This window comes from Pseudanabaena sp. CCNP1317 (assembly GCF_034931345.1).
Taxonomy (GTDB): Bacteria; Cyanobacteriota; Cyanobacteriia; order Pseudanabaenales; family Pseudanabaenaceae; genus Pseudanabaena; species Pseudanabaena galeata.
Window position 1 is genome coordinate 1 of sequence record NZ_JAYGIF010000150.1, and the last position, 57671, is coordinate 57671.

Here is a 57671-nt window from a genome sequence, read left to right on the forward strand (position 1 = left end):
GTCATTGGTGCGGTCATGCACAAGCTATTGCGACAGGTCTTTGGTGTTCTCAAGTCTCAGCGTTCTTTCGACCCAAATTTTGTCCAAATTCCCTCTTGACTTTTTGGTACTCAAGACAGTATCTACAAAAATCTAAATTATTGGGGTAGGGGCAATCCCCCCGTGGTTGCCCTGTCGTGCTAGCAGCAAAAGATTCATCATCTGAGTTCCACGTAATATCAGTGATCATAAAAGAAGGGGCGCTTTGCGCCCCCTCTTTTATGAGTTTATTAATGCTTTCATTTCACGAATTGCTCTTTCTAAGCCAACTAATACAGCCCGACTGATGATGCTATGTCCAATATTTAATTCCTCCATTCCAGCAATTTGAGCAACCGCACGGGTGTTCCAATAGGTTAGACCATGCCCTGAGTTGAGCCTCAGTCCTAGCTCGATCGCTAATGCTCCACCTTTAGTTAATACTTCTAACTCCCGTTGAAGTTCTGCTTCATTTTTAGCATTGGCATAAGTACCTGTATGCAGCTCTACTAAATTTGCGCCAGTTCTTGCAGAAGCTTGAATTTGTTCTGTTTCCGCATCGACAAACAAGCTAACAGGGATACCTGCGCCTTGCAATTGATGGACGAATTTACCTAAGCGATCGCATTGCGCTTTCACGTTTAATCCGCCCTCAGTTGTAATTTCTTCGCGACGTTCAGGTACGAGCGTAATATAGTCGGGCTTCACATCAAGAGCGATCGCAACCATTTCGGGAGTAGCCGCCATCTCTAAATTTAGGCGAGTCCGTATAGTTTGCCGCAGCAGACGCACATCTCGCTCTTGGATGTGGCGACGGTCTTCTCGCAAATGTACAGTGATGCCATCAGCACCTGCTAGCTCAGCAATTACGGCCGCAGCCACAGGATCAGGTTCAGCCCCTCGACGAGCTTGGCGAATAGTAGCAATATGGTCGATGTTTACTCCGAGCGTAGGCAAGGTTTTTTCCTCAAAAATTTTAAAAATATGATGTTGCTAAAGATGGCAGGATTTTAAGCTTAGGATGGACAACACTTTGCGCCGTCCATCCTAAGCGCTGAATCACTACCAAAAATATTAATATCTATAGTGAAGCTAAGAGATTGGTACTTCTTCCTTATTTTAGGAACACTCATCTCTTACTTCATATGATACTAGAACAAATTCAAGCCCAGAAAGCAAAAGCAGCGTTTTTCGCCTTTATTTTAGTTTCTCAGCAATTCTCATTATGAAACCGATTTGGGTATTTCCAGCGCCGAAGGCGCTGGAAATACCCAAATCGGTTTTTTAAAAGCCGATTTGTATAATGAGAATTGCTTTTAGAGACTATTTAAGAATTACTTTCTGTGGTCAAAAACTCTAAGAGATCCCCCTCAATCACCCTTAAAAAAGGGGAAGAATTAAATTCTCCCCCCTTTTTAAGGGGGGCTGGGGGGGATCTAGACAATTCTTAAATAGTTTCTTAGTTTCTAGGTTTGCTAGACAAAATCATTCATCTTCGCGTAGGATCATAAACCGCCAAAGAAACCTGAAATCAATGACCTCTGACAAAATGAAGTTGCTGGTCGCAGAAGCTGTTACAGCTCTTGCACCAACTTTTACCCAAATCGATCTCCATGTAAAAAACAATCTCGAACGGGTTTTACAAGCTTTTCGCGATCGCCGTGTGGGAGCGCATCACTTTGCAAGTGTGTCAGGCTATGGACATGGAGATATGGGGCGCGATGTTTTGGATGAGGTTTTCGCGCAAGTAATGGGTGCAGAATCTGCTGCGGTACGCGTGCAGTTTGTTTCAGGAACCCATGCGATCGCCTGTTGTTTATTTGGGATTTTGCGCCCTTTAGATGAACTACTATCGGTTGTGGGTGCGCCATATGACACGCTCGAAGAAGTGATTGGTTATCCCCTCACCTCCGATAGTCAAGGAACAGCCTATGCAGGTTCACTCAAAGATTTTGGCATCACCTATCGCCAAGTGGAACTTACACCCGAAGGAAATGTAAATTGGGAAGCTCTAGCAAAAGCGGTCAAACCTCAGACTCGTATGGTTTTGATTCAGCGCTCTTGTGGCTATGCATGGCGGCAAAGTCTTTCCATTGAAGACATTGAAAAAATTATCAAATTAGTTAAACAACAAAACCCAAATACTGTCTGTTTTGTCGATAACTGCTATGGTGAATTTATTAGCGATCGCGAACCAACGGCTGTTGGAGCCGATATTATCGCAGGCTCTCTAATCAAAAATCCTGGTGGCACGATCGCTACCGCAGGCGGCTATATTGCAGGTAAAGCTGAGTATGTGGAACTAGCAGCCCAAAGGCTCACCGCCCCCGGCATTGGGCGTGAAGGCGGCGCAACTTTTGATCTCAATCGATTGCTTTTTCAAGGGCTATTCCTTGCACCGCAAATGGTTGGAGAAGCAATGAAAAGCAGTCATCTCGCCGCCTATGTGTTTGATCAACTGGGTTACAAAGTCAAGCCACTTCCCTTTGAGCCTCGTCGGGACATCATTCAAGCGATTCAACTTGGAAATCCCCAAACATTAATTGAATTTTGTCGCAATCTTCAGCGATTCTCACCGATTGATTCCTATGTCGATCCCATCCCTGGGGAAATGCCTGGTTATGTCAGTCAGCTAGTTATGGCAGGCGGAACTTTCATCGATGGCAGTACCTTGGAGCTTTCCGCAGATGGCCCCTTACGTGAGCCTTACACAGTATTTCTTCAAGGAGGAACCCATTGGACGCATGTAGCGATCGCCCTTGAAAATTTCCAAATTGATGATTTATAGCAATATAACGCTTTTCAAGCAAGCAATTAGTGATGTTTTGTTTCTCTGCCTTCGGCGGAGAAACAAAACATCACTAACTGCTTATTGTGCTTCTAAATGTTGTATTACTTGCGAGAAGCTTAGAAGCTGGGTCAGGTTCGAGCGGCTCTGAGAATAAATATCCTTGACCGTAGCATTCGTCTAGAGAAGAATCAAATAAAGTTTTTAACATTGTTAATTGCACAGGTGTTTCGACACCTTCAACCACAACACTTTTTCCTAATGTAAAGGCTAATGTCCCAATTGCTTTGACAATTATCCATTCTTCATTGTTAATAAAAGAACGATCTATTTTGAGAATATCAATCGGAAAATCAGTTAGTCGCCTCAGTGATGAATAGCCTGTACCGAAATCATCAATACAAAACTGAATTCCTAAATCCTTTAACTGATGAAGAATTTGTAAAGTGCGATCGCGATCGCCCATGACTGTACTCTCAGTTATTTCTAGCTTGAGACAATGGGGACTGATCTGATATTTATTTAAAATCTCACGGATATATTCCACTAAATTAAACTCTGTCAGTTGTTTTGTCGATACATTTACACTCATTGTCAAATTAGTATAATTAGGTAAAGATTGCTGCCAAATTTGTAATTGCTGACAAGCTTTACTCAGCACCCACCGACCCACTGGATAGATTAAATCTGTTTTTTCGATAAGATCAATAAAATGAATCGGAGAAAGTAAACCTCGCTCTGGATGTTGCCAGCGAAGTAACGCCTCAAAACCAGTGATCAAATCAGTCTTAAAATTAACAATTGGCTGATAAAATAATCTCAAAGCGTGACAGTCAATCGATTCTTTGACCTCTGAGTATAAATCCCAATTAAATCCTGTTAACGTAGAAATCTCTTTTTGTAAACTAATGTTTTGAGTTTCTAGAAGTTTAGTTTGTTCTAAAAGTTGTGCTTGTAATGAGCTTACTCGTAAATGAGTTTCTACCCTTGCTAAAACTTCAATTAAATGAAATGGTTTATTAATAAAATCAATGCCACCAATAGCAAATGCTTCTACTTTCTCTTCTACATTTTCTATGGCACTAATAAAAATAATTGGTATTTGCTGCGTAGTGGGATTGTTTTTTAGATTACTGCAAACTTGATATCCATCCATTTCAGGCATCTTAATATCTAATAAAATCAAGTTTGGTATCCTTTTGTAAGCAAGCTCGATTGCATCAATTCCATTTGTAGCTTCCAAAACCGAATAGCCTTGGTTCGCTAGCATGATTGATAGAATTTGCAAGTTATATCGAGTATCGTCAACAACAAGAATAGTAATATTACTTTTATTCATTAGACATAGAAGATTTAACAAATCAACTATTAATCATATAGCATTTACCCTTTCTGCTATAGCGTTTTACAAATTGCAAAAGTAGCTAGGCATAATTAATCAAAAACCAAAATCCGTAAAGTTGCGCCCCGAAGGGGTACAACTTTACAGGTTTTGGTAATTTATTTTGCACAGGTACTTACTCATTTGCAAAACAAAAAATAATCACAATAAGGGTTAAGTTTTTGCACCTTGTCATAAACAAGATAAAAACTGCTGTAGGGGTAGATTAACACGAGGAAAATAGAGTCGTTGATGAAAGTCTAAGATCTTACAATTATTTATTAAAGTGGGATGTCAAAACTGAGATAGTAAAACTTGGTAATATGTTTTCATTAGCCCATAGCTATTCGCTATATAGCACTCCTAAATGAGTTGTAAGATTTTGAGTGTTGTGAGAGTGCGCCCCTTTTGGGCGCACTCTCACAACCTATTTAGGATTGCTATATTAAAAACTGGTATAAAATAGGTAAGCACGATGCGATGAGAACTTTATGGAGTCCGATCAGTTGTCTGTAGAAGAAAATTTACAGGAAAGTTTACAAGAAAATTTAGATCCATCCCACCAAGGAGAGTCCACTGAAGCGATCGCGGTGTTAGCTAGTGGCGCAGTCAATGAGGTCGATGAATTTATCGATGAGTCTGTAGATGAAAATATTAAGATAGAACCAGCTACGACCGACAAAAACCTTGAGCAAGACCAAGTTGTTGAAGGAAAGGATATGCAGACTGAGGTGTTGATCGCGGCAGCTAGTGCAGAACTTGAACCAGAAACTCAGCCACAAGAAAGTTTAGATACCTCAGAAATATTAACAATCATTAATCAACTAAAGCAAGAAGAGTCTGAACTTAAAGCAGAGTTAGATCGCCTTAAGACTACGAAGTCTAAAGTTTTACAAGACCAGTTAGACGATTTGCAGGCAGGCATTATTCGCTTAGCTCAAGCTGATGTTGCTCGACTCGAATATCAAAAGCAAGAACTACAAGCGGCGATCGCTGTCCTTGAAAAGCGCAAAGAACGTCTTGACAAAGAAATGACTAGTACCTATGCGGGTACATCCCAAGATATCGCGATCCGTGTGCAAGGATTTAAAGACTATCTGGTTGGTAGCTTGCAAGATTTGGTAGCGAGTGCTGAAAAATTGAACCTTGTTGCCCCTTCTGCTCAGCCTGTAGCGGAAACAATCCTACCTAAAGAAAAGCAACCATCCAAAGAAACTGAACCGTTACGACTATCTGAGCAAACTTTTGCAGAGTATAAACAACGGGTTGATCAGCTTTTAGATCGTTATCGCACCCTGCCTGATTACTACGGGCCAGCATGGAAACTCAGACGCACCTTCGAGCAAGTTCATGCCGATCGCGTTTCTAAGTGGTTTTTTGAGCAGTCTGGACGTGGCGCAATCCGCACGATGGGAACGCGCTTACAAAATATTCTGGTCACCTCGGCCGCCATCTCTATATTAAAGGCTGTTTATGGTGAAAAATTGCGGGTACTAGTCCTTGCGACTTCCCCCGAACGCCTCGGCGAATGGCGACGTGGTTTTCAAGATTGCCTAGGCTTGACCAGAGAGCATTTTGGCTCTGACAAAGGTATTGCTCTATTTGAAGATCCTGAACCTTTAGCGACTAAAGGCGATCGCCTTGTCAAAGAAGGACTAAGCCCTTTAGTAGTTATTGACGAGTCCGAAGAACTGATCGCTGTTGATTTGCTAAGATTCCCACTTTTAATTGCTTTTGGCGGCGCACCTGAAGCGAAACCTGCGGCTCCCTCAGCCTATATGAATCGTGATATGAATCGCGATATGAATCGAGATAACAGCCGCGAAAGTCAAAATAATCGTGATTATGTCCGTGAGTCCCCACGAGACAATCCCAGAGATATGGGGCGAGATTACGCTCCTAAAGAACGTGACAATCGTGACTATGGTTCGAGAGACTATTCAAGTCGTAACTATGGCGATCGCGATTCTCGTGATACTGGCTATGGAAATAGTCGTGGGCGCAACAATCAAGATTCTGATTGGGACTGGTAAAAAAATAGGAGCGCCGATGCGCTCCTATTTTTTGGAAATAAAAAAGGGCGCGACGCGCCCTTTTTTTATTTCCTAGCTGGAGTTGCTTGAGGCGTTAGCTGAGGCGTAGCTGATTGCCTAGTGTTTTTGAGAATATACTCAAAAGAAGTACGCGATGGCACAAACTGGAAGCGTTCAACTTCGGGGTTGGGCTTATTGTCCTTGGACACCATCGAGTCTAAGACTTGGAACAGTGAAGCAACTTGGATCTTAGTTGCCTTAGCTACATCGGGTTGATCCTTACTGGCGCGATCGAGCAGGTTTTGGAGGTCAGTTTTATCCAAAAAGAAAGGCACAACTTGCTCTTTCTTGCCATTTTGATCGATGCTCATGGTTAGCAAACCTTGGTTATTGGCTTGACCACCGATCGCAAAGAAAACAGGCACATTCGGAATTTTGTCAGCCGCTACACCTTGCGCGGTCAGAATAGTCCTTGCTGAGTCAATACTTGCCTTAGAAGGAATAAACTGGAAAACGACCTTTTTATCTTTATTTTCACGAATCACTTTGTAGGCATCATTCATCGATCGCACAATGATCTGAGCCTTTTTGCCAATCGCAGGATTCGATTTTTGGACTTGACTGAGCATCATTTGGGCTTCGTCAGGGCCAAGGAAGAAGAACAAAAGCTGGCTGTCATCAGGCTTAGCATTTGGTTGCTGAGGAACTGCACCTAACAGAGGTGAGCCTTTATCATCGGTAATCGTAAAAACAGGAATACTGCCCAATCTCTCCAAAACTTGGGCTTCGGTGAGGGCTTCAGCTTTGAGAGTAAATATGGGACTAACAGCGATCGCCCCTGCGACACCTGCGGTGGCTGCTAGACTAACCAACGACTTGAATACGGACATATTTCTCCTAGCTACAATACTATTTAGGTTTATTTGGAATTTGGTCTGCAAAAACAACTGAGTTGCATGAGCTTTGAAAAGCTAAAAGTCAAAGATAATGATTGTCTGAAAATAACTTTCTGGCAACTTTAACAATATCTCACTTAAAAAGACAACCTTTTTATACCAGTTTCAGACCAGTTTTGTGAGGAAATTGTTACCCTCTAAGACTCGAATATCATAAGTATAGTTCCTGTTAAATAGTTATGCCTAGCGATGTTATGCCACAAGATGAAAACTTTCTCAGTTTTGATGAAATTTTTGAGGAGCTAAATTATCGCCAAGCACAGCGCACATTGCGAGATATTGTGGCAAATCTGGACTTGTCAGAACGAGAGCGACGTGGACTAGAGGAGCCACTCGAAGAGCTTCAGCAAATGTTAGACAAGTTAGAGCGTCAAGTTCTCCAAATAGCAGTCTTTGGCATGGTGGGACGGGGCAAATCGTCGGTACTCAATGCGCTGATGGGTGGGCAAGTTTTCGAGACTGGCCCCTTACATGGTGTAACTACCAGTCGGCAAGCCGCCGAGTGGCAAATATCGCGAGAGGCGATGCAAACTAACGGCGATCGCACCATTCTGAAGGCTTCATTTCAAGGACGGGGTGAGGCAAGAATCGAATTAATTGATACGCCTGGGATTGATGAGGTGGATGGGGAAGGTCGAGCAGAACTAGCCAAACGGATTGCCCAACAAGCGGATTTAATTTTATTTGTCGTTGCAGGTGACATTACTAAGGTTGAGTATGATGCCCTTTCCGAACTTAGGGGCGCTAGTAAACCGATCCTGCTAGTTTTCAACAAAATTGACCAATACCCCCCTGAAGATCGGCTGGCTATTTATGCCAAAATCCGTGATGAGCGAGTAAGAGAGTTATTAACTGAAGATGAAATTGTGATGACGGCGGCTTCGCCGCTTGTGGCAAAAGCGATCCGTCAGCCCGATGGCTCCTTTGAAGCCGAGCTAGTCAATGGCAAGCCCCAAATTGAAGATTTAAAGCTAAAAATTCTGGAAGTACTCGATCGCGAAGGTAAATCTCTGATTGCGCTAAATACGATGATGTTTGCGGATATGGTGCAGGAGAGAGTTGTACAACGCAAAATGTTTGTGCGCGATCGCCAAGCTAATCGCATTATTTGGAATTGTGTGATCACCCAAGCCGTGGCGATCGCGGTTAATCCCTTCACTGTCATTGATGTGATCAGCACTGCGATTATCGATGTGTCGATGATCGTGGCACTATCGAAGCTGTATGGCATAAATATGAGTAATCGCGGCGCAATTTCACTGATGCAAAAAATTGCGATCGGTATGGGTGGCATCAGCGCCAGTGAATTTTTAGCCAACTTTGGTTTAAGCTCTCTCAAGGGCTTGCTGGGTATAGCCGCGCCTGCAACGGGTGGTTTAACTTTGGGTGGTTACGTATCAATTGCGATCGCCCAAGCAGGTGTGGCAGGTTTCTCGACCTATGCCCTAGGGCTAGTCACCAAGGAATATCTTGCCAATGGTGCATCATGGGGCGCGGATGGTCCCAAAGCAGTGGTTAAACGGATCTTAGACACCATTGATGAAGACTCAATCCTAGCCAGAATCAAAGATGAACTCCGCGCCAAAATCGATCTGCGTAGACTGAGAAAAATATAGTATTGAAGATTATGAAACGCACATTTCGTGTTTCATAATCACATTTCCTAAAATCATCGCTACTATGGCAAAGCTAAGTAAAATCCTAATTTTTCCAATCAAATCGCTAGATCCGATCGCTTTAAATAAAGTCGAGATATCTCAAGGTGGGGCATTAAAAGGCGATCGCGAATTTGCGATGTTTGATAAAAGCGGAAAATATATCAATGCCAAGCGCTATCCCAAAATTCATTTAATTAGGGCTAGGTACGAATTAGGCGATCGGCTAGTACATCTCCAAATCCAAGAGCAACTAGAGCTATTCACTTTCCACTTAGATCGCGATCAAACTGCGCTTACTGATTGGCTAAGTGCATTTTTTGAGCAGCCTGTAGAAATTCGACAAAATAACATTAATGGGTTTCCCGATGATCCTGAAGCGTGGGGTGCAACTGTAATATCTGAATCAACTCTTGCTACTGTGCAGAGTTGGTATGTAAGTCCTCCAATTAGCATTGAGCAAATTCGCGATCGCTTCCGTACCAACTTAGAAATAGCTGATACCGAGGCATTTTGGGAAGATCATTTATTTGGGAAAGCTGGTGAAACAGTTCCATTTAAAATTGGAGATGTTCAGTTTTTTGGGACAAATCCCTGTCAACGTTGTCCAGTCCCTACTCGCGATCCCTTGACTGGTGAAGTTTATCCTGAATTTCAAAGAATTTTCACTCGTCAACGAGAAGCAACTTTACCGATGAATGTAGAGCGATCGCGTTTCAATCATTTCTATCGTCTGGCGCTAAATACACGCATTCCCTTAACAGAATCTGGCAAAGTTCTGAGGATAGGAGATCTAGCTAAGTAGCTCACCATAATTAAACCCTAGAAAGCCGCTCCGCCCGCTACGCGGGCGGGGCAGGGTTTTAGTTTACTTATGCCTAGCTACTTATCTAAGAATAACGTGAGTTCGATATAACCATTTGCGGCGTGCGAAGCACGCCGCAAATGGCGAAAAATGGTAAGAATCGCTTAGCGATTCTTACCATTTTTCGCTTCCGTCGAACTGACGTTAAGAATAACGTGAGTTCGATATAGCCATTTGAGATGTTTTGGTCAAAAGTCAAATCCATTCTGCGTTCGGTTGTTCCGAGAACCACTGAGCAGCTTCATGCGGCGATCACTCTCGCTTTCAATTCTGTTTCCGAATCTGACTTCTTTGGCTGGTTTTACGAATGTGACGCTCGTACCACGCTCATTTGACGCTATACCTGTGAGGGTCGCAAATGGCTAAGAGTTGCCAAAATTTCATCAACGCTCATCCCCATTTGGGAATATCCTGCGATCGCTCGAACAGAGATACGAGTACCTTCAATAATTAGTACTCCTCCTAAGATCGATTTGTTAGCTGTAATGTATGGATAAATTGTTGTACTGAGTGTCATTACTAACTGATGTTACGTAGAACAAAGATCGTCCTAATGTTTTTATGTCATCTTAAAAGAGGATTTGGAGACCAAATCCCTACATATTTGTAAAAGTAGGGGCTTGGTCTCCAAGCCCAAATCTCAGCCTTCCACGTAACATCAGTTACTAATAAACTTTTAAACGTTCTCTTGAGTGAAATCATTGCCTAAAAGCAATCGCTCGGAAAATCTAGAAATTGTCGAAAGCTCGATCGCTTTTTTAGAATCTAAAAAAAATTCGATCGCCTGACTGCGAAGGGCTAATCAAAGAAGGGCAGATAAATGCGAAGAAGTGCAAAGGGTTGAGGCAAAAGAACAAAGAAGGGAGTCATCACCGCAAAGAAAAAGAGCAGACAACCCGAAAACCGTAGCCGTCGCGCTGACCACGCGCATAAATGTCGCTACGACACGCAGACCGACAATACCTAGCATTGTCGTACCACGAACCACCACGCAGCAGCTTTAAAGTTTCGGGGTCTTCATAATTCTTAATATCTTTTATCCAAATCCGTGCTTCTTTCGGCGCTCCTTCATAACTATCATGCCAATCATCAGCGCACCATTCCCATACATTCCCGTGCATATCATATAAACCAAAGGCGTTGGCAGCTTTAAAGCTGCCAACATCTGTTGTCTCTTTTCGATATTCCCCTTTCGGAGCATCACCGTAGGGATGGTTCCCATCGTAGTTGACATAATCGGTTGTAATCGTCTCGCCAAAATGAAACGGCGTAGTCGTTCCCGCCCGACAAGCATATTCCCATTCTGACTCGCTCGGTAGTCTATATTCTCGCTTTGTATGCTTTGATAACCTTCTACAAAACTCCATCGCATCTAGCCACGATACAGTTTCTACTGGACGTTTATCACCTTTAAAGTTAGATGGATCTGGATTTAGTTCTTGATTAATTTGAGGCAGTGTTGCCACAACTCTCCATTGTTCTTGTGTAATCGGATATTTACCCATACAAAAAGTATGCAGAGTTACTTCATGCTGCGGACGCGAATTTGTAACACTATTTAAATCTTGCTCATGATCCGAAGCCCCCATCATAAACTTACCCGCAGGAATCTCTACCATTTCTAATGGAACATTGTACGGTAGAGTTTCGATAAAATATCTAGCCGTCTTGCGTTGACGTGCATAGATTGGGATAGCTTGAACTACGCTCATGTGTCAAGGTAAAAGGTAAAAGGGGGTATTTGATTATTTTACTAGGATTGGCGATCGCGATTAGTTCTAGATTGTAAATGATAGGATTGTTTAAAAGCTAAGTATAAAGATAGCTATGACACTCGCTATACCTCAAAGATCGACTACCACATCTCGCTATGTAACTCGCAAATCCACAGGCGAACCAATCATCATTGGTACAAATACCTCTGTCAGAGCGATCGTGGGCTTATGGAGATTAGGCACATCTCCTGAAGAAATCCCTAACTGCTTGCCACAGCTAACATTGGCACAAGTATTCGACGCTCTAAGCTTCTATCAGGATAATCAAGCAGAAATAAATGAATATATCGATCGCAATCGCGTCCCAGAGCATTTAATTCATCCTGCCGTAAAAGCAGCAATTCAAAACCTGTGAAAATATTCGCCAGCTTATATCTTGACGAAGATATGAATAACATGGTCGCCACACTACTGCGATCGCGTGGTATTGATGCCGTCACAGTTCAAAAGAGCGATATGTTAGGTAAATCCGATCAAGAGCAACTAGCCTATGCTGCTGCTAATGAACGTTGCATTTTGACCCATAACCGAGTTGATTACGAAGATTTACATTTGCAGTATGGGCAAGCCAATCTCACCCATTCAGGAATTATCGTAGTTCCTCAAAAGAGTCCTTATGAAATTGTTAATCGGGTCATGATTTTGCTCGACTCAATGACTGCTGACGAAATTGCCAATCAGTTACTTTATGTTTAAGCGGATTGAGAATAACTATGCACACCCTACTGTTCTTTTAGGCTAGCAATAATTTTCTGGCGTAGATGCCAACTATGCGCATGACCAAGATGGGCAAACCAGCTTTGCATAGATAGATTAAGCTTATCGCGTTCTATAGCTCCTGATTGGCAAGCTTTTTTTAGTACCCGCAAACGTCGCCTTCCTCTACGAAGGTTTTCACTACGCACTCGCAAACGATCGCTTAACACCCGAAAACCCACAAAATTTGTCCCGTACTTTGTCTCGAACAATTGACTTTTAATCGGGTGAATCGTCAAATAGATACTTTCTAGATAGGCTTCAACCTGACATCTCGCATCAGCAAGAATAGCGCGATCGCTATGAAACAATGCAAAGTCATCGACATATCGCAAATAGTTTTTAACTTGTAATTGCTCTTTTACAAATCGGTCAAAACTATAAAGAGAAAAGCGGCGCATAAAGCGCCGCTTTTCTTAGGAATAGATATTACGGACGCAGATGAGGAATCTCTTGCTGCTAGCCAAGCAGGGCAACCACGGGGGGATTGCCCCTACCTGTAATAATTAATTCACGATCCGTAGGGGCTGTGCCCCCGTGCCAGCCCTAAACCTTAGCTATTGCAGGAAGTTCTATCTGCGCCGCCTTTTTTAGGAATACTTTTTGGAAGATAGAGCGACTCTTCGGCTTCCCTACCAAGCTGCCCTATCTAGGGTTATCTTCGGAAATTGTCACCAATATCGCTGGAACAGGTCTGGACTCCCTAGTGTACGCTCGATAAATTCCCATTTATCAATTCTGACCGCAAGGAGTGCTCACCGCAAAACGCACACAACCCGAAAACCGATGTTGTTGTTCTGATTACGCGCATTGTTGTTGTTGCGATACGCAGACCGACAATTCTGAGCATTGTTGTTCCACGAACCACCGCGAAGCAGTTTTGAGCCAATCCCAACCTATGTTCCATAAGTTCTAAGACTTATTAAAAAGGATAGGCTCGTTTACTATGGCACGCTTTGGTATTTGGATTACCTTTTTCAAAATCTAAAAAAAATTTGATCGCCTGACGGCGAAATGCCAACAAAGAAGTGTAAAGAAATATGAAGAAGTGCAAAGGGTTGAGGGCAAAGAACAAAGAAGGGAGTCCTCACCGCAAAACGCACACAACCCGAAAACCGAAGCTGTCGTACTGAACACGCGCAAGGAAGTTGAAGCGAGACGCAGACCGACAATACTGAGCAAAGAAGTCCCACGAACCACCGCGAAGCAGCTTGCTCGCTTCGGGCGCTTCATAATTCTTATTATCTTTTATCCAAACACTTCCATCTTTTGGCGCTCCTTTATAACTTTCGTGCCAATCATCAGCACACCATTCCCACACATTGCCATGCATATCGTATAAACCAAAGGCGTTCGGCTGCTTTTGCCCGACGGGATGGGTTTGACTATCAGAATTTTCACCATACCAAGCATACTCACCCAACTCAGCAGCATTATCACCGAAGGAATAAGCTGTAGTCGTTCCCGCCCGACAAGCATATTCCCACTCTGCTTCACTTGGTAGCCTATATTCACGCTTCGTATGCTTTGATAGCCGCCGACAAAATTCCATCGCATCCAGCCACGATACTCGCTCCACTGGACGATCTTCACCTTTGAAGTTAGATGGATCTGGTTCAAGATCTGTTTTAACTTTTGGCAGCGTTGCCACAAACCGCCATTGAGCCTGAGTAATCGGATATATGCCTATCATAAAATCTGGAACGCTAACCTTATGTTGTGGACGCTCATCATCATTACTATCTTTCTCAGCTTTTGGCGCTCCCATCATAAAGCTTCCCGTAGGGATTGGCTCCATTTCTAATTTAAGAATTTGGATGGAAATCTCATCAAACTCATGCGTTAGCCATTCAATAGGCGGCGGCGACACTTTTCTTGTAGCAAGAGTGATCAAGTTCTCAGCGCTAACCTCCTGCCGTACCTCTATTTCATCCGTCTCCAAAACCGTCATGGGCATCCCAAATCGATTAGTCAGCGTAATCCGAACCTTGCCACTTTTACCAAAACTATTCGGCTCAGGAGTCAGCAAAAACCTCGCAGGGCTATAGGTTCCACCATAGCGATGCACGATCGCCACAGGCTCACCCAAAAATTCCACCCGAAAGAGCGTACCCGCATTAATAATGAATCGCACTGGCACTTCTTCGATATCGGGATAAGCCCAAGTATCACCATACTGCAAAGGTTTGAGATCTACCGTCAATAAAAAAGCAGTCCCAATTTTCGCAAGACGTGGATATTGCAAGATCGGCTCAACTGTGAGTTCAGAAGCAATAACAGTACTCATGATTGACCACCTCCAGTAATTTTCACCACATCATCAGGGTTGCCATAATAAACATAGGAAAAAATCTGCTCTGCTTGACGCTTCTGCAAATCATTGCCAGTAAAGTAACGCTTATAATTTGCACGAAGCCCTTGCAAAAAGAGAGCAGGACTAATGCCATTATCACTGCTTGCACATTCGATGAATTTCTTATTGACCGCTTTAGCTAATTTTGCTTCGACTTCTCCCATCGTCCCCAAATAACCAGAAGCTATTTGAGACAAAGCTTTAGCTGCAATTCCAAAAGGACGTTTATCTTGCCATAGTAACTGAGCAGAACGGGGAGAATTTACAAATAAAAACAACGGACGATCTTGCAAGCATTTTTCTAAGTCATCAAATCTTACTTGATTTAAATGTTTGGTTAGCTCCTGTTCGCAATGCAATAGGGCGATCGCTACAGGTTGCCGATCGTGTTTGCGAAGAGCTTCGCGCCAATCATTGAGGCGATCGTGTAAATCATTGCAGTTCGCCCCAAATGGATGTTCGTAAGGAACCAATCGACCTTGATAGGTTCTTGATAGCTCCAAATCCAGCAAAATTGGCTTACCCCAAGATTTTTGCTCAACCCAGCGCACCACTTTAGCATTCTCCGCCAGAAATTCATTACTGTCTAATTGAATTGATTCCCAAGAAATCTGCTGGCTAGTTCTATCAACAATCGCCAAGTTAAAGCGATCGTTAAAATAAGACTTTACACCGCGCAACCAATTAAGAATGTCATCAATACAATTTCTTGCAAAATCCCATAAATCCAAAGGCATACTGGGTGCTGAAATCGAGCAGTTTAGAGATTCGTGAGGTGAAACTCCCTGTATTAACCATTCTGCTTCGCCATTAGGAATAACGTAAAGAATAGCTGCATTACTAGCACAGGAGATATTGGCAGTCAGGTTTACAGTTTTTGGCGGAGTGATGGAATCAACTAAAGAACAAACATTTACCTCTAACCGTGACGCATAGGGCATAAAATCAGCTTGACCTTCTTTAAAATCTAATCGCAAAGAACCTATCCCTTTACTTCCTTGTCTCACCTTAATTTGGAACTCCTCTCTCCAAGTTTGATAATCAGCAACTTGAAAAGAAATTATGCGATTATCTAAGATTTCAAAATCATTGCCCATAAAAGAAAGATCTAGCTGCTTTTTGATTTTTATAGGTTTTTGCATGAGTTTTGTTTTTTCGGCAGGATTTAGACTTACTGAAAGACTTACAGAATAAACCTTACCTGCTTCAATATCAGCATCTTCGATAATTTGACTACCATCCAAATCCTTTAACACCATGAAAAAATAGAAATCGCGATCGGCAAGATGAAGATTGGTAATCTGCGTATTATCACGAATTTCTGAACCTTCTCCTGCTGCTATGCTCTGCACCGAAAGCACTTCATCAGTTTTGCGAACAATGTGACTCAACTCCGCACTGGTTCTTTTAGCTACACCAGCATCGGAAGCCTGTGAAAAAACTTTATCCCTTAAATCTTCAATCATTCCCATCCCTCCCCTAGCGAAATCGGTTCTAAGACTTCTTTAGTATCAATCTCTGGCAATGATGGAGCCTTAATTTCCACTTTCTCCACCACTGCCCCCATTGCCTCAGCCAAATCAGCAACCCTAGCGGCATAAAACATCGGCTGCGGGTCAAGCAGAACGATCTCTAATCGGGGAATCTCTGCCAAAACCTTAGCAGCTTTCAAAGCATCCTCAATCCCCTCAGAGGAAACGCGATGATTTAGCACCCCATCCAAACTCGCTTGCAAAGGAATATTACCGCGTCCATCCGACAGCACCACCAAGCGCACCCGCACCACCTGATTGCGCCCATGTTGCAAAGACGCTCTAGCCGTCCTTGCTGCCAAGTCCAACCCATGAGCCAGAGGAGTCGCCGCCCCTGCTTCCCCCTCCAGAGCTTGAAACACCTCTAGCGAAAGTAAATTTCTTGCCTGCACCAAATGCGATCGCAGAGACTCACTCGCTCCCTTTGCACCAATGCGAATAATACTGATACTCGCCCGATTCACATAAGCCCAGTCTCGCAAATGTGGCAAAAGCGCATCTTGCCAGAGCCGATCTTGCAAACAAGTAAAATCGATCGCACAAATAAGCTGATATTGCGGCACAGGAATACGGCGATAGCTCCGCAAATCCGATAACCAAATCCGAAAATGGCGAGGCTCATTCTTAAAGCGCGGTAAATTATGGCGATAGTTTTGGAACTTTGCCGCCTCGAAAATAGTACCAAACAGCGAAATATCTTCTAAGGTCGCGGCTGGTTGCGTCCCAATCGGATGTCCAAAACCAGAACGAGGCGATCGCGCAGAAGAGATCGGGATTTTTAACGGCTCTAGCTCTCGCATCGCAGGGGCATCATCTTCAAGGTACGGATTATCTAAAATTTCAGGTTCAGGTTCCACCGCAGGAAAAATTGTTTCTACATCTGGCTTCACGACTGACTGAATTTTCTCATCCTCGACAACATCAGCACTATTTTGTCGATCGGGTTGGGGATTTACTTTTGTTTTCTCTGGAATCGGTTCTATGGGTACAACAACTGGCGCGATTGGCAATGATAAATTCTGACTAAGCCCTAGTATTTTTGCAGCGCGATCGACGATCACAAGAGAAACTTCTGTTTCATTTTCTAAACTCGCCAAACCCCTTGCTAGTCTTGACAAGGCAAACAAACGCCGCATTCCTAAAGGTACTTTTTGGGTGAAATATGCCTGTATCCTAGCGATCGCCTCATCAGTCATCGTAGCCATAAATCGATTAGCAATTACTTCCCTTGATCGCTCTGCTAATTGCAAAACAGTTGGCGACAAAGCCTCTAAATTAGTCTCAAGGCGATCGATATTTGCAAATCGTTCTAGGGGGCTAAGTTCATCAAAATATTTAAAATTAGGCGATTTGCACCGTAGGGCAAAGCGATCCAATAAGTGCGGCGACAATTCTCCAAGGCGATCGCTTTGACAACCTGCAATACACCAAAATCGCGGCTGCCAAGTATGGTCAATACCGTCCCGTTGCAAACTAGCCCATTCACTATCCAACAAACTCACGCAAGCCCGCATCGCCGACAAACTCAGACGGGTGAGATCGGGAATAACCACTAGCAAAGGATTACTGCCATGCTCGACTAGCTTACTCGGTTGCCAAATAATCTGAGAACTTTGGCGATCGAGCGATTTTGTGGGCGATTCTGCGGTAAATTTTGTGGGCAATGCCCACCCTACGCCAAAATGTCCCCATAGATTTTCTTCTGTCGTTGCCGAATTTAGGGTTAATGCCTGTGCTGGAGATTGATAGGCGATCGTGAGTATTTGCTTCCAGCGATCGGCAAATCTAAGCAAGTCCTTTTCAGTCGCATCAAAAACCAGCAAACCCTGTAACGAAGACTCAATCGCCGCTACAGTCAATAGTTTGTAGAAATCCTCTTCCTGTGGTGACTGAATCATTTTTTCCATAATGATCCTAGTTCTTAGATATCTTCAGTTCTTCTTTAACCCTCTGCTCTCGTTCTTCATCCCAAGCCAACGTCCCGCCCCGCTGACGATGCTGCAAGGCAAACTTTGCCACTTTTAAAACATCTTCGGCGGTAGCAGATTTTTTCCCTTTTAAAGAAGCATGAGCGATCGCCGCCAAAGCCATGATGTAGTCAGCCCGATGTCCCTCAGTATTAAATGCTTTAGTTTTCAGATCGTAATTTATTACAGAGCTACTGCGTAAGTCCTATCTATTCCAATTCCTCTAAACGCTCCGCGATCACATTCAATTCAGCTATCCCTCGAACTAAGCGACCGCGCAAAGCATCGTCAAGCTTAGGATTTTGCAAGGCAGCTTCTTAGATTGCTTCTAAACACTCGCCTTAACCGTAGCCAACTTTTGCCAGATCTTGATCTTGATTTGTTAGTGCGCTGTGTCCAGATGCCATCACGATTAGAAGCAATGAAAGCTTTTCGCAACGGATTACACCATGAGTGATGGAGATATTGCTATATTTATAGCGATCGCTTGATTAGAGAATAAATGTTTAAGTTTGCTCACAAACTTGCTGGCTTAGCAATTTATACAGGGCTATGTCTAGGAATCACTAGCACCATAACGCCCACCACATCACCCGCATTAGCTGAAGATAGCAGCCTTGGTATTGTCATGCGGCGCGGACATTTGCGGGTGGGCATCGATGCAGCGATCGGTGGTCCCTACATGTTTTGGAATGCCAAAACCCAATTTTATGATGGCTTTGAGCTAGAAATTATTCAAGAAATTGCCGCAAGACTAAATATTGAGCCACGTCCCATTAATATCCCTTGGGCAAATCAACCTGAAAATTTAGCTTCGCGGCAGGTAGATATCCTGCTCAGTGCAAGGGAAGAAGGAGCCTTAGAAACAGGCGACACCAAAGGCAAATTTATTGAAACTGTGCCTTATTATCGTAATACTCAACGTTTGCTAATCCGATCCGATGGGACACAAATCAAATCCTTGCGCGATATGATCGGCAAGCGCGTTGGGGTTGTCGCAAATAGTGGAGGCGCAGCGATCGCCGAAACCTATAATAAAAACAGAGGCAACGCCATTCGCCTGTTTTCATCACGGGATCTTGATCGGATGGTGATCCAACTACGCGATCGCCAACTTGATGCAATGATCCTTGATGAACCTGTGGCAGTATGGCAAGTACGCAACAATCCCAACTTTACAATTGTTGGGGAACCGTTAATTCCAATCCGTCTTGTGGCGATCGTCAACAAAGATGATGTCTCGCTCAAAAAAGCCATCGATAAGGCTTTAACAGAGATGCGTCAAGAGGGTAAACTCGAACAGATACTTAAGAGGTGGAACCTGTGGGAAAGCCAGAAAACTTTAAAATCAACAAAGGTCTTGCCAGTTACGGTATTAGCGATCATTACGCCATACTCGGTTTACCAATGACCACTGATGCCGCACAAATTCGCAAAAAATTTCTCAAACTAGCGAAGATTTTGCATCCTGATGTATTTGGGAGAACTCCCGAGGAGAAAGAGACTGCTACCAAATATTTCTCAAAGATGGTCAGTCCAGCCTATCAATTGCTCAACCACGATCGCGAACGCGGTGAATATTTAGCAACTTTGAGAATGTTTGCCCAAAACAAAAAACAAAAGGAAGAAGTACCTACCCTCAGTTCCGAAATTGCTCAAAAACTGTATCGGATTCCCCACGAAATCACTTACAAGCAATATGTCGAGCAGATTTCACCCAAGCAATATGAAACCCTTGACTCGATCATGGAGTATACCGCTACTCTCAGCGAGTTAAATCTCGTATATTTATTTACCCAAACCAGTCTTGGCTTTACGTCAGGCAGCAGTAGTGCCGCCGCATCACCTGTCGTCAGTCAGAGTGCTAACGCCGAGGCAACTCCTGCGGCTAAACCTGCCCAGTCACCTGCACTGCGTAATCTGAATATGGCGGAGCTATTTATCAGTAAGAAACAATGGACTGATGCCCTCAAAGAACTGCTCAGTGCCGAAAAAATCGATCCCAATAATGCCAAAGTCTATGCGCTCAAGGGCTTAGTGCAGATGAATCAAAATGCGGCGGCGATCGCTAAGTCAAGCTTTCAAAAAGCACTCAAACTTGATCCCAAAGAACCAACGGCTCTCAAATACATTAATCAGGTAACCGCAGCTACAAAACCACCAGAAAAACCACCAGAGAAGAAAGGCGGGCTATTTGGCTGGGGCAAAAAATAGCTGACAAATTTCTCGCTAAAGGTAGTAGTTATTAGTCGTTTCAATTATAGCGAGGCAGCAAAGTTGGATTTCCGCAAATTAAAATACTACCGACATAATTCCCTGATTTTAGTTATTAGCGGCGATCGCCAACTTTTAGCGACGATCGCCGAAGTTCTAACAACTGAAAAATATAATTTCATTACGGAAACCAGTGGTGAGAAAGCATGGGAAATAATTCTAGAAAAGAAACCCGCATTTGTCATTGCTGATTGGACAATCCCAGATGTCTCAGGTTTAGCACTTTGTCATCGCGTCAAGGAAAATCTTGAACATCCCGAATTACAGACAACTTACTTTGTCTTGATCGTCGAAGTTTCCAATGCTCAACAACGTCAAATTGCTTTAGATACTGGTGTCGATGAATTTCTCAATAATCCTGTGGATCACTCTGAACTAAAGGCGAGATTGCGGACAGGACTCCGCCTCACGGCTTTGACCCAATCTCTAACTTGGACAAATCAAAGATTGCTAGCTCAAAATGACTTACTGGATGCTCTAAGCTTGTCTGATCCTCTAACCAAGGTCTTAAGTGAGCAAGCCTTTGCGGGGATAAGGCAAAATATAATGTCGCAGTTTAGAGGATTTGGAACTTACAAAAGTTACAGTTATCTAAGTGTGTTGATTATTGATATTGATCGCTTAAACTCCATTGTTCAGTCCTACGGTGAGAGAATTAGGGACGAGGCAATCAAAGCGATCGCAGGACGATTAAGTCATAGTTGCGCGGCAAATAGTTTGATTTATCGGCATGGGGATGAGTTTGCCTGTGTTACTCCTCACCATGATACGGAGAGCGCCACCCAACTTTCTCTCAATCTTCTTTCTAGTATTCGTAGTCATCCGATCGCCGTTTCTTCGGGCTTATTATTTCCACTGACCATTAGTATTGGTGGGGTAGTAGCATCTCTAGAAAATCAGAATCAGCAGATGCATGATATCAATTTTGATGAACTAGTTGCCTTAGCCTCACACTCATTACTACAAGCCCAAAAATCTGGTGGCGATCGAAACTATATTGAAATATCTGGCTAATATTTTATGCGTATAGCAATGTAAGTTTTGCTTAGGACATAAAACCAAAAAGATGAGTGGCGGCGCGAAGCGCCGCCACTCATCTTTTTGGTTTTGATTTGTTCTATCTATCTCTTGCGTAGCTATATCAGCCGACACTTGTGTTTGGACGCAATCAAAACCCAAGAAGAGAATGGCGGCGCTTCGCGCCGCCATTCTCTTCTTGGGTTTTAACTTGGCGACAGCTATAGATCGCCGAATCAGGGCTATGAACGCAATTCTTTTACATCCGATCCAAAGCAGAGGCAATTCATGAATTGCCTCTGCTTTAATCTTTATGCCGTGAAGCCTTGATTTGATCGATAAAAAATTCTTCGAGTGTTTGGCGGGCTAGCTCGATCGCGATCGCCTTTGCCCCGATACTCGCAATATAAGTCAAAAATTCTGGTAGATCCTTCGCTAATTGACCATGCCAAGTATCATTCTGGAAGATTAAATGCTCTAACCAAGGTCTCAGCTCTTCCTCAGAACCACCGCGCCCACTGACCTGATAGGACTGCTCTGTACCCAGTAACTCGTTTAAAGTCCCCATCGCCACTAGTTCGCCTTTATTGAGGATGCCAATGCGATCGCAGATTAACTCCACATCAGACAAAATATGGCTGTTAAAAAATACGGTTTTGCCCTGATTTTTGAGCATCAAAATAATTTCACGCACTTGATAGCGACCAACAGGATCAAGCCCAGACATTGGCTCATCGAGAAACACAATTTCGGGATCATTGATCAGAGCTTGGGCGACCCCAATCCGCTGCACCATACCTTTAGAATATTGGCGCAATTGCTTTTTCCTTGCTACAGACTGCGATAGTCCTACCAGATCCAGCAAATCAGCAATACGTTGACGACGTAGAGACGGTGCAACTCCAAATAGGCTACCAATAAAATCAAGAAGTTCCCAGCCTGTCAAATAGTCGTAATAGTAAGCATTTTCAGGTAAATAGCCGATGGATTGCTTAGCGGCGCGATCACCGAGGGGATACCCTAAAATTTCACCAGTTCCCGATGTGGGCTTGACAATACCCAATAAAATCTTTAATAAAGTGGTTTTACCTGCCCCATTAGGACCAAGTACACCAAAGGTTTCGCCTTGACGAATGGTTAATGAAAAATCCTGTAAAGAACTAATTTTTTGATTTAACCAAAAGCCAGTACGATAAGTTTTGCTCAAGCCGTCCGCGACAATAGCGTTGCTTTGAATAATCTGTTTCTGGGATTCATTAGACAATACTTCTACCATGGCTACCGATCTAAAGCTGCAAAGTTCATGCTTTAAAACACTATTTTAACGTCAGTTCGGGCTAATTTTAAAATGGGGATAATCTTGATGTTTACGACTTAAATTCAGATTTGTAACCCTAAATGATTTACAGCAATTGCCGATTAAATAAACCAAGAAAAACCTTGAAAGCACTGCTTCGCAAGTATTTCAAGGTTTTTCTTGGTTTGGGTTAAGCGTAAAGCGCCGTAGGATTGCTAGATAATACCAATTCACGAAAGTATAGCCACGCTTTCGTGAATTAAAAACCAAACTCAGTAAGGGTTTTCAAAACACAAAATGGCTACGCAATTTTGTGTTTTGGTATAAGTGGATGGGCTTAGTTTGCTAATTATGCATATAGCGATCCTAAATGATTTGTAAGATTTAGAGGGTTGTGAGAGTGCGCCCCTTCGGGGCGCACTCTCACAACCCATAGTAGGATTGCTATAGATGTTTAAGCTAAATTTGAGGATAAAGATAAAAATCGTTACCTGACTACTAGAGATGTATTAATCGATAACCTATACAATGTAATGAAACAAGGCTAGATAGCGCCCCGCTATGAGTAATATTTTTTTGCTGCCACCAAACCTAGACAAGAAGGAGCGTTTTGCTGCTTCTTGGGAATATTTGCTAGAAAATATTCAAGATTTAGGTCAGGATTTCGTTGACTTTTTAACACAGCGATCGGGCAAGCCAAGTTCAACCTTTGTTAAAGCCGTTAGCCATCCTTCTTTTACGTCAGACATCCAACCTGACATAGTTTTAGAATGTCAAGATTTTGATATTTTCTGCGATCATCGTTTAGAGAGTGAGTTAAACAAGCTTTCTCTAGAAGCATTATTCGTTTTGGCGAAATCTCAGACTAAACAGACTTACATAGCAATAATTAGTAATAGTTATTGTCTAATCGAGCCTGAAATTTTAGCCAGTAATTCGGCAAAACAGTATTATCTCAAGCCCCATGATCAAGTTAATTCATCCATGCCATATTTTTGTTGGCAAGATGTGTATGCTTTGGTAGCTCAGAGGCAAGATCGGCTTGCCCATGAATTCTCGGAGTATATGCATTTCATGGATATGCAACCTTGGCAGCATAGTCAATGGGGCGAGCTATTTCTAAATCCTGATGTTGCAAAAACATTTAGTCAACAATGGGCGCAAACAATCCATTATTTCCAAGATATGAAGATTGAGGCAAAACTGAGTGGGTACAGCGCCTTAGAGGTCACGTATCCTTTACCTTGGTTGCAATTGCTATATATCTATGCAGCTCGATCTGTCAGTCATAGCGATCTACAGTCTGTAAGCCCTTATCTTGTAGCAACAATTTGGATTAAGGGGGATGCGAAAACTCAGATTCAGGCTTTTCATGGCATCTCCGATCGCTTTACGATACCAGACAATAATCATATTATGGTCGAGATTAGAGCGAGTTTAGCTGATGGTTTATGGATGATCAAAACTGGTAGCCGCCCAAAATTGGCTGCAACGTATTACACGTCGATAGATCGTCTTGTTGCATCAGATTCTAAGCAAATGCAGCAAAATCTGTTGGCTTTTACTAAGGCGGTATTTACCCATGCTCAAAGCATAGAAGGCCTTTAGATTTCTATGCTTTGAGCAAATAAGCGATGGTTAGCGCCTGCGGCGCTAACCATTACACAAAAGATAAGTGGCGGCGCTTTGCGCCGCCACTTATCTTTTGTGTAATGGTTTATTTGGAGCCTTGGGTGACTTCTACGTAGATATTTTCAAGGCGGACGGGTTGACGCATAATTGAGTCAATTGTGATGCCTTCAAAACATTCCAAAATTTCTTTTAGTTCCATGACCTTAGGTAGCCAAAACGCTAAATCTCGACCATAGTAGCGATAGGCAAAACCCAACTCGATCGCCCTAGCGATCGCCAAATCTTCAGTAGGTGTACAAATGATCGCAATTTCCTTAGCTGGGACATGTTGACGCAGTTCTTCGAGACTCCCTTCCGCCAGCAAACTTCCTTGTTTGATAATGCCAATTCGCTGACAAAGGCGTTCGGCTTCGTCGAGCATATGGGTAGTCAATAAAATGGCAGTATCTTGACTTTTAAGTTTGCGAATCAATTCCCAAACTTCATAACGAGCTTCAATATCTAGTCCTGTGGTCGGCTCATCAAGTACCACTAATTGCGGCTGATGCACAAGGGCGATCGCCATGCTCAGACGGCGCTGCATTCCGCCACTAAGAGTGTCAGCAATACTTTTAGCGCGATCGCCTAGTCCCACTAGTTCTAAGCAGTACTGAGCTTGCTTGCGACAAGCTTCATTGCTCAGTCCATAAAGCTGCCCAAAAAAACGCAAATTTTCTTCGCAGGTTAAGCTCTTATAAAAAATATTTTCTTGAGGAGCCACGCCAATCAGCGATCGCGTTGCACCTGATGCATGTAGACCATTCATTGTGACAAGTCCAAAATCAGCTTGAATCAAACCACATAAAATACTAATCGTAGTGGTTTTACCAGCACCATTTGGACCTAGTAAACCATAGACTTCGCCTGCTTGAATAGCAAAACTTAAGTCCTGTAAAACTTGCTTCTTCCCATAAGATTTACAGATTTTGCGAACTTCTAGCACAGAATATCTATCTCTTTAAAGTAATGCTTAAAGTATAGCAATGTAAATTTTGCTTAAGACATAAAATCTCAAAGAGTAATGGTGGCACTTTGCGCCGCCATTACTCTTTTGATTTTAGTACTGCAATATGCTGTACTCGCCCTGAGGAAGTAGCAATGTGGACTCTATTTGACTCTTAACTAGGGGGCTGACATATTCAGCATTATTCAAGCATTCGATCAAAAGCTTATTGGCATCATGGTATGTCCGCAATACTTTGAGTTGATTGTCGCTGAACTGCCACTCTTGCGAACTTTTACGGTGCTGAACAATCAAGTTACGTAATTTTTTAGACCAATCTAGCCCCTTAGACTGCCACCACTTGGCAAAAGCTTCTCGATTTTTAGAAGGATCGGGAAACTTCTGACGCAAAAACTGCAATCCTCTTTGTAGATCTGGCTCAAGTATGCAAGCCAACTCTAAAACAGGATGGTTAGCAAAATATAAAGCCAAGTCTAAATTGAGTGCCAAATTAATTGTGTAATCGATATCCACCTCTGTTTCCATTGTGTTATCGTTGCCTAAAGCCTTGCTGCGAGCGCGTTCTAAGGATCGAGAATGAGCAATATCTAAGGCGCGGGCGCGATCTAGCGATCGCGTATTTTCTAAATCAATATCTAAATATAAAGCCCGAATCGTCACGGCTTTGTAAGGGGTTTGGATCTGAATTGACTGTTGGTTAACCCATGTCAAGAATGACTGCAATTGCGGATCTTGGCTCACCAAGTCATCAATTTTGCGTTTCATCATCTTCAACATGCGATCAGCTTGCTGGGAAATACTAACGGTCATTACGATTACACCATGCCAACGCTTGAGATATATACGTTCGAGCAGATATTTTTGAGCATCACTTGGCGTACTATTGGCTATACGATAGGCGGCAAGATAATCATGTAACGTGGTATGAGCAAGTGAGTAAATTCCTTTGGCACATTCAACAAATATGCTATGTTGCCACTTGAAAAGCTGAAAAACCTGATCGTAATTAATCGCTAACTTGGATAAGTTGTGACTAGCTGCAATACAGTCCTGAAAGTCTTCCTCAAGTTGGTTGTTTTGCCATACATAACCGTGGCGATCAAGCGACACGATCGCCACATAGGAAAGTAGGTCTAGTTTTTGAGAAGTTGATAATACTTGATTGGGGTAACTAGTCAAGCACTTAGTCTGCTCCCATTTGGTTAATAGTAAATTTAGGGTTTCTTGATAAAAGTTAGGTTTAAGATACTCATAATTACTAAAGACAGAACAAAGATGAGTTAGTAATAGAGGATTACTGGCTATTTCCGCTAAAGGTTGATTTGTGGAAAGCAATTGTTGGAACTTTTCATTTTTCTTCGGCTTGTCAGAGCAAGTAGTTTGAAACCATTTACTGGCAAATGTGGTAATTTGTGATTCTTCAAAAGGTGCTATTCCCACTGTCGAAAATGACTCTAGGATATGACTATAAATTGGATTGCGCGTGGCAACTACTAGGCGATTCTTGGGATAGCGATCGCTAAATCTCAAGATTTTTCGAGCAATTTCTGCTCGATGCGTCTCTGGTAGGTCATCTAACTCATCACAAAGCAGTAAAAAACGCCCTTGATTTACTAATCGATCTAAAACTTGGTGATCTAAAAATTCATCGGACAATCCATAGTTAATCAATTGTTGCTTTAACCATAGAAGTGGATCGCCAAGATCTTGCAGTGAAACAAGCGATCGCAGGGGCAGAAATAGCGGTACATATCTAGGTAAGACATTACCTGTGATACAAGCCATTGCCCAATATTTTAGTAATGTCGTTTTCCCTGAGCCTAAACCACCAACCAACAAGATTAGTTTAGATTCTTCTAGAGCCTGATTTGATGGAATTGTGGGTGGACAAAGTTTATTTAAATAAAAGCGATCATATTGTTCAGGAGATACATTAGCAAAAGCTTCATTAAGATCAAGCTGCTGACTACTTGGCAAGGTAGTAAAAACATTAATCTCTGTATATAAATTATGCAAACAAATTGGAGTATTAATATCAATAATCCTGAAGCGATCGCATTGGCGAATCAAAGCAGAAGAAATATTTTTGCGAATTGACTGAAATGATTTATCTACCCCAGCTTCTGCAAGTAGAGAGGAACTATCACCTGTATTTTGAGAGATTTTATCTACACTTATATTGTTGTTTGAGTTTGTAGCTGATATAGCATTATCAACTAAATTACTATTAGTAGATACATTTGTACTAGAGTTTGAAATGTGTGAATCATCTTGATTTTCTATCGATAAATCCTGAACGGAGTTTATAGAAATATTTAGCTTTTCACAAACTAAATCATAGGTGTTGCGATCAACTATTTCTCCATTTAAGAAATTCTCGACTAGTTGCACTGCCAAACTAAGCTCACTGGCTAACTGTAAAGGCGTATATCCTCTAAGGGTGAGTTCATCTTGTGCTTTGCTAAGGATATCTGAAGATGCTCTTAGCATTAAGGCTACAACCATATTTTTTTATCCCTATTTTGCCAATTTTATCAAAAACTTGCTTTAATCAATTCTATTAGCTGTGGGTACTTTGCAACCGCAGTTTCATTACTAAACTATTATCTAATTACGAGAAGTCTAACCCTGTGAGTTTGTTAACATTAGCGATTGATGTAGGTGGAAGTAGTATCAAAGCGATCATCTTGCAAGATGATCGTACTCCAATATCAAAGCGATCGCTTATTTATACTCCACATCCTGCTACTCCTGATATCATCGTGGCGACCTTAATCGACTTAATTGCTGAGCAGGGGAAATATGATCGTATTTCCATTGGATTTCCTAGCGTTGTCGAACATGGGGTAACAAGGGGCGCAATTAATTTACATCCTGACTGGGATGGATTCCCTTTGGAGGAAGTACTCCGATGTCAATTGGGTAAACCGATCAGAATCGCTAATGATGCTGATGTACAGGGATGTGGGGCAATCACAGGTAAAGGTGTAGAATTAGTAATTACTCTAGGTACTGGATTTGGATCATCACTATTTCTCAATGGTAAGCTATTGCCAAATCTAGAACTAGGGCAACATATTTTTGTTGGTCGTGAAACCTATGAAGATCTTTTAGGACAAGCGGCTCTGGAGAAAATTGGTGTGGATTTGTGGAATATCAGATTGCTAGAGGTGATCGCTTCCCTTTATAAGTTATTTAACTATGACCAGCTTTATATTGGCGGCGGCAATGCTCGCTTAGTTACTTTACAATTCCCCCCAAATTTGTCGGACAAAGTAGCGATCGTGTCTAATGATTTGGGATTGATTGGTGGGCTTGCTTTGTGGCAATCCTAGCATCTCAGGAAATTTGTCGTGCAATAAGCCTCTATAGCAATGTAAGTTCGACGAAAGCAGAAAATGGTAAGAATCGCATAGCGATTCTTACCATTTTCTGCCATTTGCGGCGTGCGAAGCACGCCGCAAATGGCTATATCGAACTCACGTTAGATTACTATGTGGATTGTCTTTAAGCGTAACCGTTAGATTTGGCAAACCTTCAAGTTTCTCCTCAAGCTGTTTTGGTTCAGTCTGAGGTACGAATATTACTAGTCCATCGGGAATACATTTTATTTCTATTGGAGTATGACCAATAATTTCTCCATCCAAAACTACACGTTGGGGAGGATTCGTTTTGATTTTAAAACTCTTGGCTCGCAGGTAGCCGATATCAGGATGATTAACCGCTTCACCACTCAAAGCCGAAGTTAGTAACTCAAAGGAAGCAGCGATCGCCGTAGTTTTAGATTGGGTGGCGACAATCGTCAAATCTAAAAGTCCATCATCAAAAATTACCCCAGCAACCCCCTGAGCCAAAATCGATGTAGGTGGAGCCGCATTGGCGATCGTCAAAGCGGCGGCGGTAACTGTAATTATTTTATCTTCGGTTTCGATTTCTGCATCAAACTGTTGCATCTTACCCAACTGCTCAATTCCAGCCGCGACATAAGCTAATACTCCTAACCAATTTTTAGCTTCTCGACCTGCATGTTTTACGGTTTCTGCTTCAAATCCAATACCTGCTAGTAGCAGCATCGGCAAACCATTACAGATTGCGGCATCAACGATGCGCGTATGTCCAGCCAAAATGCTTTCACAAGCAGGGGCGATCGCAGTTGGTAGTCCTAATGCATTTGCAAAACCATTGGCTGTTCCTCGCGAGATAATCCCCAAGGGAATATTTTTACCAATTAAGGCCTCGGCTACGGCGGAGAGAGTGCCATCACCGCCTGATGCAATCAGAGCAGTCGCTCCAAGTCCTACAGCTTTTTTTGCTAGTGTCGCGGCACTGATATCAGGGGTAGTCATCTGCACATCTAAGGCGATCGCAGGTTCGAGAATTGACTTAATTAAGGCTAAGTCTTGTTCAGGATCGCCTTGACCAGAGACAGGATTAAAAATCAAACACATAGATTCTGGCTTCATTTTCATCAACCTCATTGATCAACCTAAAATCCCAGTAATTCTCATTATAAAAATCGATTTTTTGAAAGTCCGCCGTTGGCGGACTTTCAAAAAATCGATTTTAGTGTTTCCAGCGCCAAAGGCGCTGGAAACACTAAAATCGATTTCATAAATCCTAAGCGATCGCTAGCATTTCACATCAAGAGATACAATCGTTTAGATAGTAGATAAGTAAATGGGCACAATAATTACAAATCCAAACCAGTAAGGTTGCATCCTTGTGGGGTGCTACCTTGCTGGTTTGGGTAATTTAGTCTGCTCGGGGACTTAATGATCGCAAAGTAAAATTTTTTAGCAGTCTATGGCAATAATTATTGATGGCAAAGCCCTTGCAAAAAAAATGCAAAGGGCGATCGCCGAAGAAGTCGCACAACTACATCCAGAGTATGGTCGCCCTCCAGGGCTAGCTGTGCTAATGGTAGGGGATAATCCTGCTAGTGCTGCTTATGTCAAAAACAAAGAAACTGCCTGCCATAAATCAGGAATTGCCTCCTTTGGCAAACATTTTCCTGCAAGCATTACTCAAGCCGAACTAGAGCTAGTTATTGATGAATTAAATGCCGATGATCGCGTCGATGGCATTTTGATTCAGTTGCCTTTACCTGACAAATTCAATGCGATCGCCCTTTTAAATCGCCTTGATCCCGACAAAGATGCCGATGGCTTGCATCCCAATAACTTAGGTAAACTAGCGCGGGGGGAATCAGGCTTGCGGAGTTGCACTCCTGCGGGAGTGATGGAGCTATTAGCCGAAGCCAAAATTGATATTGCTGGCAAAAATGCTGTGGTGATTGGTCGCAGCATTCTGGTAGGTAAACCTGTCGCCCTAATGCTTTTGGAAGAAAACGCTACCGTGACAATCGCCCATTCCCGTACTAAAAATCTTGCCGAAATTACCCGTAAAGCTGACATCTTAATTGCAGCGATCGGTCGTCCTGAATTTGTAACTGCCGAGATGGTCAAGCCAGACGCAGTAATAATTGATGTGGGGATTAACCGCATTACCGACTACGAAGGCAAATCTCGCTTAGTTGGTGATGTGGACTATGCCAGTGTCAGTGGGGTCGCGTCCCACATTACACCAGTCCCCGGAGGTGTTGGTCCCATGACCGTAACCATGCTGCTGCACAATACCTTATGGAGTTACAAAGAAAAGTTTGCTAAATCTAAGAATTGCTGAATGATTGCGCCGCCTACGATGAACCCGATTTTGATGTTTCCAGCGCCTTCGGCGATGGAAACATCAAAATTGGGTTTTAAAAGTCCGCCATTGGCTAACCTAAAAAAACGATTTTTATAATCAGAATTGCTGGCAATCAACAAATTCTTAGGTGAGAGATCGCAAGACATTGCATAATATACATTCTGGGTATAGTGCGAAATTCTGTCCCAATTTTTGACCTTAGTTGTTGTCAAAATTGTCGAAGTTATTGTCGAAATTATTGCTAAGCCATGCCATCATCAACAGTTGCATTCAATTTAGATAAGTATTTACGCGATCTCAAACAAGAGGTTGAGGCGGCTCTTGATGCCTCGATCGCTGTTACCTATCCCGAAAAAATTTACGAATCCATGCGCTACTCGCTGATGGCTGGTGGCAAGCGTTTACGTCCGATTCTTTGCCTTGCCGCTTGCGAATTAATCGGTGGTGAGCGTTCTTGGGCTATGCCTACAGCTTGCGCGATGGAAATGGTACATACCATGTCCTTAATCCATGACGATTTGCCATCAATGGATAATGACGATTTTCGACGTGGCAAGCCGACCAATCACAAAGTTTATGGCGATGATATTGCGATTTTGGCTGGGGATGCCTTACTTGCTTATGCCTTTGAATTTATTGCCGATCAAACTAAAGGTGTACCTGCGGAGAGAGTTTTAAAAGTGATCGCGCATTTAGGTCATGCAGTAGCCGCAACGGGTTTGGTTGGCGGTCAAGTTGTTGATCTAGAATGTGAAGGTAAGATCGATGTTACTGCTGACACGCTCACGTTTATTCATATACATAAGACGGCCGCTTTGCTGGAGTCCTGTGTTATCTGTGGAGCATTATTAGCAGGTGCAAATGATACTGACATTAAACGTCTATCCACCTATGCTAATAATATTGGTTTGGCTTTTCAAATCATTGATGACATCTTAGATATCACTGCTACCTCAGAAGAGCTTGGCAAAACTGCTGGTAAAGATATCGCTGCCCAAAAAGTTACTTACCCTAGTTTGTGGGGTATTGAGACTTCACTACAAAAGGCGCAGGAACTAGTCGAACAGGCTAAAGTCCAACTCGTCAACTATGGTGATGCAGCTCTGCCACTGATGGCTCTTGCTGATTACATCACTTCTCGAAAAAACTAAATTCTAAATTTTCATCCCTATTTTCTCCTAATTCTTGCAATTGATATGAACATACATCCTGTTGGCGAAATCCTCGATAACCAAGTTCTACTAATTGCTTTATGTTCTAGCTTGACAGCTCAACTTCTAAAATTGTTCATTGAGCTAGCCCAATTTGGGAAAATTAGATTCAAGGTGCTATTTGAAACAGGTGGTATGCCTAGCTCTCATTCGGCGCTAGTTTCGGCACTAGCGACAGGGATTGGACGCACCCAAGGATGGGACACCCCACAATTTGCGATCGCGACAGTCTTTGCTTTTATCGTAATGTATGATGCCGCAGGTATCCGACTTGCCGCAGGTAAGCAAGCCAAGGTTCTCAATCAAATCATGGTGGAAGTATTTGAAGAAGAACATGATCCACTCAAGGAGTTATTAGGTCATACTCCAGCTCAGGTCGTCGCTGGTTCTATTTTAGGTATCTTGCTAATGTGGTGGTTCTTATAGAATTGCAATAAAAAAGAAGAGGGCTGCTAAAGCAGCCCTCTTCTTTTTTATTGCAATTCTACACGGCTAGGAATTTCTGAATCACTTCATTGCTTAGCTCTGCTGTTTTACCAGAAGCGACAATACCACCTTTTTGCATGGCATAATACCAATCTGCTTGGCGGACAAAGTGCAAATGCTGCTCCACAAGCAGGATTGAAATCCCAGTGGTTGCCACAATATGTTTAACTGCCGATTCAATTTCTAGAATAATTGATGGCTGAATCCCTTCCGTCGGTTCATCAAGAATTAATAATCTAGGTTGTCCCATCAAAGCACGGGCGATCGCTAATTGCTGTTGTTGACCACCGCTCAGGTCACCACCCATGCGATTGAGCATCGATTTTAAGACTGGGAAAAGCTCGTACACCATATCTAAGAGATTTTGGCGAACCGCAGGAGTAACAGGTCGAGATTCTAAACCAAGTAAGAGATTCTCTTTGACAGTCATACGGGGCATAACTTCCCGCCCTTGAGGCACATAGCCCACACCCATTCTGGCGCGTTGATCGGGCGTGAGTTCAGTAATATCTTTACCAAAAAAAGAAACATCTCCCTGTCTAGGTTTTAGCAAACCCATAATTGTTTTTAACAGCGTTGTCTTACCGACTCCATTACGACCAATTAGACAAACCATTTTGCCCGAAGCCACGCCCATATCAACATTACGCAGAATATGGCTTTCACCATAATAAACATTGAGATTATTAATTCGTAAAATCGGATCGTAAGTATCTTCCATAATTTACCTTTGTTTTAAGTTGGATGTTTATTGGCTATTAGCTGTTAGCTTTTAGCTTTTAGCTATTAAGTTCTTACAGTCATCAATTACTAAAAGCTAATAGCTAATGCTCCTCTTCCTGCTGCCCCAAATAAACCTCAATTACTCGTGGATCGTTCTGCACTTCTTCAAAATTGCCTTCACAAAGAACGCTACCTTGATGCAAGACAGTTACCTTCCGTGCAATTTGACGCACGAACTCCATATCATGCTCAATGACGATAATTGAATGGGATTCTGCCAAAGACATCAAGAGATCACCAGTTTTTTCGGTTTCTTCATCAGTCAAACCTGCAACGGGTTCATCTACTAACAACAAATCTGGAGACTGAGCAATTAACATGCCAATTTCTAGCCATTGTTTTTCACCATGGGAGAGAAACTCTGCTTTCATTCCTGATTTGTGGCTGAGTCCGATGGTTTTCAAAAGATCGTTGACCTTCTGCTTCTCTACCACTGTTGGTGGCTTAAACAATGTGGAAAAGACATTCTTATTAGGATTACTAGCTAACTCTAAGTTCTCCCTTGGTGTGAGATTGAGGTATACACGCGGTGTTTGAAACTTGCGTCCTACTCCCATTCTGGCTATTTTATGCTCAGAAAGCGATCGCGTATTTCTACCTTTAAATTTCACCTGTCCTTCGGTGGGTTTCACTTTGCCCGTGATCACATCTAAGAATGTGGTTTTACCCGCACCATTAGGTCCAATGATTACCCTTAGCTCACCCTGTTCCATATCAAAGTTCAAGTTGTTAATGGCTTTAAAGCCATCAAAACTAACCGTGACATCTTCAATTTCTAGGATTTTCCCTTTCACTTTGTACCTCTGGATCTAACTCAAGACTGGGATATGTAACCGTCGGTCTGCCAAAAAAGATTCTCTTAAATAGCAATACGCCACTAGTGCGACACCAACCAACTAAACCATCGGGCAGTACCATGACGACAATCAAGAACATCGCACCCTGAAAGAATAGCCAAATTTCGGGGAATTGCTCACTCAGTAAGCTCTTAGCAAAGTTGACTAAAATTGTGCCGATTAATGCACCGATCAATGTAGCTCGACCACCCACAGCTACCCAAATTACCATTTCAATGGAAAGAGCAATATCCATTGATTTTGGAGAAATGATTCCAGTTTGAGGAGTGAATAACGCACCGCCAATACCAGCCAAAACTGCTGAAATCGCAAACACTAACACTTTAAATCCAGTGGGATCATAACCAGAGAATCGAGCGCGGTTCTCATCATCTCTTAATGCAATTAATAAGCGCCCAAATCTACCACTAGTTAGCCATCGGCAAAGTGCATAGGCAAGCCCTAAAAAGACTACAGTTAAAATATAGAAGACTCTTTGGGTTTCAGGAGCATTAATATCGTAGCCAAAAATGGTCTTAAAATCAGTCAGTCCATTCGTGCCATTAATCAGTTGCTGCTGACCGTTGAAAAAGTTAAAAAAGATAATCGTGGTGGCTTGAGTAAGAATTGAGAAATACACTCCACGAATGCGATTTCTAAATACTAAGTATCCTAAGACTGCGCCCACAATCGCAGGGATCAGCACGATCGCTAAGACTGTAAATTGGAAAGAGTGAAAAGGTTCCCAAAGAGCAGGAAGTTTATTAATTCCATACAGAGGCATAAACTCAGGCAGCTTTTGGGTGGACTCAGCAGGAAATTGCAGTTTTAAGTGCATTGCAAGGGCGTATCCACCCAAACCAAAAAAGACTCCATGTCCTAAGCTCAAAAGTCCAGTAAATCCCCAGATCAGGTCAATCCCTAGAGCAACGATCGCTAAAGCTAAAAATCGACCTAGCATCGTGATTCTAAAAGCTTGTCCCGTCGCACTAAAAATTGGGGGGATCACAAAAATCAGTATCAAGGCGATCGCTAAGCCGACACCAACTTCAATCCCTAGCGATCGCCAATTTTTCTGAGATATCGATGGAGTTGGAATATTTTGAGAAATATCTTCTATCATGCTCATTTGTCTATTACATACTGATGTTCAGGACACTTACAACTCTACCGATCGCCCCTTTTGAGGGAACATGCCCGCAGGCTTATACTGCAAGAAGGCAACAATCGCTAGGAAAAGTAATACTTTTGCCATGCTGGTAGTACCAAAGAAAGTAAAAAATCCCGCCACAGGACTTTGTGGACCAAACAAAGTGACAAAGGTTTGCGATCCAAATAGATAGCTAGTAATACCGATCGCCATGGCGGCTGCAATACTACCAACAAGCTTACCAACACCGCCAACCACAACCACCATAAAGGTATCAACAATGTAGTTTTGACCAGTATTAGGTCCCACTGAGCCAAGGAAACTAACCGCACAACCCGCAACCCCTGCAAGTCCTGAGCCAAGAGAAAAAGTAAGTGCGTCAACGGTTTTAGTGGGAATTCCTAAACAAGAACTCATTTGGCGGTTTTGCATGACTGCGCGGATGCGTAATCCCCAAGGCGATTTCTCTAAGAACAGATAAATACTAATTACACAAATAATGGTTAAAGCGATAATAAATAAGCGCACATAGGGCAACTGGATTGAGCCAATCTCCATACCGCCACGCAACCACTTCGGAGCAGTTACATCCACGTTTTGCGCTCCAAACCAAGGTTGAGTTACAGCAATCTTATAGATCTGAGCCATTAATACAGATACAGTAACTGAAATGGCTAGAGACAGCGGCAAAAGAATAGCGATCGCCCAGTTACGGATTGATTCCCAATTTGGTCTTTTCTGGAGAATCCAGACCCCAACAAAATACAAAATGCTAAAAACTACTAAACCAGCTAGGATTACCCAATTGATACTACGCACAAATTGTTGAAAAATCAGGCTCACGCCCCACGTTGCCAACAGCGTCTCAAGGGGTCGTCCATAGAGATGGCGAATCACCCCCTTTTCCAAAAGGAAGCCAATCGTTGCGGTCACTAGAAAAGCGGCAATTAATGCGGCAAAAACATAGAAATCTGTCCAAGGTTCTCCCAAATTTTTGAAGCCATTCTGCACTACAAAAGTTGTATAAGCTCCAAACATCATCAGTTCGCCATGAGCCATATTAATTACGCCCATCAAACCAAATACGATTGCCAAACCTAGTGCAGCTAGCAACAAAACAGAACCTGTACTGATGCCGTTAAATACTCCTTGAAGAAGTTGGAGAAGATTCTCTGTCATGTTTCTATCAACATTATTTATCGGTATTTGGTATCGAAATCAATAGTACAAAGTGTAGAGGCAATTCATGAATTGCCTCTACACTTTGTACTTAATGCATAAGTCTTAAAAACCGTTTAAGAATTGTCTAGATCCCTCCCAGCCCCCCTTAAAAAGGGGGGAGAATTTTCTTCTTCCCCCTTTTTAAGGCGGATTGAGGGGGATCTCTTAAGGCTTTTGATCGCAAGAAGTAATTCTTAAATGGTTTCTTAAGCTTCTAAATAATTAAGCAAATAGAAGTTTATGCCTTCTTAAATTTGCCACCTTTAGCTTTATCAGAGTAATCACAGTAATACCCTTTAGTTTCGGTTACAAATTGGTTCCAAGGTAATGGCGCAACTGCTTCCTTAGTCTCATTGACAATCTTGAACTGACCATCGGCGGTAACTTCACCAATACGCACAAACTTAGAAAGGTGATGGCTATTTTCCATCGTCACCTTGCCTTCTGGAGCGTCAAAGGTTTGACCTAGAGCAGCCATTCTTACCGCTTCGAGATCATCAGCTTTACCTGCTTTTTTGACAGCTTGAGCCCAGATATTAACAGCAATATAGCCAGCTTCCATTGGGTCATTGGTAACGCGATCTGCACCATACTTAGCCTTGAATGCTTCTACAAACTTCTTGTTGGCAGGGTTGTCAACGGTCATGAAGTAGTTCCAAGCTGCATAGTGTCCCTTCAGGAATTCAGGTCCGATCGCCTTAACTTCTTCTTCAGCGATACTGACGGACATCGATGGATACTTATCAGCGGTCAAACCCGCACCTTGCATCTGTTTAAAGAAGGCTACGTTACTATCACCATTGAGTGAGTTGTAGATTACGCCACCATTTGGCAAAGCTTGTTTGATTTTGGAAATGATAGGGGTTACTTCTGAGTTACCCAGTGGCAAATAATCTTCACCAACTACCTTGCCACCCAATGCTTCTAATTGAGCCTTGATGATTGTATTAGCAGTACGAGGGAATACATAGTCAGAGCCAACCAAGAAGAATTCTTTACCCTTGTTGTTCAGTAACCATTCTACAGAAGGTTCAATCTGTTGGTTTGGTGCAGCACCAGTGTAGAAGATATTCTTCGAGCATTCTTGTCCTTCGTATTGGACAGGATAGAAGAGTAGATGATCTTTAGATTCAAATACAGGTAGTACAGCTTTACGACTTGCTGAAGTCCAGCAACCGAAAACAACTACAACTTTGTCTTGGTCAATCAATTTCTTAGCTTTTTCAGCAAATGTGGGCCAGTCAGAAGCTCCATCTTCAACGATCGCTTCAATTTGCTGACCCAGTACACCGCCAGCCTTATTAATTTCTTCGATCGCAAGTTGAGTTGAGTCAACTAGACTCTTTTCACTGATCGCCATAGTGCCACTCAAAGAGTGCAAAATCCCGACCTTAATCGTACCACCACTAGCTGCGGGAGTGCCTGTGGCTGTAGGTGATGCATCAGTAGTTGCGGCTGTGGTTGTAGTGGCTGTGGGAGTAGCTGGCGCACAGGCTTTGATTAAACTACTAATTCCAAGGGCAGCAGAGCCATAAACGATAAACTTACGACGATTCATTTGACTGCTCATTAAACTTTAACGCCTCCAAACTATTGAATTTTGTTTAAAAAAATTGACTTAACAATCTAGGATGGAGGTGAAACCTCACTCCTCTCACACTGATCAATCAAAGATGATAGCTTCACAATCCTGATATAGTTAATCTCAATCGGTTGTATCACAGAATACTTTTTTTAACCATTGGTCTTCCCATGATTCATCTCAGATAGCAATTAGCGATTGAACTAAAATATATAGCGATCCTAAATGGTTTGTGAGAGTGCGTCCCGAAGGGGCGGACTCTCACAAACTTGCAAATCTTACAAATCATTTAGGATCGCTACATAAACTTTTTTTGTCAATTTTTTGGCTTCACAGCTTTTTTGCAAAAAAATTGTTTTTTTGTCGGAATTACAACTTTTTAATCTAAACTAACGTCAGTTCGCCGAAAGCTAAAAATGGTAAGAATCGCTAAGCGATTCTTACCATTTTTAGCCATTTGTGGCGTGCGAAGCCCGCCGCAAATGGCTATATCGAACTCACGTTAAACTACAGTGCTTTGCGCTCAAACCCAAACCAAGAAAATTTTTGAAAGCGTTGCTAAGCAACGCTTTCAAAAATTTTCTTGAGGTTCATTTGATCGGTAATTGCTGTAAAATCCAGCTAAACTTATAAAAGAGTTATATTGTCACACTTTCATAAGTTTAGCTAGGCTACTTAATGTCATTAAATCTACATTCTGTTGACAATAAATTCTGTGATTTTGGCTAGTCCATCTTGGGTTTTGAGGTTACTAAATACAAAGGGTTTGTCACCTCGCATCTTTCGAGCATCGCGATCCATCACACCTAGGTCTGCACCAACATAGGGAGCAAGATCAATTTTATTAATCACCAATAAGTCAGACTTTGTAATCCCAGGTCCACCCTTACGAGGAATTTTATCTCCTGCGGCAACGTCAATCACATAAAGCGTTAAGTCTACAAGTTCAGGGCTAAAAGTAGAAGCTAAATTATCACCGCCACTCTCTACAAAAAGTAAATCTAAATCCGTAAAACGAAGTTCTAATTGCTCGATCGCCGCCAGATTCATCGAAGCATCTTCACGAATTGCAGTATGGGGACAGCCGCCTGTCTCCACGCCTACAATACGATCGCGGGATAGAGCTTCACTACGAACCAGAAATTGAGCATCTTCTTGTGTATAAATGTCATTGGTAACAACTGCAATCTGAAAATGCGATCGCATAGATTTACAAAGGCAATCAACAAGGGCGGTTTTGCCAGAACCAACTGGGCCAGCTACTCCGACACGAAATGGTGACATTGGGATTTATCCAGCTTATATATAAGGTAAAGTAGAGACGACGCTTTGCGTCGTCTCTACTTTACTGTAATTTTAGCTAATGCACATTGTTACGCAACGTTTATCAAGAATGGATTTATCGACAGAAACAAAGCAATTGGTTGATCGAAATTCTCTCTTAACACTTGCACTCATTGCTGAAGATAGAACCCGCAGCCGTCATCGATTTACGACTGTTGAAGGGGAAGAGATTAATTTACAACTTCCAAGAGGTACAGCGCTCAGAGAGGGAGACATTCTCGCCGATGAGCATAGTCAAGCGATCGCCATTGTTGTTGCTAAGCCTGAGCCAGTGATTACGATTACTGCAAAGCATCCTCTTGAATTTTTAAGAGCCGCCTATCATTTAGGTAATCGGCACATTTCATTAGAAATTACGGAAACCTATCTGCGTCTATCACCTGATTCAGTTTTAGAAGATATGGTTTTACATATGGGATTAACCGTAACTCATGAAATTCAACCTTTTCAACCAGAGTCTGGAGCTTACCATCACCACCATGATCACTAATCCAGACTCTTGGCAATTATTACGACTATTGCAACTCACTAGCCCTGCTTTACCAGTGGGTGCTTACAGCTATTCTGAAGGAATTGAATATCTTTGCAGCAATGGCACTATTCAAACTGAGTCAGATCTCTGTGATTGGTTACAAAGAGAGATGCATTTTGGATTTGTGACTAACGAAGCTGCGATCGCCCTCCGCGCTTATCAGTCCACACTTTCTGACGATATCATCGCTTTAAACTACTGGAATAATTGGTTGTCAGCAACTAGAGAAACTGAAGAAATTCGTCTCGCCAGTTGGCAAATGGGACAGTCCTTAATGAAGTTATGGCAGCAGCTTCCCGATCATCAAGAAGATCAATTAGAGAGTAAATCAATCCATAAACTTTTACCAACCGCCAAGGATAATATTCACGGAAAAGGCTGTAACTATGCGATCGCCTTTGGAATTGTTGCTGCTAGTATAGGAATTGATGCTAGTAATGCAATAGTTGGTTATATTTATAGCTGGTTATCTAATCTAGTCAGTGCTGCGGTTCGATCTGTGCCATTTGGTCAGACTACAGGGCAACAAATCATATTTAGGCTTAGTCCTGACATTTATAGTAGTTCTCAATTAGCCCTAAACCTCTTAGATAATGAATTGGAATGGTGTGGTTGGGGTACAAGTTTAGCTAGTGCTAACCACGAGACTCAATATTCGCGATTATTTCGTAGCTGATGATCTCGTGAAATTTATTAAAACTGTTGTCAAACAACAATTTTAATAAATCATAAGTGGTTTATTGAGTTAATTATAGTTATTGCCAACTATGTTACAGCCCTTTGCTCTCAGAGCAGTAATTGCGATAGGGCAAAATCTAAGCTCAAACTTAACTGATGCAAGTAATTTACGTTACTTACATTTGGGCTTAATATCCTGATACATTAGGCGACAGCCAGCTATTTGCATTATAAAAATCAGTTTTTTGAAAGCCATCCATCGGCGGGCTTTCAAAAAACTGATTTTAATGTTTCCAGTGCCGAAGGCACTGGAAACATTAAAATCAGTTTCATAATGAGATTTGCTGACAGCCATAGTGTAAGTTTGGCAATTTCTTAAAGCTGTTCTAGAATTGCTAAAGCCAATCGATTAGAAAAGTATGGAAACTGAAAACCCCCAACTAGTTACTACTGAACAACTTTTCTTGGCTAAGATTGAGCACTTGGAGCAAGAAATACAAGTACTGCGAACACAGAATATTATTTTAAGAGAACATTTAGATGCAAAAATTACGCAAGGAGAACAACTAACACAAGCTAATCATCGTCTGCAAACGGAAATAATTGATCGCCAACAGACAGAGACTGCTCTGAGATTACTTTTAGATCGACTTTCCAGTGAAATGAATGATCTCGAAATCATTCTTGATACCACCACATCCCATAGTGACACGATTGAAGCTCTGCTTTACGACCGAGCTTTATCCCTAGCCCGCGAAGTTACTATCGATGGGTTAACCCAGATTGCTAATCGCCGAGCCTTTGACCAAAGATTAGAAATAGAATGGCAACGCTTAGCTAGAGAACATTTGCCATTGTCTTTGTTACTGTGTGACGTAGATTTTTTTAAGCGCTATAACGATCGCTACGGACATCCTGCGGGAGATGATTGTTTACGGACAGTAGCCAAGGCGATCGATGCTTGTATTCGTCGTCCAGCCGATCTTGCTGCTCGTTATGGTGGAGAGGAGTTTGCGGTGATTTTGCCAAATACTCTCAAAGAAGGGGCTACTTTTATTGCTGAAGAAATTTGTCACGCTATTGGTGTGTTACGTATTCCCCACGAAGCCTCTTTTGTCAAAGATCGAGTTTCCGTCAGTATTGGTATATCTACCGCTATGCCCGAAAGAACTGTACATCCAAGAAGCATCATTGAATCGGCGGACAAGGGTTTATATCTAGCTAAAAATCAAGGACGCGATCGCGCTGTATATAGTAGTAACTATTAACCATATCCAAACCCAAATAGTGTGAGGCGGCGCGATGCGCCGCCTCACACTATTTGGGTTTGGATTTTAATTCACGAAAGTGTGACTACATTTTTGTGAATTAAAATCCAAACCCAGTAAGGGTTTTCAAAACACAAAATGGCTACGCCATTTTGTGTTTTGGTATTAGTTTATTTTGAGGCGATCGCCTGTTCGATCTTGACTTCATTTAGACAACTTCCACTTTGCTCAAATTCAGTAATATTGGCAAGTGTGGTTTCAGCAATATTAGCTAAAGCATGACTGGTAAAGAAAGCCTGATGTCCCGTCACAATCACATTGGGGAAAGTTAACAAGCGTTGAAATGTATCATCTTGAATAACTTCATTGGATAAATCTTCAAAAAACAAGTCTGCTTCCTGTTCGTATACATCAATGCCAAGATAGCCAATTGCACCTGATTTCAGCCCATTGATCGCAGCTTGAGTGTCAATCAACCCACCCCGACTAGTATTAATCAGCATTGTGCCAGCTTTCATTTGAGCGATCGCTTCTGTATTAATCAGATGATGTGAGTCAGGTGTCAGGGGACAATGGAGCGAAATAATATCTGACTGGGCAAATAGTTCGGATATTTGCACATAGGTCATTCCCATATCTAAGCAAGCAGAATTCTGATAAGCATCATAGCCAATTAATTTACAACCAAATCCCCGCATAATCTGAGCAAAAATTGCCCCAATCCGACCAGTTCCAATTACACCAACCGTTGCCCCATGCAGATCGAAACCGAGCAATCCTTCGATGGAGAAGTTACCTTCTCTAACGCGGTTATAGGCACGATGGACTTTACGATTAAGCGATAGAATTAATGCCACAGCATGTTCGGCTACTGCATAGGGAGAATAAGCGGGAACACGCACTATCGTTAGTCCTAAATGTGATGCAGCAGTCAAATCCACATGGTTAAACCCTGCCGATCGCAAAGCAATTAATTTTGTACCACCTTGAGCAAGCTTCTCTAACATCTCAGTATCAAGGTAATCATTAATGAAAATGCAGACTGCGGAATATCCTGCGGCTAGGGAAACAGTCTCATGACTGAGATGACATTCAAAAAAAATTATTTCATGTTGGTGCTGTTTATTCGCAGTATTAAACGATTGGCGATCGTAGGACTTAGTATTGAAAAAGGCGGTTTTCATGGATTTCTCGCAAATAAAGTGTTTGAAATTTTGCTGCAAATGACAAAGGCTCGCTTAGCGAGCCTTTGTCATTTGCAATTTAGAGATTAACCACCAACATTGAGAGTCGCCCTTGCAGGATCATAGGGTTCCAATTCCACCTTAACAGGTTTCACCTTCCAGATCTCATCGCAGTATTCTTTGATCGTCCGATCAGAAGAGAACTTACCAGAACGAGCTACATTGAGAATACTCATCGTTGTCCAATGTTCAACATCTTTGTAAGCTTCACTCACCTTAGCCTGACAATCTGAATAGGCTTGATAATCAGCCAACAACATATATTCGTCATGATGTAAGAGTGAGTCAACCAAAGGCTTGAACAAGTCCTTCTCACCTGGGGAGAAATACCCCATAGCTAAGCGATCGAGTACATTGCGAAGCTCTTCATTGCTCTCGTAGTAGTCGCGAGGATTGTAACCTTCATACTTCATCTTCTCGACTTCCGCAGCCGTCAGACCAAAGAGGAAGAAATTATCTTCACCAACTTCTTCACGGATTTCAATATTGGCTCCATCCAAAGTCCCAATTGTCAACGCGCCGTTCATGGTGAACTTCATGTTGCCAGTACCCGACGCTTCTTTACCTGCGGTAGAGATTTGCTCCGACAGGTCAGCGGCGGGGTAAATCAACTGCCCAAGGGAAGCACTGAAGTTAGCAAGGAAGACAACCTTAATCCGTCCATGGACATCAGGATCGCGATTGACGACATCAGCAACAGCATTAATCGCTTTGATAATCAACTTTGCCATGAAATACCCAGGAGCAGCTTTGCCACCAAACACAAAGGTGCGGGGAGTCATCTTGATGTTGGGGTTTTGCTTAATCCTCAGATACAGCCCAATGATGTGCAACAGGTCAAGATGTTGACGTTTGTACTCATGGATGCGCTTCACTTGGATATCAAAAATCGAGTTTACATCAACTTCTACACAATTGTGAGCCATGATGTAATCAGCCAGCTTTTGCTTGTTGGCTTGCTTGACTTGCCGCCAGCGATCGCGAAAATCTTTGTCGTCAATAAAGGTTTCGAGTTTGCGAAGTTCATCAAGATGTTTTAGCCAAGTACCACCGATTTTTTCGGTAATCAATTCTGAGAAGGTTGGATTCGCTAACAATACCCAACGGCGTGGGGTGACACCATTAGTTTTGTTGTTAAATTTCTCTGGCCAAAGTTTATAGAAATCTTTCAAGACATCTTGTTTTAGGAGTTCGGTGTGCAGAGCAGCGACCCCATTGACCGCGTGACTGCCTACAGTTGCAAGATTTGCCATCCGTACTTTCTTTCCGCCACCTTCTTCAATGATCGATAGGCGCAATAGTAACTCATCATCATCAGGGAACCAAGTTTGCACATCTTGCAAGAAACGGTGATTGATTTCGTAGATGATTTCCAAATGACGAGGCAACAAGCTTTCAAATAGAGGCACACCCCATTTTTCGAGTGCTTCAGGCATAAGGGTGTGATTGGTGTAAGCAAAGGTGCTTTGGGTAATCCGCCAAGCCTCATCCCAGAACATATGATGATCATCCACCAACAAACGCATCATTTCGGCAATGCTGATGGCAGGGTGGGTGTCATTTAGCTGAACCGCAGCATGATCAGCGAGGTTATCTAGACGACCATATTTTTTTAGATGACGACGAATGATGTCTTGGAGTGAACAAGAAACGAAGAAGAACTGCTGCTCTAGACGCAACTGACGACCTTGGGGGGTGTTGTCGTTGGGATACAGAACTTTGGAGATAGTCTCTGATTTGATCTTAGTTGCTACTGCGCCATCATAGTCGCCAGAGTTAAAGGCTTGGAAGTTAAAGTCTTCCCCTGCTTCGGCTTTCCACAGACGCAGAGTATTGACGGTATTAGTTTGATAGCCAGGGACGGGAGTATCGTGGGGAATACCTTCAACGGTGAAACTAGGAATCCAACGAGTATGAGGACGACCGCGATCATCGTTGTAGACTTCAGTATGTCCGCCAAATTTAACTTGTACCGTGGATTCGTAGCGCACGACTTCCCAAGGGTTGCCACACTTTAGCCATTTGTCAGGGATTTCTACCTGCCAGCCATGTTGAATTGATTGATTGAAAATCCCAAATTCGTAGCGAATGCCATAGCCCATAGCAGGAATTTCTAAGGTGGCAAGGGAATCAAGGAAGCAAGCCGCTAGACGACCGAGACCACCGTTACCAAGTCCGGGATCGGGTTCTTGCTCTAGTACTTCGGTTAGGTCTAGTCCAGATTCTTTGACGGCTTGTTCGATCGATTCGTACAAATCAAGGTTGATCAGGCTATTACCAAGATGTCGCCCCATCAAAAACTCGGCTGATAGGTAGTAAACGGTCTTGATGTCTTGTTCGTGGTAGACCTTGAGTGTTTGTAGCCAACGTTGCAATAGGCGATCGCGGGTGGTGTACGACAACGCCATGTAGTAATCAGTGAAGTTGGCGAGAATCGCTAGTTTGCCTTGTATGTAGAACAGGTTGTCGGCAAAGGCTCGCTTAAGGGTTTCGATACTTAGACCTGTGCGATCGTCTTCTACCGTAATATTGCTGGTTTGATTAGCAACATTTGTTTGCATAGAATTATTCCTGAATGGTTACTTTGTCTTATTGCCGTTCTGCTGACCCTAAGGCGGAGGGTAATGCCCCTGTCCTATCCAAGCATAAACTTTGAGTTGTTGGTCATTTATTAACTGATAATTTATGTTTGAGAGGCGAAATATTCACGGTTTCCTGACAATAGCTTAAATTTTTATGAAAAATCTACTTCGACAAGCTTTTAGGGATCGTAGTCAATGACTCGACAAGAACTCCTCCCCAATCGTCATTATACCTAGGCACACCCAAGCACAAAATGACAACCCCATTTTGCACAGCGATCGTTCACAACAATTCTCATGATGAAAACGATTTTGGTTCAGCGCCTTCTGCGCTGAACCAAAACTAGTTGTTAAAAGCAAGCCTAGGGTGTGCTTTTAACAACTAGTTTTGGTAATGGGAATTTCTAGATCATTCGCCAAAAATATTTAGGGTTATTATCAGAAAATTTGACATTGTGACCTAATGAAATTATTTCTAAAGACTAAAAAAACAACCAGTATTGCTTGGTGGATTGATAACTTAATTATTGCAGTAAGTTACTTTGTATTGAGTGCATTAGTTTTGCAATTACCGCAGTCACAGCTAGGTTCTCCAGTCTGGCCACCTGCTGGTGTTACCGTTGGAGCTTTATTGGCTAGGGGGCGATCGCGATGGGTAGGAATATTTTTGGGAGCAGCTTTAAATAGTTTTCTGACTTCTAAAGTACCTTTTCCTTTTGCTATTTTTGGCGGGCTTGTACCTGCGATCGGTGCGTTAGTCTCCACCACATTAGTCATATATTTCAACAAGACAAATGATTTATTAGGATACGTTAAACGTTTTGTCATATTTGCTCTTGTAGTCACTTTTAGTGGCACTCTTTTGCAAGCTTTACTAGGAGCTTTAATTGTATTTTGGGCTGGGTTAATTCCTTGGGATATATACTGGAGCGTTACTTGGGGGTGGTGGGTTGGCGATGCGATCGGTGTATTACTATTTGCGCCTCTAATTTGTGCTTGGTGGAACAAGCAATCAAGCATAAAATCCAATGATAATCCCGACAGTAAATTTGACAAAAAAGAACTATTTCTATGTTTATTGATTTTAGCGATAATCTTCCGTTTAGTACTGATAGAAAATCAACCGATTGAGTATTTTTTATTGCCGCCATTACTATGGTCGGCTTTTCGATTTGGTGCAAAAATTACAACTTTAATTGCGATAGTTGTTGCGATGGCTGCGGCTGTAAGTACTGCCTATAAATTTGGGGTTTTCTATAAGGTTTCTCAAGAGAGTAACTCTCTAATATTCTTGCAATTATTTATGGGGGTAATGCTAATTACTACAATTGCTGTCTTAGCCTTAGTTGCTGAGAATAATCGAGCCTCAGAAAAACTACAAGAACAAGTTATTCTCAAAGATAAAGCTTATAATCAGTTAGATCAAGTCAACAAGAATCTAGAAGATATAATTGATGAGCGTACCAAAGAATTAATAAAAGCTAATCAAGAAATTAATTCTCTAAATCAACGATTAACTGTAGAAAATTATCGAATGAGTTCAGAGTTAGCAGTTACTCGAAAGCTACAAGAAATGATCTTACCAAGAAAAAAAGAATTAAATAGTATTAAAGAATTAGATATTGTGGGATTTATGGAGCCTGCCGATGAAGTGGGTGGTGATTATTATGATGTTTTACAGCGCAATGGGCGAATCAAAATCGGGATTGGGGATGTTACAGGACATGGTTTAGAAAGTGGCGTAATCATGATCATGGTACAAACTGCGATCCGTACTTTACTAATTAATGGAGAAGGAAATCCTGTTAAATTTTTATCTACGGTTAATCAAACAATCTATGAAAATCTTCAACGTATGAATTGCGATAAGAGTTTAAGTCTAATTCTTATGGATTATCATGATAATAAGCTCTATATAAGTGGACAACATGAAAGTGTAATTGTAGTTCGGTCAAATGGAGAGATAGAAATTATTGACACAGACTCTCTAGGATTTCCAATTGGTTTAACTGATGAGATTACTGAATTTATATTTGAGTTGGAAATCCAATTAGATTTAGGCGATATAGTTTTGTTATATACTGATGGTATTCCTGAAGCTGAAAACCAAAGCAAACAACATTATGGGCTGAAACGGTTAATTCAAGTAATCAGTGAAGCCCATAAAAAACCTATTGATCAAATCAGAGAAATTGTAATTAACGATGTCCGTGAATTTATCGGCTCTCACAAAGTATATGATGACATTACTTTTATGGTTATGAAGCGTAAAATCTAATCTACAAGTAGCGGCGCAAAGCGCCGCTACTTGTAGATTAGATTTATAGATAACTTTACAAAATAAATTACTAAAACCCGTAAAGTTGCACCCCTTTGGGGCGCAACTTTACGGGTTTTTCTTTGCAATTAAGTAGCTCACCATAATTAAAACCCTAGAAAGCTTTCCCGCCCGCTACGCGGGCGGGAAAGCTTTCTAGGGTTTTAATTATTGCTTAGTTATGAATAATGTTTGTAGCCATAGCCGAAACTCGCGCCGCAATACACTCATCGGCAGCTCCTTACTTTTTTCTAAAAATAGAGAAATTCCTTCTATGACTAGCACTGATGGGAAAGCTTTACTAACAGAGGAGTTAAGGTATTTGCCATCTTCAAATAGGCTAATCTCTAGTTTCCCATTTTTATATCGCCAGATTTCAGGTACAGCCAAAGCTTCATAGGCGCTGATCTGGGTAATTGAAGTTAAGTCCACCTCGATCGCTAAGTCAGGTACAGGATCAATATCTAGATCAAGTCTTTGTTTCCCAATCATCGCTTGGTAGTTTTGAATATAAAAGCAGTCGTCAGGCTCGATCCCCGCTTGCATTTTTTTACTTTTAAAAGTCGTCGATCCCAGTGATTCCCACTCCAAGCCCAATTCATCCAAAATAATTTTGAGGAAATCTCCGATTAAGACTTTTATTCGTTCATGTCCTGCTAGTGGCATCCGAATTTCCAATACTCCTTTGTAATAAGCAATTAGCGAATGACGATGCTCGCCTAAATCTTCGAGAATGTCTTCAAATTCTTGCCAGTTAATATCTTCGAGGGTGACTCTTTGCCCTTGATCTAGCTGAATTTGCGCGATCGCGATTTTGACTGGCATGACAGAAATCTCCAAACCATGAATTTTGAGCGCGTGTAGCGTTTTGCGCTTCCCTCAGTTTAGCAAAAGCCAAGCACCACTAAGCTTTTGCTAAACTGACTCATATAGAAAAATTTTTAGATATTTTTAAAGACATTGATATTTATGCCTAAAATAGCCAGTAATTCGGGTAAAGCAATCGCCCAAAACCCGATCGCTTTAGTCTGGCATCGCCGCGACTTACGTATTGATGACAATCCTGCGCTGAGTGAGGCGATCGCACAAGTAGGCGATCGGGGGATTGTGCTGGGGGTATTTATTTTTGACCCTGATATTCTTGATGATGGAGTGACGGAGGGAAGCAAGGTTGGCTTTATGCTGGGTTGTTTGCGGGAGTTGCAAGCTAACTATCGGCGGTTGGGTAGTGATTTGTTATTCATGCATGGTCAACCTGTTAATTCGATTTGTGAACTAGCCAAGGCAGTTAAGGCGAGTCATGTCTTTTTTAATCAGGATGTTGAACCCTTTGCAATTAAACGCGATCGCGCCGCAACTCAAGCTTTACAAGAATTAGGAATTAAAGTTCAGAGTTTTATAGATATTGGTTTGATTGCTCCCGATGCGATCGCCACGCAAGCGGGTGAACCCTACAAGGTTTACACTCCTTTTTGGCGCAATTGGCAAGCTAAACCAAAGCCTAAAGCCTTTGATGCACCTCAGCAATTAACGGGTTTAGCGAGTTATGAGAATTTACCTGTAATTTCTTTACCAAGTTTGCGCGAACTCAAATTTATCAATGACATCACTTTGCCGAAAGCTGGTGAAGCCGCAGCTATAGAGCTTTTAGAAGCTTTTTGTGATGGCAATGGGATCTTGCGCTATCAAACTGAACGGGATTTTCCTGCCCATGCGGGTACATCGACCCTTAGCCCACATTTGCGGTTTGGGACTGTCGGGATTAGAAGAGTTTGGGAAAAGGCGATCGCCTCTGAGCAACTTGTCCGTAGCGAAGAAGATTCCACAGGGATTACTACATGGAAACAGGAATTAGCATGGCGCGAATTCTATCAGCATGTGCTGTTTTACTTCCCTGAACTCGAAACGGGTGCATATCGTCCGCAGATGCGAAATTTCCCTTGGGATGATGACGAGGAGAAATTTGTGGCTTGGTGTGAGGGGCGCACAGGCTATCCAATTGTCGATGCGGCGATGCGTCAGCTTAATCAAACAGGCTGGATGCATAACCGTTGTCGGATGATCGTTGCTAGCTTCCTAACCAAAGATTTGATTATCAATTGGCAATGGGGCGAACGCTATTTTATGCAGAAATTACTAGATGGCGATCTGGCGGCAAATAATGGCGGTTGGCAATGGAGTGCCTCTAGTGGCATGGACCCAAAACCTTTGCGGATTTTTAATCCTGCCTCGCAAGCACGCAAATACGATCCTGAAGGGGAATATATTTTGCGTTGGTTACCTGAATTACAGGGATTAACGACTGCCGAGCTATTGAGTGGCAATATTCCGCCGCATCAGTGTAAAAAACGCGATTACCCTCTGCCAATTGTTGATCACAGTGTTCAGCAACAAAAATTTAAGCAGATTTATAAAGATTGTAAAATTACTTAACATCTATAGTTTGTGAACACGCTAGAGACCTTTTAATATAAGGCTTCTAGTGTGTTTGTCTTGAGTGGGAATTTATCATATAAGTACTCTCTTCACAATAGTTTTAACTATCCATAACTGATCGTGAGATAGCCTATAGCTATCGTCGCTTGTGTTAAGCCAAAATTAAAATCCAAGAAGAGAATGGCGGCGCGAAGCGCCGCCATTCTCTTCTTGGATTTTATGTACTAATACACTTGGCGATAGCTATATTTACTGAACGTTTAGGTATCTGAGTATGACATTTTCCCAACTTGAGAACTTATCAGAACAGCAGTGGCATCAAATTTCTATAGAGGATGTTGCTAAATATCTGAAAACAGATTTGAATGCGGGATTGCCAGCCGCAGATGTGTCTCAACGTCAGGAAGCCTATGGATTTAATGAACTCAAGGGCAAAAAAGGTAAAAGTGCGATCGCCCGTTTTTTGATGGAATTTAATCAACCTCTGATTTATATTCTACTATTTGCGGGGGTGATCACCTTGCTGCTCAAGGATTGGGTCGATGCAGGGGTGATCTTGGGGGTGACGGTGATTAATGCCGTAATTGGATTTATCCAAGAGTCCAAGGCTGAAGATGCGATCGCGGCGCTCGCCAAATCCGTCTCCACTGAAGCCACCGTAATTCGTGATGGACAAAAAGTGCAGATTAATTCCCGCGAATTGGTGATTGGCGATCTTGTATTGCTGTCATCGGGGGATAAAGTGCCTGCGGATTTGCGCTTGGTGACATTGCGCGACTTACAGGTAAGTGAAGCCGCATTAACAGGGGAATCGGTTCCTGTGCAGAAAAATATTGAAACTCTTGCCCCTGAGACAGTTTTAGCCGATCGCTTAAATATGGTTTATGCCACTGGTTTGGTTACTTTTGGGCAGGCTAAAGGGATCGTCGTCGCGATCGCTAATGAAACAGAAACGGGACGTATTTCACAACTGATCGAGCAAAGTACCAATCTCGAAACGCCGCTTACGCGCAAAATCAAGCAATTTAGTAAAAAGCTGTTATACGTCATTTTAGGTTTATCAGCCTTTGCTTTTGTGGTGGTAATCGGCAAAGGTGGAACTTGGACAGAAGGATTTAAAGGTGCTGTAGCTCTGGCTGTGAGCGCAATCCCTGAAGGGCTACCCGCCGTTGTCACCGTTACCCTCGCGATCGGTGTGGGACAGATGGCAAATCGTCATGCCATTATCCGCAAACTCCCTGCCGTGGAAACCCTTGGCAGTACCACCGTGATTTGTTCTGACAAAACAGGCACACTTACCGAAAACCAGATGACAGTGCAGGGAATCTACGCTGGTGAAGTTTCCTATGTTGTTACAGGTGTGGGCTATCAAGCGGAAGGCGTAATTTTAGAAAATGATCAGCCCGTGGAAGTTAGCCAAATTTCTGCCCAAATTCCTGCATTACAGGATTGCTTGCAATGTGGACTATTGTGCAATGACTCCCATTTGCAAGAACAGGATGGACAATTAACGGTGGTGGGCGATCCCACTGAGGCGGCTCTGATTGTTTCGGCAAATAAGGCGGGCTTAACGTTACCAGACCTAGAGCAAACTCAACCCCGTCTAGATACGATCCCCTTTGAGTCGCAGTTTCAATATATGGCGACCTTACATCAACACCGAGAAATTGCTAATTTCCATACGATTTATGTCAAAGGTTCGGCGGAGGCGATCTTGAAAAGAGCTTCCTATCAAGTCGATCGCCATGGTGAACATATTGATTTAAAGCGATCGCAAATTGAACAAGTTGTTGACCAAATGGCATCCCAAGGCTTGCGGGTACTTGCCTTTGCCAAAAAAGAAATTGCCGAACAAATACAAGGAATTAATCACGATGATATCGATAATGATCTAGGTTTCTTAGGACTTCAGGGGATGATCGATCCTCCTCGTACTGAGGCGATCGCTGCCGTGCGAGCCTGTCAGTCCGCAGGAATCCAAGTAAAAATGATCACAGGCGATCATGCTCTCACCGCCGCCGCGATCGCTAAGCAAATGGGACTCAGCCAAGATCAACAAGCGTTAGTATTCACTGGTAAACAACTGGGGGAAATGGATGAACAAGCTTTAGCGAATGCAGTCGAGGCTAGTAACGTATTTGCAAGAGTTGCCCCCGAACAAAAACTACGCCTAGTCGAAGCCTTACAAGCTAAAGGGGAAATCGTCGCTATGACAGGTGATGGTGTAAATGATGCGCCTGCGTTGAAACAAGCAGACATCGGTATTGCCATGGGCATCACTGGTACAGAAGTCGCCAAGGAAGCCGCCGATATGGTTTTGACCGATGATAATTTTGCCTCAATTGAAGCTGCTATCGAAGAAGGGCGAACCGTTTACAGCAACTTGATTAAAACCATTGGCTTTATCTTGCCCGTCAATGGCGGCGAGGCGCTCACGATTTTAGGTGGCATTCTGGCTGCGGCGAATTTGCCAATCCTACCAGTACAGATTCTGTGGGTGAATATGGTCAGTTCCGTGGCTCTCAGTGCCACCCTAGCCTTTGAGCCAAAGGTTAAAGGCATCATGAAGCGATCGCCGATCCGACCTGATCAACCATTACTCACGGGGCAATTACTATGGCGCATCCTGATCATTTCCATCTTTAATCTGATTGCTGTATTTGGCATGTTTGAATGGATTTGGCAAACCACAGAGAATATCAATCTGGCGCGAACGATGGCAGTACAGACCCTCGTTGCATCAGAAAGTTTCTATCTGCTCAGCATCAGCCAAGCTGTGCCATCTCTATTGACTTACCTGAAAGATCGGACTAGCCCTGTCACCTATATTCCTGCGATCGGTATTGTTTGTGTGTTTATCTTGCAAATTTTCTTTAGCCAAATCGCATTTATTAATCCCTTATTTGACACTCAGGCTCTCAGTTTCATCCAAGCATTGATCTGCATCGGTGTAGGGGCTTCTGTGGTTGTCCCTGCTTTATTGCTCAATCGAGTTGCACCCCTCAGATAATTCCCAAAATCTGTAAAGTTGCGCCCCGACGGGGCGCAACTTTACAAACCCAAAGCGCGGTAACGACAAGAGTTGCAAAGTTGAACAAACTGTTCGACTTTAGTTACATCTTTATCCCCAGCAGCACGTTCGACCCCACTGGATACATCTAGACCATTCGGATTTACCAAAGCGATCGCCTCGGCAACATTTTCAGGAGATAAGCCTCCCGCTAACCACCAGTCGCAGTTGGGGCGAAAATCGCGCAAAATCTTCCAATCCAGAGTTTTGCCTGTACCTCCTGCCATATGTGGATCATAAGCATCAAGTAAAATTGCATCCACAACATTACTAAAAAGATGTGCTTGCTCTAAACCAGCTTGATCCTTGACGCGCAATGCTTTAATCAGCTTGATTTTTGGATTAATAGCGCTGAGATGCGATCGCAACTGATCACAAAATTCTGGAGATTCATCTCCATGTAGCTGCACAGCATTCAGTCCAGCTTGCGTAACGGTTTCACAAATTTCACTAAAACTTGCATTGAGAAATACACCAATCAAATCTAGCTCGGCAAATTTGGGGCTATCCTCCCCAATCTCCGAATGAGCAGCGAGTAGACTAGAGGTGATTTGAGCAATTGCAGTTGCACTGATATATCGTGGTGAAGCTCTTACACAAATAAATCCCAGTGCATTTACACCCATTTGAGCGATCGCTTGTGCTTGATCGAGTTTCGTAATCCCACAAATTTTGATATACATACACAAGAACTTAATTCCATGACAGAGTATTCATCCTATCTAAAGTCTATGCAGTCTCATCAAAAACTAGGTCAGAAATTAGGCAAAAAAATCGTGACAACACTTTCCGCAGGATCAGCGATGTTGATGGCGATCGCGATCGCTTGCTGCACCCCAACGCTCCCTGCCAGAGCCGCCCTATTTGATGGACCAGTTGATCGCTTGCCTTCAATCCAGCGTGATTCTCTTCGCAAGGGGCAAACTGTAGTCACAGGCAGTAACGGTAAATATGTAGCGCGTGTATTAATCACCGCCTCAACTGATGCAGTTTGGCGAGTTTTGACCGACTATGCTAATCTCTACAGGTTTATTCCCAACATGACTTCTAGCAAGATCCTTGAAAATCGTGGTAATCGTAAGGTGATCGAGCAGGTAGATTCGCGTCAAGTCTTCTTAGTTTCGATTGTCTCGCGCACTAAACTTGCCATTCAGGAAACTGAGCGCAAACAAATTGATTTTCGACTTGTTGATGGGGATCTTGCCAAAATGGAAGGATATTGGAAAATAGAACCTGTCTCTACCGTGCCACGTCGTCCACCTACTCAAATTCTAATTACTTACACTGTTAATGCTCAGCCCAAGGGTGGTACACCTACTGACGCTTTTTATAGCATTTTCAAAGAAGCGTTAGATGACACCTTGCAAGCCATTAAGCAAGAAGTCGCAAGTAGAAATAGATAATCAAAACAAGACAGAATTTGCATAGCAAATTCTATCTTGTTCTCAAATCATCAATCTCCATAATTAATCACATGATCGAGCCGATTGGATACATATTAGGAACCAAAGATGCTACCCCCCTTGAGTTTTGGGTAGCCGTAAGTGATGGCAAAGTCCTTCGTCTCGATGATGTTGTGCAGGTCAAAACCGATCGCCCCGACAAAAAGGGCATTGTCAACTTTTATGGTGTGGTCGATCATGTGAGAACGATCCATGAAGGAACCCAATTTGATACGGATACATTTCTGGTTACTACTGGCAGTATGCCCGTGAATGTATCCTATGCCGCCCATATCCAAGTCACACGGATTGAGCCTGAAGAATATTTACCGCCACAACCGAGCGATGCTGTTTATTTAGCTGAAGATGAAAATCTCAGATTTGCACTCAATTTCGATGGCATGGAACAGCGCATCTCCGCAGGAATCATGCGAAATGGAAGCCCAGCCTATTTGAACTATGAATTCATTGATGGCACAAAGGGCGCTCATGTCAATATTTCAGGGATTTCAGGGGTCGCAACGAAGACTTCCTTTGCTTTATTTTTACTACATTCTATTTTTAATTCAGCAGCTTTAGGTTCTAAGAGAGCAAATACGAAAGCACTCATTTTTAATGTCAAAGGGGAAGATTTATTTTTCTTAGACAAAGCAAACAATAAAATGAGAGAGGAAGATCGCCATACTTATCATGCCCTCGATTTGCCTGTAGAACCATTTCGGGATGTAAGATTTTGTGTTGCGCCTAAGAAAAACACCCAAGAGATAGAACCGCATCTCGATCAGCGTTCCGATAATATTTCCGCCTATGTGTGGGGGATGCGTGAATTTTGTCGCGATCGCCTGTTTCGTTTCTTATTTGCAGGTGACGACCTAGAGCGTGGGAATATTGGTTTCCTAGCAAGTATTGTGGAAGAGAGACTGGCAAGATTAGCTACGGATAATGACAAATATGATAAGAAGCTAGGATTTATGCCTAGAGCTAGTCTCGATTTGGATGATGCTTATGGGGAAGATGGCAAAGATAAGGTAGAGACATTTCGGGATTTGATTGAATTTCTCGAAGATAAATTAGTGGAGAATCCCGATCAGAAATGGCTAGGGCGTAATGCTCCTGCGACTGCGGAGGCTCTAACCCGTCGTCTATGGGGGATTGCTGATGAAATGGGGCATCTCATTCGAGGCGATCTCCCTGCGGAGGAGTTGCAAAAATACAAGCTCGATCCTCTAGCGGCGGAATATCAGTTAACGATCGCCGATATCAACAAGCTAGGCAGTAAAGCCCAAAAGTTTGTGGTGGGTGTGCTGCTCCAAAAACTCTTCATGGAAAAGGAAAAGCGCGGTCAATATCCCGTTGTGTTTATTGTGCTTGATGAGTTAAATAAATATGCACCCAAGGAAGGTCGCAGTCCCATTAAGGATTTGCTAGTGGAAATCGCCGAACGGGGGCGATCGCTAGGTATTATCTTAATCGGCGCACAACAAACTGCTTCAGAAGTAGAACGTCGTGTGGTCGGACAAGCCGCAGTGCGCGTAGTTGGTCGTCTCGACTCTGCTGAAGTGGAACGCCCTGAATATAACTTCTTGACAGGTGCTTGTCGGAAGCGATCGCTATTACTAAAATCAGGTAGCATGTTTATCCATCAGCCTGAAGTTCCATCACCTTTGCTGGTTGGATTTCCTTTCCCTGCCTATGCAACGAGGTTGCGAGAAGTCCAAATCAATGAGGTTGAAGAGAAAGTTCTAAAGAGTAAAGTGAAGCGACTTTAAGCAATTGCGGTAATCTATTAGAATTTACGCAAATAAACCAAGAACTCAAGTTCTTGGTGAAAAGCTTAAGTCCACTGAAGTGGATTACAGAATAGTATAAAGCAACCTGTTTCAAAGGGTTTGGGCTTTTAGCCAGCACTTGAGTGCAGGGCTACTGACTTCGGGAATTATAGCAACGCAAGAGATAGATACGACAAATCAAAACCAAAAAGATGAGTGGTGGCGCTTCGCGCCGCCACTCATCTTTTTGGTTTTATGTCCTAAGCAAAACTTACATTGCTATAGTATTAATGGAGCGAATTAATCGCCTCATTGAGAGTCTGGCTAGGGCGCATCGCTTGACTAGCCTTATCACAATCAGCGAAATAATAGCCGCCAATATCGACGGATTGACCTTGAACAGCACTCAACTCTTGAATAATTTGGCTTTCCTTATCCGCTAAGATCTTTGCCAACTCAGCAAATTTTGACTGTAGTTCCAAATTCTGATTCTGTTCCGCTAGAGCCTGCGCCCAGTAAAGCGCGATATAAAAATGACTGCCACGATTATCAATGCCACCAATCTTGCGGGAAGGTGATTTATCGTTATTGAGATAGAGACTGTTAGCTTGGTCTAGGGCGATCGCCAAGATCTTCGCGTTCTCATTATTGGTCTTACGTCCGAGGTCTTCGAGGGTAACGGCGATCGCTAAAAATTCTCCGAGCGAATCCC

Annotated in this window: 49 protein-coding genes (1 of these 49 running past the window's edge); 23 read left to right on the forward strand and 26 right to left on the reverse strand. The window is 42.6% G+C overall.

The genetic code is table 11. The annotated features are described in order from the left end of the window. Nucleotides 1-258: 258 nt before the first annotated feature. Nucleotides 259-975, reverse strand: coding sequence for a pyridoxine 5'-phosphate synthase (locus VB775_RS22925; protein ID WP_281008660.1), 717 nt, complete (start codon nucleotides 973-975; stop codon nucleotides 259-261). 577 nt (nucleotides 976-1552) lie between these two features. Here VB775_RS22925 and VB775_RS22930 point away from each other — a divergent pair. Continuing rightward, a complete protein-coding gene (locus VB775_RS22930; RefSeq protein WP_281008661.1) occupies nucleotides 1553-2806 on the forward strand; it encodes an aminotransferase class I/II-fold pyridoxal phosphate-dependent enzyme in 1254 nt (417 codons plus the stop codon). 73 nt (nucleotides 2807-2879) lie between these two features. Here the strand turns inward: VB775_RS22930 and VB775_RS22935 are convergent, their stop codons facing one another. Continuing rightward, nucleotides 2880-4145: an EAL domain-containing protein gene (locus tag VB775_RS22935; RefSeq protein WP_281008662.1), complete on the reverse strand. Its 1266-nt coding sequence runs from the start codon at nucleotides 4143-4145 to the stop codon at nucleotides 2880-2882. 533 nt (nucleotides 4146-4678) lie between these two features. Between VB775_RS22935 and VB775_RS22940 the strand changes: the two genes are divergently transcribed. Next, nucleotides 4679-6220: a DUF3086 domain-containing protein gene (locus VB775_RS22940; RefSeq protein WP_281008663.1), complete on the forward strand. Its 1542-nt coding sequence runs from the start codon at nucleotides 4679-4681 to the stop codon at nucleotides 6218-6220. A gap of 65 nt (nucleotides 6221-6285) precedes the next feature. Here VB775_RS22940 and VB775_RS22945 read toward each other — a convergent pair whose 3' ends face one another. Next, nucleotides 6286-7110 (reverse strand): Tic22 family protein, encoded by an 825-nt coding sequence (locus VB775_RS22945; protein WP_281008664.1) that lies wholly within the window; start codon nucleotides 7108-7110, stop codon nucleotides 6286-6288. Between the two features lie 245 nt (nucleotides 7111-7355). Here VB775_RS22945 and VB775_RS22950 point away from each other — a divergent pair, with 245 nt between their 5' ends. The 3 genes from VB775_RS22950 to VB775_RS22960 all read left to right on the forward strand — a co-directional run bounded on the left by VB775_RS22950 (nucleotide 7356) and on the right by VB775_RS22960 (nucleotide 10031). Further along, on the forward strand, nucleotides 7356-8792 hold the full coding sequence (locus VB775_RS22950; RefSeq protein WP_281008665.1) for a GTP-binding protein: 1437 nt from the start codon (nucleotides 7356-7358) through the stop codon (nucleotides 8790-8792). A gap of 64 nt (nucleotides 8793-8856) precedes the next feature. Beyond that, entirely contained in the window at nucleotides 8857-9636 is a 780-nt protein-coding gene (locus VB775_RS22955; RefSeq protein ID WP_281008666.1) for an MOSC domain-containing protein, read from the forward strand. 239 nt (nucleotides 9637-9875) lie between these two features. Next, entirely contained in the window at nucleotides 9876-10031 is a 156-nt protein-coding gene (locus tag VB775_RS22960) for a hypothetical protein (RefSeq protein ID WP_281008667.1), read from the forward strand. A gap of 2 nt (nucleotides 10032-10033) precedes the next feature. Here the strand turns inward: VB775_RS22960 and VB775_RS22965 are convergent, their stop codons facing one another. Beyond that, nucleotides 10034-10213, reverse strand: coding sequence for a DUF433 domain-containing protein (locus tag VB775_RS22965; RefSeq protein WP_281008668.1), 180 nt, complete (start codon nucleotides 10211-10213; stop codon nucleotides 10034-10036). A gap of 352 nt (nucleotides 10214-10565) precedes the next feature. Next, nucleotides 10566-11408, reverse strand: a complete 843-nt coding sequence (locus tag VB775_RS22970; protein WP_281008669.1) for a formylglycine-generating enzyme family protein — start codon at nucleotides 11406-11408, stop codon at nucleotides 10566-10568. 115 nt (nucleotides 11409-11523) lie between these two features. Here VB775_RS22970 and VB775_RS22975 point away from each other — a divergent pair, with 115 nt between their 5' ends. Both VB775_RS22975 and VB775_RS22980 read left to right on the forward strand, forming a co-directional pair. After that, nucleotides 11524-11826 (forward strand): DUF433 domain-containing protein, encoded by a 303-nt coding sequence (locus tag VB775_RS22975; protein WP_281008670.1) that lies wholly within the window; start codon nucleotides 11524-11526, stop codon nucleotides 11824-11826. Continuing rightward, nucleotides 11823-12167 carry a DUF5615 family PIN-like protein gene (locus tag VB775_RS22980; protein WP_281008671.1) on the forward strand — a complete coding sequence of 115 codons (345 nt, stop codon included), beginning with the start codon at nucleotides 11823-11825 and terminating at the stop codon, nucleotides 12165-12167. The genes VB775_RS22975 and VB775_RS22980 overlap by 4 nt, the downstream gene beginning before the upstream one ends. 26 nt (nucleotides 12168-12193) lie before the next feature. On the opposite strand, the gene VB775_RS22985 is transcribed toward VB775_RS22980, so the two are convergent. The 6 genes from VB775_RS22985 to VB775_RS23005 form a co-directional block, all read right to left on the reverse strand. After that, entirely contained in the window at nucleotides 12194-12628 is a 435-nt protein-coding gene (locus tag VB775_RS22985) for an RNA-directed DNA polymerase (RefSeq protein ID WP_281008672.1), read from the reverse strand. A 354-nt stretch (nucleotides 12629-12982) separates the two neighbouring features. Continuing rightward, on the reverse strand, nucleotides 12983-13117 hold the full coding sequence (locus VB775_RS26620; protein ID WP_407072975.1) for an SUMF1/EgtB/PvdO family nonheme iron enzyme: 135 nt from the start codon (nucleotides 13115-13117) through the stop codon (nucleotides 12983-12985). Nucleotides 13118-13314: 197 nt separating this feature from the next. Beyond that, nucleotides 13315-14514, reverse strand: coding sequence for a formylglycine-generating enzyme family protein (locus VB775_RS22990; RefSeq protein WP_281008673.1), 1200 nt, complete (start codon nucleotides 14512-14514; stop codon nucleotides 13315-13317). Continuing rightward, on the reverse strand, nucleotides 14511-16046 hold the full coding sequence (locus tag VB775_RS22995; protein ID WP_281008674.1) for a hypothetical protein: 1536 nt from the start codon (nucleotides 16044-16046) through the stop codon (nucleotides 14511-14513). The genes VB775_RS22990 and VB775_RS22995 overlap by 4 nt, the downstream gene beginning before the upstream one ends. Beyond that, a complete protein-coding gene (locus tag VB775_RS23000) occupies nucleotides 16043-18019 on the reverse strand; it encodes a hypothetical protein (protein WP_281008675.1) in 1977 nt (658 codons plus the stop codon). The genes VB775_RS22995 and VB775_RS23000 overlap by 4 nt, the downstream gene beginning before the upstream one ends. Before the next feature lie 7 nt (nucleotides 18020-18026). Further along, nucleotides 18027-18263 carry a hypothetical protein gene (locus tag VB775_RS23005; protein WP_323216978.1) on the reverse strand — a complete coding sequence of 79 codons (237 nt, stop codon included), beginning with the start codon at nucleotides 18261-18263 and terminating at the stop codon, nucleotides 18027-18029. 318 nt (nucleotides 18264-18581) lie between these two features. Here VB775_RS23005 and VB775_RS23010 point away from each other — a divergent pair, with 318 nt between their 5' ends. The 3 genes from VB775_RS23010 (at nucleotide 18582) to VB775_RS23020 (ending at nucleotide 21367) form a co-directional block, all read left to right on the forward strand. After that, entirely contained in the window at nucleotides 18582-19490 is a 909-nt protein-coding gene (locus VB775_RS23010) for a substrate-binding periplasmic protein (protein ID WP_281008676.1), read from the forward strand. Beyond that, a complete protein-coding gene (locus VB775_RS23015; protein WP_281008677.1) occupies nucleotides 19403-20293 on the forward strand; it encodes a J domain-containing protein in 891 nt (296 codons plus the stop codon). The genes VB775_RS23010 and VB775_RS23015 overlap by 88 nt, the downstream gene beginning before the upstream one ends. Nucleotides 20294-20356: 63 nt before the next feature. After that, nucleotides 20357-21367 (forward strand): diguanylate cyclase, encoded by a 1011-nt coding sequence (locus VB775_RS23020; protein WP_281008678.1) that lies wholly within the window; start codon nucleotides 20357-20359, stop codon nucleotides 21365-21367. A gap of 307 nt (nucleotides 21368-21674) precedes the next feature. Here the strand turns inward: VB775_RS23020 and VB775_RS23025 are convergent, their stop codons facing one another. Next, nucleotides 21675-22646, reverse strand: coding sequence for an ABC transporter ATP-binding protein (locus VB775_RS23025; protein WP_281008679.1), 972 nt, complete (start codon nucleotides 22644-22646; stop codon nucleotides 21675-21677). Nucleotides 22647-23228: 582 nt separating this feature from the next. On the opposite strand from VB775_RS23025, the gene VB775_RS23030 reads away from it, so the two are divergent. Continuing rightward, the gene (locus VB775_RS23030) at nucleotides 23229-24275 is read left to right on the forward strand and encodes a hypothetical protein (RefSeq protein ID WP_281008680.1); all 1047 of its coding nucleotides are present in this window, start codon (nucleotides 23229-23231) and stop codon (nucleotides 24273-24275) included. Between the two features lie 109 nt (nucleotides 24276-24384). On the opposite strand, the gene VB775_RS23035 is transcribed toward VB775_RS23030, so the two are convergent. Both VB775_RS23035 and VB775_RS23040 read right to left on the reverse strand, forming a co-directional pair. Continuing rightward, the gene (locus VB775_RS23035) at nucleotides 24385-25281 is read right to left on the reverse strand and encodes an ABC transporter ATP-binding protein (RefSeq protein ID WP_281008681.1); all 897 of its coding nucleotides are present in this window, start codon (nucleotides 25279-25281) and stop codon (nucleotides 24385-24387) included. 114 nt (nucleotides 25282-25395) lie between these two features. Next, entirely contained in the window at nucleotides 25396-27807 is a 2412-nt protein-coding gene (locus VB775_RS23040; RefSeq protein WP_281008682.1) for an NACHT domain-containing protein, read from the reverse strand. A 125-nt stretch (nucleotides 27808-27932) separates the two neighbouring features. Here VB775_RS23040 and VB775_RS23045 point away from each other — a divergent pair, with 125 nt between their 5' ends. Then, nucleotides 27933-28637: an ROK family protein gene (locus VB775_RS23045; RefSeq protein ID WP_281008683.1), complete on the forward strand. Its 705-nt coding sequence runs from the start codon at nucleotides 27933-27935 to the stop codon at nucleotides 28635-28637. 144 nt (nucleotides 28638-28781) lie between these two features. Here VB775_RS23045 and VB775_RS23050 read toward each other — a convergent pair whose 3' ends face one another. Further along, the gene (locus tag VB775_RS23050; RefSeq protein WP_281008684.1) at nucleotides 28782-29765 is read right to left on the reverse strand and encodes a YegS/Rv2252/BmrU family lipid kinase; all 984 of its coding nucleotides are present in this window, start codon (nucleotides 29763-29765) and stop codon (nucleotides 28782-28784) included. A gap of 340 nt (nucleotides 29766-30105) precedes the next feature. Between VB775_RS23050 and folD the strand changes: the two genes are divergently transcribed. The 3 genes from folD (at nucleotide 30106) to VB775_RS23065 (ending at nucleotide 32645) form a co-directional block, all read left to right on the forward strand. Beyond that, nucleotides 30106-30984, forward strand: coding sequence for a bifunctional methylenetetrahydrofolate dehydrogenase/methenyltetrahydrofolate cyclohydrolase FolD (gene folD / locus VB775_RS23055; RefSeq protein WP_281008685.1), 879 nt, complete (start codon nucleotides 30106-30108; stop codon nucleotides 30982-30984). 272 nt (nucleotides 30985-31256) lie between these two features. After that, nucleotides 31257-32159 carry a geranylgeranyl diphosphate synthase CrtE gene (crtE, locus tag VB775_RS23060; RefSeq protein WP_281008686.1) on the forward strand — a complete coding sequence of 301 codons (903 nt, stop codon included), beginning with the start codon at nucleotides 31257-31259 and terminating at the stop codon, nucleotides 32157-32159. 45 nt (nucleotides 32160-32204) lie between these two features. After that, nucleotides 32205-32645 carry a divergent PAP2 family protein gene (locus tag VB775_RS23065; RefSeq protein ID WP_281008687.1) on the forward strand — a complete coding sequence of 147 codons (441 nt, stop codon included), beginning with the start codon at nucleotides 32205-32207 and terminating at the stop codon, nucleotides 32643-32645. Between the two features lie 58 nt (nucleotides 32646-32703). Here the strand turns inward: VB775_RS23065 and urtE are convergent, their stop codons facing one another. The 6 genes from urtE to ureG all read right to left on the reverse strand — a co-directional run bounded on the left by urtE (nucleotide 32704) and on the right by ureG (nucleotide 39561). After that, complete coding sequence (gene urtE / locus VB775_RS23070) at nucleotides 32704-33426, reverse strand: urea ABC transporter ATP-binding subunit UrtE (protein WP_281008688.1); 723 nt, start codon at nucleotides 33424-33426, stop codon at nucleotides 32704-32706. A 103-nt stretch (nucleotides 33427-33529) separates the two neighbouring features. Further along, nucleotides 33530-34282: an urea ABC transporter ATP-binding protein UrtD gene (gene urtD / locus VB775_RS23075; RefSeq protein WP_281008689.1), complete on the reverse strand. Its 753-nt coding sequence runs from the start codon at nucleotides 34280-34282 to the stop codon at nucleotides 33530-33532. Continuing rightward, nucleotides 34257-35447 (reverse strand): urea ABC transporter permease subunit UrtC, encoded by a 1191-nt coding sequence (gene urtC, locus VB775_RS23080; RefSeq protein WP_281009384.1) that lies wholly within the window; start codon nucleotides 35445-35447, stop codon nucleotides 34257-34259. Before urtC ends, urtD begins: the two co-directional genes overlap by 26 nt. 36 nt (nucleotides 35448-35483) lie before the next feature. Next, nucleotides 35484-36653, reverse strand: coding sequence for an ABC transporter permease subunit (locus VB775_RS23085; RefSeq protein WP_281008690.1), 1170 nt, complete (start codon nucleotides 36651-36653; stop codon nucleotides 35484-35486). A 280-nt stretch (nucleotides 36654-36933) separates the two neighbouring features. Beyond that, the gene (gene urtA / locus VB775_RS23090) at nucleotides 36934-38265 is read right to left on the reverse strand and encodes an urea ABC transporter substrate-binding protein (RefSeq protein WP_281008691.1); all 1332 of its coding nucleotides are present in this window, start codon (nucleotides 38263-38265) and stop codon (nucleotides 36934-36936) included. 702 nt (nucleotides 38266-38967) lie between these two features. Continuing rightward, nucleotides 38968-39561 carry an urease accessory protein UreG gene (gene ureG / locus VB775_RS23095; protein ID WP_281008692.1) on the reverse strand — a complete coding sequence of 198 codons (594 nt, stop codon included), beginning with the start codon at nucleotides 39559-39561 and terminating at the stop codon, nucleotides 38968-38970. Between the two features lie 79 nt (nucleotides 39562-39640). Here ureG and ureE point away from each other — a divergent pair, with 79 nt between their 5' ends. The 3 genes from ureE to VB775_RS23110 all read left to right on the forward strand — a co-directional run bounded on the left by ureE (nucleotide 39641) and on the right by VB775_RS23110 (nucleotide 42099). Beyond that, nucleotides 39641-40111 carry an urease accessory protein UreE gene (gene ureE / locus VB775_RS23100; RefSeq protein ID WP_281008693.1) on the forward strand — a complete coding sequence of 157 codons (471 nt, stop codon included), beginning with the start codon at nucleotides 39641-39643 and terminating at the stop codon, nucleotides 40109-40111. After that, entirely contained in the window at nucleotides 40053-40829 is a 777-nt protein-coding gene (locus VB775_RS23105; protein WP_281008694.1) for an urease accessory protein UreF, read from the forward strand. Before ureE ends, VB775_RS23105 begins: the two co-directional genes overlap by 59 nt. A 421-nt stretch (nucleotides 40830-41250) precedes the next feature. After that, entirely contained in the window at nucleotides 41251-42099 is an 849-nt protein-coding gene (locus tag VB775_RS23110) for a diguanylate cyclase (protein WP_281008696.1), read from the forward strand. A 170-nt stretch (nucleotides 42100-42269) separates the two neighbouring features. Here the strand turns inward: VB775_RS23110 and VB775_RS23115 are convergent, their stop codons facing one another. Further along, complete coding sequence (locus VB775_RS23115; protein ID WP_281008697.1) at nucleotides 42270-43283, reverse strand: 2-hydroxyacid dehydrogenase; 1014 nt, start codon at nucleotides 43281-43283, stop codon at nucleotides 42270-42272. A gap of 86 nt (nucleotides 43284-43369) precedes the next feature. Further along, a complete protein-coding gene (locus tag VB775_RS23120; protein WP_281008698.1) occupies nucleotides 43370-45904 on the reverse strand; it encodes a glycogen/starch/alpha-glucan phosphorylase in 2535 nt (844 codons plus the stop codon). A 484-nt stretch (nucleotides 45905-46388) separates the two neighbouring features. On the opposite strand from VB775_RS23120, the gene VB775_RS23125 reads away from it, so the two are divergent. Next, the gene (locus VB775_RS23125; RefSeq protein ID WP_281008699.1) at nucleotides 46389-48203 is read left to right on the forward strand and encodes a SpoIIE family protein phosphatase; all 1815 of its coding nucleotides are present in this window, start codon (nucleotides 46389-46391) and stop codon (nucleotides 48201-48203) included. A 207-nt stretch (nucleotides 48204-48410) separates the two neighbouring features. Here VB775_RS23125 and VB775_RS23130 read toward each other — a convergent pair whose 3' ends face one another. After that, complete coding sequence (locus tag VB775_RS23130) at nucleotides 48411-49067, reverse strand: Uma2 family endonuclease (RefSeq protein WP_281008700.1); 657 nt, start codon at nucleotides 49065-49067, stop codon at nucleotides 48411-48413. A gap of 144 nt (nucleotides 49068-49211) precedes the next feature. Between VB775_RS23130 and VB775_RS23135 the strand changes: the two genes are divergently transcribed. Together VB775_RS23135 and VB775_RS23140 are read left to right on the forward strand one after the other, a co-directional pair. Then, nucleotides 49212-50675: a cryptochrome/photolyase family protein gene (locus tag VB775_RS23135; protein WP_281008701.1), complete on the forward strand. Its 1464-nt coding sequence runs from the start codon at nucleotides 49212-49214 to the stop codon at nucleotides 50673-50675. 277 nt (nucleotides 50676-50952) lie between these two features. Further along, nucleotides 50953-53688, forward strand: coding sequence for a cation-translocating P-type ATPase (locus tag VB775_RS23140; RefSeq protein WP_281008703.1), 2736 nt, complete (start codon nucleotides 50953-50955; stop codon nucleotides 53686-53688). Nucleotides 53689-53729: 41 nt separating this feature from the next. On the opposite strand, the gene VB775_RS23145 is transcribed toward VB775_RS23140, so the two are convergent. Next, complete coding sequence (locus VB775_RS23145) at nucleotides 53730-54431, reverse strand: phosphoribosylanthranilate isomerase (protein ID WP_281008704.1); 702 nt, start codon at nucleotides 54429-54431, stop codon at nucleotides 53730-53732. A gap of 48 nt (nucleotides 54432-54479) precedes the next feature. Between VB775_RS23145 and VB775_RS23150 the strand changes: the two genes are divergently transcribed. Together VB775_RS23150 and VB775_RS23155 are read left to right on the forward strand one after the other, a co-directional pair. Then, nucleotides 54480-55151 (forward strand): SRPBCC family protein, encoded by a 672-nt coding sequence (locus VB775_RS23150; RefSeq protein ID WP_281008705.1) that lies wholly within the window; start codon nucleotides 54480-54482, stop codon nucleotides 55149-55151. Between the two features lie 71 nt (nucleotides 55152-55222). Continuing rightward, nucleotides 55223-56959: an ATP-binding protein gene (locus VB775_RS23155; protein ID WP_281008706.1), complete on the forward strand. Its 1737-nt coding sequence runs from the start codon at nucleotides 55223-55225 to the stop codon at nucleotides 56957-56959. 287 nt (nucleotides 56960-57246) lie between these two features. Here the strand turns inward: VB775_RS23155 and VB775_RS23160 are convergent, their stop codons facing one another. Next, on the reverse strand, nucleotides 57247-57671 hold the end of the coding sequence (locus VB775_RS23160) for an NADP-dependent isocitrate dehydrogenase (RefSeq protein WP_281008707.1). The gene runs 1807 nt beyond the window's last position; only the last 425 of its 2232 coding nucleotides appear in the window; the start codon falls outside the window, past its right edge — the gene reads right to left on this strand; it ends in the stop codon at nucleotides 57247-57249.

What these genes read in the sequence shown, in the direction of transcription:
- VB775_RS23120 (WP_281008698.1), bottom strand. Translation starts at nt 45,904, where the DNA reads ATGCAAACAAATGTTGCTAATCAAACCAGCAATATTACGGTAGAAGAC.
- VB775_RS23000 (WP_281008675.1), bottom strand. Translation starts at nt 18,019, where the DNA reads ATGGAAAAAATGATTCAGTCACCACAGGAAGAGGATTTCTACAAACTA.
- urtC (WP_281009384.1), bottom strand. Translation starts at nt 35,447, where the DNA reads ATGATAGAAGATATTTCTCAAAATATTCCAACTCCATCGATATCTCAG.
- VB775_RS23065 (WP_281008687.1), top strand. Translation starts at nt 32,205, where the DNA reads ATGAACATACATCCTGTTGGCGAAATCCTCGATAACCAAGTTCTACTA.
- VB775_RS23040 (WP_281008682.1), bottom strand. Translation starts at nt 27,807, where the DNA reads ATGGTTGTAGCCTTAATGCTAAGAGCATCTTCAGATATCCTTAGCAAA.
- VB775_RS23050 (WP_281008684.1), bottom strand. Translation starts at nt 29,765, where the DNA reads ATGAAGCCAGAATCTATGTGTTTGATTTTTAATCCTGTCTCTGGTCAA.
- VB775_RS22975 (WP_281008670.1), top strand. Translation starts at nt 11,524, where the DNA reads ATGACACTCGCTATACCTCAAAGATCGACTACCACATCTCGCTATGTA.
- VB775_RS23145 (WP_281008704.1), bottom strand. Translation starts at nt 54,431, where the DNA reads ATGTATATCAAAATTTGTGGGATTACGAAACTCGATCAAGCACAAGCG.
- ureG (WP_281008692.1), bottom strand. Translation starts at nt 39,561, where the DNA reads ATGTCACCATTTCGTGTCGGAGTAGCTGGCCCAGTTGGTTCTGGCAAA.
- VB775_RS23110 (WP_281008696.1), top strand. Translation starts at nt 41,251, where the DNA reads ATGGAAACTGAAAACCCCCAACTAGTTACTACTGAACAACTTTTCTTG.
- VB775_RS23030 (WP_281008680.1), top strand. Translation starts at nt 23,229, where the DNA reads ATGAGTAATATTTTTTTGCTGCCACCAAACCTAGACAAGAAGGAGCGT.
- ureE (WP_281008693.1), top strand. Translation starts at nt 39,641, where the DNA reads ATGCACATTGTTACGCAACGTTTATCAAGAATGGATTTATCGACAGAA.
- urtA (WP_281008691.1), bottom strand. Translation starts at nt 38,265, where the DNA reads ATGAGCAGTCAAATGAATCGTCGTAAGTTTATCGTTTATGGCTCTGCT.
- VB775_RS23130 (WP_281008700.1), bottom strand. Translation starts at nt 49,067, where the DNA reads ATGCCAGTCAAAATCGCGATCGCGCAAATTCAGCTAGATCAAGGGCAA.
- VB775_RS23140 (WP_281008703.1), top strand. Translation starts at nt 50,953, where the DNA reads ATGACATTTTCCCAACTTGAGAACTTATCAGAACAGCAGTGGCATCAA.
- VB775_RS22930 (WP_281008661.1), top strand. Translation starts at nt 1,553, where the DNA reads ATGACCTCTGACAAAATGAAGTTGCTGGTCGCAGAAGCTGTTACAGCT.
- VB775_RS23135 (WP_281008701.1), top strand. Translation starts at nt 49,212, where the DNA reads ATGCCTAAAATAGCCAGTAATTCGGGTAAAGCAATCGCCCAAAACCCG.
- VB775_RS22990 (WP_281008673.1), bottom strand. Translation starts at nt 14,514, where the DNA reads ATGAGTACTGTTATTGCTTCTGAACTCACAGTTGAGCCGATCTTGCAA.
- urtE (WP_281008688.1), bottom strand. Translation starts at nt 33,426, where the DNA reads ATGGAAGATACTTACGATCCGATTTTACGAATTAATAATCTCAATGTT.
- VB775_RS23125 (WP_281008699.1), top strand. Translation starts at nt 46,389, where the DNA reads ATGAAATTATTTCTAAAGACTAAAAAAACAACCAGTATTGCTTGGTGG.
- VB775_RS22955 (WP_281008666.1), top strand. Translation starts at nt 8,857, where the DNA reads ATGGCAAAGCTAAGTAAAATCCTAATTTTTCCAATCAAATCGCTAGAT.
- VB775_RS22995 (WP_281008674.1), bottom strand. Translation starts at nt 16,046, where the DNA reads ATGATTGAAGATTTAAGGGATAAAGTTTTTTCACAGGCTTCCGATGCT.
- crtE (WP_281008686.1), top strand. Translation starts at nt 31,257, where the DNA reads ATGCCATCATCAACAGTTGCATTCAATTTAGATAAGTATTTACGCGAT.
- VB775_RS23155 (WP_281008706.1), top strand. Translation starts at nt 55,223, where the DNA reads ATGATCGAGCCGATTGGATACATATTAGGAACCAAAGATGCTACCCCC.
- VB775_RS23010 (WP_281008676.1), top strand. Translation starts at nt 18,582, where the DNA reads ATGTTTAAGTTTGCTCACAAACTTGCTGGCTTAGCAATTTATACAGGG.
- VB775_RS22935 (WP_281008662.1), bottom strand. Translation starts at nt 4,145, where the DNA reads ATGAATAAAAGTAATATTACTATTCTTGTTGTTGACGATACTCGATAT.
- VB775_RS23115 (WP_281008697.1), bottom strand. Translation starts at nt 43,283, where the DNA reads ATGAAAACCGCCTTTTTCAATACTAAGTCCTACGATCGCCAATCGTTT.
- VB775_RS22970 (WP_281008669.1), bottom strand. Translation starts at nt 11,408, where the DNA reads ATGAGCGTAGTTCAAGCTATCCCAATCTATGCACGTCAACGCAAGACG.
- VB775_RS23085 (WP_281008690.1), bottom strand. Translation starts at nt 36,653, where the DNA reads ATGACAGAGAATCTTCTCCAACTTCTTCAAGGAGTATTTAACGGCATC.
- VB775_RS22940 (WP_281008663.1), top strand. Translation starts at nt 4,679, where the DNA reads ATGGAGTCCGATCAGTTGTCTGTAGAAGAAAATTTACAGGAAAGTTTA.
- VB775_RS22985 (WP_281008672.1), bottom strand. Translation starts at nt 12,628, where the DNA reads ATGCGCCGCTTTTCTCTTTATAGTTTTGACCGATTTGTAAAAGAGCAA.
- VB775_RS22945 (WP_281008664.1), bottom strand. Translation starts at nt 7,110, where the DNA reads ATGTCCGTATTCAAGTCGTTGGTTAGTCTAGCAGCCACCGCAGGTGTC.
- VB775_RS22965 (WP_281008668.1), bottom strand. Translation starts at nt 10,213, where the DNA reads ATGACACTCAGTACAACAATTTATCCATACATTACAGCTAACAAATCG.
- folD (WP_281008685.1), top strand. Translation starts at nt 30,106, where the DNA reads ATGGCAATAATTATTGATGGCAAAGCCCTTGCAAAAAAAATGCAAAGG.
- VB775_RS22960 (WP_281008667.1), top strand. Translation starts at nt 9,876, where the DNA reads ATGTTTTGGTCAAAAGTCAAATCCATTCTGCGTTCGGTTGTTCCGAGA.
- VB775_RS23025 (WP_281008679.1), bottom strand. Translation starts at nt 22,646, where the DNA reads ATGGTAGAAGTATTGTCTAATGAATCCCAGAAACAGATTATTCAAAGC.
- VB775_RS23105 (WP_281008694.1), top strand. Translation starts at nt 40,053, where the DNA reads ATGAAATTCAACCTTTTCAACCAGAGTCTGGAGCTTACCATCACCACC.
- VB775_RS23150 (WP_281008705.1), top strand. Translation starts at nt 54,480, where the DNA reads ATGCAGTCTCATCAAAAACTAGGTCAGAAATTAGGCAAAAAAATCGTG.
- VB775_RS22950 (WP_281008665.1), top strand. Translation starts at nt 7,356, where the DNA reads ATGCCTAGCGATGTTATGCCACAAGATGAAAACTTTCTCAGTTTTGAT.